Source organism: Labrenzia sp. THAF82 (genome assembly GCF_009363435.1).
Lineage (GTDB): Bacteria > Pseudomonadota > Alphaproteobacteria > Rhizobiales > Stappiaceae > Roseibium > Roseibium porphyridii.
The window spans coordinates 1-57,671 of the sequence record NZ_CP045354.1 but is presented as its reverse complement, the minus strand read 5'-3'; the positions used below and the strand labels follow the sequence as shown (position 1 = coordinate 57,671).

Genomic DNA, 57,671 nt, shown 5'->3' with positions numbered 1-57,671 from the left:
ATCATCCTGGTCACCGTGGCTCTGATGATCGGTTTCACGCTGCTCATCAGCAAAACGTCTCTCGGACGCGCGCAACGTGCATGCGAGCAGGACCGCAAGATGGCGTCCTTGCTCGGCATCAATGTCGACCGGACGATTTCGCTGACCTTCGTCATGGGTGCTGGTCTCGCCTCGGTCGCCGGCTTGATGTTCCTGCTCTACTACGGCGTGATCGACTTCTACATTGGCTTTCTTGCAGGCGTTAAAGCCTTCACCGCAGCGGTGCTTGGCGGGATCGGATCGCTGCCTGGTGCAATGCTGGGCGGTTTGTTGATTGGCCTGATCGAAACGTTCTGGTCCGGCTACTTCTCGGTCGAATACAAGGACGTCGCCGCTTTCTCCATCCTTGCAATCGTTCTGATCTTCATGCCCGAAGGTCTGCTCGGCAAGCCGGAAGTGGAGAAGGTCTGATCCATGTCAGTGAAATCCGATAACTTCTTCATGGATTCGGTGAAGGATGCAGCGGCGGGTGGCTTGATTGCGCTCGCACTCTTTGCAGTCCTCATCGGCATGAAGGCTGAAGTCGCCAGCGGCCTTGGGGGGCAGCTCGGCATCGTCTACCGCTGGGGAGCTGTTGCTGTTGCGGTGGCCATCGTTTTCGGCGGTCGTCTGCTTCTGAACCTCTTCGTCTGGAAAGCGGAAACACCCGTGACTCAGACGGCCGGCAGCCTGATGCCGAATTTGCAGTCGCTTGCGCCGCTCGGCAAATACGCCATGCCGATCTTCCTGGTGCTGGCGGTGGTTCTGCCGTTTCTGCTGATGTCCGCTTATGGCGCACGCGGCTCAAGGCAATATCTCGACCTTGCCATTCTGGTGACAACTTATGTCATGCTTGGCTGGGGATTGAATATCGTCGTCGGACTGGCCGGTTTGCTCGACCTTGGTTACGTCGCATTCTACGCAGTCGGAGCTTATTCGTACGCGTTGTTGGCGGAGTACTTCGGCTTCTCCTTCTGGATCTGCCTCCCGCTCGCCGGCATTCTGGCGGCATTCTGGGGCATCATTCTCGGGTTTCCGGTGTTGCGATTGCGCGGTGATTATCTCGCTATCGTAACCTTGGCATTCGGTGAAATCATTCGGGTCGTCCTGCTCAACTGGTATGAGTTCACCGGTGGTCCTGACGGCATCTCCGGCATCCCGCGCCCGAGCTTCTTCGGCATCGAATTCACACGAGGGGAAGGCGGGTTCGCGGACACGTTCGGACTGGAATTCAGCTCGATCCACCGCATCATCTTCCTTTATTACCTCATCCTGCTGATGGCGCTGATCACGAACTTCGTGACGATGCGGCTTCGCAAACTGCCGGTTGGACGCGCCTGGGAAGCTTTGCGCGAAGATGAAATTGCCTGTCGCTCGCTCGGCATCAACACCACCAACACCAAGCTGACCGCATTTGCTCTCGGTGCGATGTTCGGTGGTTTTGCCGGATCTTTCTTTGCGACACGCCAGGGGTTCATTTCCCCGGAGAGTTTCACCTTCATCGAATCGGCGGTGATCCTCGCAATCGTCGTGCTGGGCGGCCTTGGCAGCCAGATCGGCGTTGTCATTGCTGCGATCGTGATGATTGGCGGATTTGAGTTTTTCCGCGGCCTGGAAGAATACCGCATGCTCGTTTTCGGTCTCTTGATGGTCATCATCATGGTCTGGAAACCTCGCGGCCTGATCTCCACCCGTAATCCTTCGATCACGTTGAGTGGCAAGAAAGGCAAGGGGATCAGTTCCGATCTGGTGCAGGAGGGTCACGGATGAGCTCCTGGGACAACAACCCCGTCCTGACAATCGAGCACCTGACTATGCGCTTCGGTGGATTGGTTGCGGTGGACGATCTGTCCTTCAATGTCGGCCGTGGGGATATCACGGCCCTGATCGGACCGAACGGCGCCGGCAAGACGACGGTGTTCAACTGCGTCACGGGCTTTTACAAGCCAACGGAAGGCCGGGTGGTGATGAACCGTTCCAACGGGGAGCACTATCTCCTGGAGCGCATGCCCGATTTTCAGATCTCCGCGCGTGCAAAGGTTGCCCGGACGTTCCAGAACATTCGCCTATTCGGCGGGATGACGTTGCTGGAAAACCTGATGGTGGCACAGCACAATCCACTCATGGTGGCTTCAGGGTATTCGGTGGCGGGTATCTTCGGCCTGTCATCGTTCCGGAGCGCTGAACGCGAGGCTGTCGACAAGGCTCGCTACTGGCTGGAAAAAACCGCTCTGATTGATCGTGCCGACGCGCCTGCAGCTGATTTGCCTTACGGTGATCAACGCCGTCTTGAGATCGCAAGAGCCATGTGTTCCGGTCCGGAACTTCTTTGCCTTGACGAGCCGGCCGCCGGCCTGAATCCCAAGGAAAGTGCTGAACTGAATTCCTTGCTTCAGTATATCCGCAAGGAGCACGACACCTCGATCCTTCTGATCGAGCATGACATGAGCGTTGTCATGGAAATTTCCGATCACGTGGTGGTGCTGGATTACGGTGAAAAGATTTCTGACGGCACAGCGCCAGAAGTGAAGGATGATCCCAAGGTGATTGCCGCCTACCTCGGCGTTCCGGATGAAGAAGTAGATGCAGTGGAAGAGGAGGTCGGCATATGACAACTCCGAGCCATTTGCTTGAAGTCCGCAATGTTGAAACCCATTACGGCAAGATTATCGCTCTGCGCGGTGTCGACCTGACGGTGGACAATGGAGAGATCGTCTCCCTGATCGGCGCTAACGGGGCTGGCAAGTCCACCCTGATGATGACCATTTGCGGAACGCCTCATGCCTCGTCAGGCGAGGTTCTTTATGACGGCGAAAACATCACACACATGCCGACGCATGAAATTATGCGAAAGTCCATTGCGCAGTCGCCTGAAGGCCGCAGGATTTTCCCACGCATGAGTGTGATGGAGAATCTCGTCATGGGTGCGGAAATGGCCGGCAACGAGGACGTTGACGGCAGCCTGGATCGGGCATTTGACCTGTTTCCACGTCTGAAGGAAAGACGCAACCAGCGCGGCGGCACACTATCGGGTGGTGAGCAGCAGATGCTCGCCATTGCGCGGGCACTCATGTCCAAGCCGCGTTTGCTTCTGCTCGATGAGCCTTCCCTGGGTCTGGCACCGATCATTGTAAAGCAGATTTTCGATGCGATCAGGGATCTCAACCAGAGCGACGGTCTGACGGTGTTTCTAGTGGAACAGAATGCCTATCATGCCTTGAAACTGGCGCACCGTGGATATGTGATGGTGAACGGCAAGATCACCATGTCCGGAACCGGCAAGGAACTGCTGGCGCGTGAAGACGTGCAGGCAGCTTACCTTGAAGGCGGGAGGCATTAGGAGGCGCGACATGGGTATTCTCTACGAAACGAACATAGGCGTCTTTTTGATCCTGCTGTGCGGGCTCGGAGGCGGTGCGGCCTGGATGACGGGACGTGCCTGCGCCAACACCTGGCGTCCGATTTTGGTGTTGTTGTGGTTCCTGTTCTTGTTGACGCTGGCAATCAGGTTCCTGACCTTTGCCCTTTTTGAAGGCTCGCTGTTGTCCGTGCACTATTTGATTGTGGACTATCTGGTTGTGCTTGCCTTCGGTCTCGGGGGCTGGCGCTATACGCGGACTAACCAAATGACAACACAGTATGTTTGGCTTTACCAAAAAACAGGTCCGTTCACTTGGCGGTTGCGTGAAGGACAATCTGACCGCTACGCTGAGGGCTGAAGAATTCCAGGGGCGCATATTGTGTGCCCATGGGGAACCGGCTGGGTTCTGGGCGAAATAAGATAAGAATCGTTCTGACCGCGGCCAAAGTTGAAGCAGGCGTTTTGGGAATCGCAGGCTTCGTGTCCAAAATGGTCCAGAAAACTGGAACCAGGGGAGTTAATGATGAAAAAATATCTATTGGCGAGTGTTGCTGCTGTTGCCGGTGTGGCCATGTCCACTGCTGCTATTGCGGACATCGTGATTGCAACAGCCGGTCCGATGACCGGTCAGTACGCGTCCTTTGGTGCGCAGATGAAAGCTGGTGCCGAGCAAGCAGTTGCTGACATCAATGCCGCCGGTGGCGTCAACGGCGAAATGCTCGTTCTGGAAGTGGGCGACGATGCCTGCGATCCGAAGCAGGCCGTTGCTGTTGCAAACCAGATGGTCGGCAAGGGTGTCGTGTTCATGGCTGGTCACTTCTGCTCCGGTTCGTCCATCCCGGCGTCCGCTGTCTATGCTGAAGAGGGGATCATTCAGATTTCTCCGGCATCTACCAACCCGAAATTCACCGATGAGCGTCCGGGCCCGGGTGTCTATCGCGTGTGCGGTCGTGACGACCAGCAGGGTCAGGTTGCAGGTACTTATCTGGCCGAGGAATTCGGCGACAAGAACATTGCCGTTGTTCACGACAAGACTGCCTATGGCAAGGGCCTGGCCGACGCAACCAAAGGTGTGATGAACAGCCTTGGTAAAGACGAAACTCTTTACGAAGCCTACACCGCTGGTGAAAAGGACTACACCGCGCTGGTCTCCAAGCTGAAGCAGGAAAACATCGACGTTCTTTATGTCGGCGGCTATCACACGGAAGCAGGCCTGATGAAGCGTCAGATGGTTGACCAGGGTATGGACACCATCCTCGTTTCCGGCGATGCACTCGTCACCGACGAGTATTGGTCAATCACCGGCCCGGCCGGCGAAGGCACATTGATGACCTTCTCTCCGGACCCACGCAAGAACCCGATTGCGGCACCCGTCGTGAAATCGCTTGAAGATGCCGGCAAAACCGCAGAAGGCTACTCTCTTTACACCTATGCGGCGATCCAGGCATGGGCGGCTGCTGCAACGACTGCAAAGTCCACGGACTATGATGCTGTCGTTGGTGCTCTGAACGCTGGTGATTTCGCAACCGTTCTCGGCGACCTGTCCTTCGACGACAAAGGCGACGTCTCTCTGCCTGGTTATGTCTGGTATGAGTGGAAAGACGGTCAGTACGACTACAAGTAAGTTGCTGACACACTGTTCGGGTTGACCCGATTGAGCCCGTCCGGATAATTCCGGGCGGGTTTTCTTGTTTTCCGGTTTGATGATGACACGCGAAGCAGCAACTTGGAACCTTGGGAGAAAACCAAAAAGGCTTAACCTCGTGAATTCATGAAACCTTCCACGCGATTGCTGTTGCCATATCGCCGACAATGAGCGAAACCCTATTATTAAATAAGTGAATTACTGATGACACACGTGTCACCAGAGCGTTTTTCCGTGCAAAGTGTAAAACAGCGAACACTCCGCATAAGGGTGCAAGGGACTATGCCAACGGGGGAATAGAAATGCAGGCGACTTCTGAAGGCATGTCATTGAATTCCGACGTGCCGCAGATGCTCCATATGGATTTGGATATCAAGGATTTTTGCTCTGACTGGGCGCATTGCGATCTGATGTCGGGGTATCTGGCTCGAATGGTCAGCCACAATCGGCTGGATTCGCTGCTTTTTTCAAATCTTTATTCATCCGCGTTGAACGAACTCCTGGAAACTGTATTTCGCGTTCATGGAGAAGACGGCAAGCTTGAATGCGCCGTGCACCGCCAGGGCAACCACGATCGGATAGAGCTGACCTTTCCTGCAGATCAACCAACATTCGAGACTTACCGGAAGGCTATCGAAAAGGTGCAGGCCTCGGATGCGGAAGCCCTTTATCTGGAAGCATTGTTCACAGAAGACGAACCGGATGCTGGCCTGGGGCTGCTGGAGCTGGGCGTCGACTACGGTGCGCGTTTGACAATCGACAGGCTTGAAAATGGTCGCATGTGTCTGGTCGCTGAATTGGCGCTTGAGGACGAAACAGAATGATTGCTGACAGTATTTCGCAAGGGTTTCAGTGGAACTTCAACGAAAACGACCAGGAATTTTCATTGCACGGCAGCTTGAGGCCGCAGCGCAGCGAGGAAATGAACAGCTGCATTTCCGCGCTTGAAAGCTCCGTTTCCAGCGTCAGTGGGCGCTTCTATGTCAATGTTCGCCGCTTGGTGCGCATGAACAATGTCGCTTTTCATGCCTTCGCCGGCAAGATTCTGGACCTGGTGCGCGGGCGCAGCGATCTGAAAGTTCACGTGACAACCTCGAGCGTGGTCGGTTGGGCCACCCGCAAATTCGCGGTGCTTGAGACCATGTCCGAAAATATCACCGTCGGGGAATACGATAACGAGTTTTATCCAGGCCAGACATTCCTTGAAGAGGGTGGCTTTATCCCGATTTTGCGCACGCAGACCAAACTGACATGGCGCCATGAACGGGCCATCTTGCAGCGCCATGGCCTGGAACCCGGATTGCAGGTGGCAGACATCTGCTGCGGTATCGGGGATTTCGCGGTTCTCTTGCAAAAGGAATTTCAGCCCGATCGGCTGGTGGCTCTGGATCACAGTCGGTCCAGTCTCGACTATGCGCGCAAGGTCGCGACGGATTTCGGCATTCGCGGCATCGACTATGTGTTTGGTGATGCGTCCGAAATGCTGCTGGAAAGCGACCAGTTCGACTTCGTCACCTGCCGCCATTCCCTTCAGGTGTTCGATCGGCCTGAACTGATCCTTCAGGAGCTGCTGCGTATCTGCAAGCCGGGCGGCCGCATCTACATCACCAACGAGAAAAACTCCCATTGTCTGGGTGAGCCGAGGTCGGAATCAATCCAGCGCACCTACAATGAAGTTGCGCGGCTTTGGGCCCATTTCAACATGGATATCGAACTTGGCCCCAAGAGCCGGCGGTACCTGATCGATGCAGGCCTTGAAGACATTCAGATGGAATCATTCATGGTGAGCAACCTGGACGGCGATCCCCAGGATTTCGCCGACATTATCCAGTCCTGGGAAGATGTCTACGCCGGCAAGATGGCTGTCGAGCGTGGTGACAGTGAAGAGCAGATCCGCGAATTCAGGCAGGGTTTCCAGGACCATATCTTCGCGGCCAAGCATCCACGAGGATATGCAGGCTGGCCGATTTGGGTCGCATCGGGACGGAAACCAAAATGAGTGTCACGCATGTAGGGACCGAAACTCCGGAGCCGCAGGACGGGCAATCAGTTGGCCGGTTTTCGAGGCACAGTTTTCGGGCCAAATTCATTGCGGTCGTCGGTGCGGCGGTTCTGTTCGATCTCATGCTGGCCGGCGGCGTTGCCATCTGGAATGTGCAACGTTTGTCCAACGACGCGACCGAGAAGGTCGCGACCGGTCTCACCAGCGCGACGGAAGAGTACCTGAGGACATATATCGACACGACGGCGCTCAGAACCGATCTGCTGCTCGATCAGGTTTTTTCCGAAGTTGAAGCGCTTGGCGGTGCCATGCAGACGTTGATTGACAATCCTCAGACCGGCACCAATGTCGGCAGGACTGTCGAAGCAGACCCCAAGCTTGGCGACAAACTTGTTTTTAATCCGCAAGCCGGCTGGTCACAGAATTCACCGGGGGAATCCGTTGTCAGTGTCTGGGGGTATCTGCTGGACGACGAGGGCAATCCGCTGCCTGAGGTCGAGGCACAGATTTCTGACAGCTCCGCTTTCAACCTGATTGCACCCGGTATCCTGAAGACCGGGTCGCCGAAACTGCAGATGTATTATGTCGGCCCGAAAGACAAGCCGATCATGCGCACGACGCCTTATACGGATCAGGCGCAGACATTCGACAAGCTTTATCCCGGCCACAACGAAGACAACTTCTGGGATTTCTTCTTTCCTGGCGTCTATGAAGGCTGGCAAAGCTGGATCAAGGACCCGGCCAATCGGCCGGTTGACCGCGATATCGTTGGCACGGATCCATATATCGATGCGATCACCGGCGCTCGCATAGTCAGCTTCTTTTACCCGCTCTGGACAGCAGACCGTTCGGATGTCGCTGGCATGGCGGCTGTCGACATCACGCTCGATCAGCTCTCCAATCTGGTTGAGAATGTAAAGATCGCTGAGACCGGGTTCGGCTTTCTTACGTCGTCGGCAGGAAACGTCATTGCCGTGAGTGAGGCCGGTGCCGAAACGCTTGGTCTTGTCTCTGTAGGTGGTGAAGGTCAGGGCGTGACCGGGATCGATCGGCTCCTCGGGAAGAGCCGTTTCCCCGAGGTCGCAAATCTTGAACTGCCGCACAATACAGGCACGGTAATCGATTCCATAACGCTCGGCGGCGATGGCGATTTCAACGAAGAAACGGGTGAAGGATATATCGTTGTTCTGAAGGAACTCTCGCCCATCAATCTTTGGAATGGCGAAACGATTGTCTCTGAAAATCTGACCCTTGGCTTCATGGTTGCCAAGGACGAAATCTATGCACCGTTGACGGCTGTACAGCATGAATTGTCCGAGGCGACGGAGCGGATCGTTTATTGGCAGATCGCGGCGCTTCTGATCAGTCTGGTAATCGTGACTGTTGCCGTTTACGCCATTTCCGGTCGGATCACCAAAGGCCTGTCACAGCTGGCCGGCGCAGCACGTGCGCTGCAGAACAAGGACTATTCCGTCCGGGTTGATATCCCGACCCGCGATGAGGTGGCAGCTGCCGGTCTTGCGTTCAACCGCATGGCCGAAGAAATCAGTTTCCATACCGAAAACCTTGAGAACCTGGTTGAGGAGCGAACGAAAAAGCTCGAAACCGCGAACAAGGAAATTGGTGCGCTTAACAAGCGGCTCAAGTCGGAGAATGTGCGTCTGGGCGCAGAACTGGATGTCGCCAAACGCATTCAGGAGATGGTGCTGCCACGTCGCAGCGAGCTCGAGATCATTCCGCAAATCGAGATTGCCGCCTTCATGGAACCGGCCGATGAGGTGGGCGGCGATTACTACGATGTTCTCTTTGATGGTGAACACATCAAGGTGGGTATCGGCGATGTGACCGGCCACGGCTTGGAGAGTGGCGTGCTGATGCTGATGGTTCAGTCAGTTGCCCGCGCCTTGCAGGAAAAGGGTGACAAGGATCCGATCGCGTTTCTGGATGTGCTCAACCGGGCCGTCTACAAGAACATCACGCGGACCAAATCCGACAAACATCTGACCCTTGCATTTGTCGACTACGTTGATGGCAAGGTGACGTTGTCCGGTCAGCATGAAGAAGTGCTGATCATCCGATCAACCGGCGAGACCGAACGCATTGACACTATGGATCTCGGGTTCCCGGTCGGTTTGGAAGCAGATATCTCCGCATTTGTCGCAACATTGGATTTGAGTTTCGGTCCGGACGATATTCTGATCCTTCACACCGATGGTATCACGGAAGCTGAAAACGCGGCCGGAAACATGTTTGGCCTGGACCGGTTGAGCGACAGTGCCCACAGCAATCGCCACAAATCGGCCAAGGGCATCGCTGAAGCCGTCATCGATGACGTCAAGATGCATATCGGGGAATACAAGGTGTTTGACGATATCACGCTCGTGGTTTTGAAGCACAGGTAGGTCATGGCTGAAGATTTTGGACATACTCACTCTTCAAACGGTGGCGACGCGACGCGGTTTTGCCTGACGCTGATGGCCGAGCCATTGGAACTCAGCTGGCATCATTGCGGCGTGACATCGGATTTCATTGGCGAGTATTTCAGCCGGGCATGCCCCGGAGAAGTTGATCCGGTCGATGCACGCCACAGCATCAGCTACATGATCAACGAGATCCTCGAGAACGCGGTCAAATTTCGATATGGCGGTGACATTGCCATCGACAGCAGCCTCCAGGGTGAAACGTTTGAGATTCAAATTATCAACAAGATCGACAAAGAAACCGCGTCTCGTTTCCAGGAGCTTCTGCGCGAACTTCTGGAGCGCGAACCCGGTGAGCTCTTGTTGGAGAAAATCGAAGAAAATGCCCTCAATCCCGACTCGACCGGCTCAGGCCTGGGCCTGCTTACGCTCATGAGCGATTACGAAGCCAAATTGGGCTGGTCTTTCCACCGCGAGCATGTAAGTGAAGGCGTAAAGCTGACTACGTTTGCCTCATTGCGACTTTCCTGATCGCTGACTTATTCCAAAGGAAGATACCAACATGGAAATCAGCACCAACGATTACCGCGTTTGGACTGAAGGTGCGTCCATCCACTATGAAGGCACCATGCGGCTTTCAGGCACGGAAGCCTATGCGCCGATACTTGAAATCATGAACTCCGTACTCGGGTCCAAACCCGATCTCATCACGCTTGATCTGACCGGTCTTGAGTTCTTGAACAGTTCCGGCATCAACCTCTTTGCGAAATTCACAATCGAGATCCGGAAACAACCGGAAGTCGGCGTCCGCGTTCTTGGCTCCAAGAGCATCCCCTGGCAATCCAAGTCCCTCCGCAACCTTCAACGCCTGCACCCCGCGCTCGAACTGACGATTTCCTGACAGCAGTCCGGGCATTTGACCGACGGAGCGTAGTGCAACACCGGTCAGTTTCCGTCCGCCCTGGTGAGCGTTCTTACGCCTCGCTGCCTTTTTCGCAATGGAAACGGACGTAGAGACGGCCTGGGGCTAGAGACAACTTATCTGCACGCATTTTGACGGACATTTCGAAAGCGTCTTCGACTGTGAAGGCTGTTTTGACGTCTTCAGTTGCCCAATAGCTGGTGTCGCTTTGTAAGAGCAGCTTCAGGTCCTCGATATGAACGATCCTGTCACCAGAGCTGTTGAAGGTCGCAAACTCCTCGATGGAAACGTCGAGAGCGGTTTCGTCAGGCGTGTTGGGTACATAGGAGAATTCAGCCGACGTCACAGTCATCTCGCCTGGCACAACGCCTTTGGCAAGGCTTTCCTGGCCGTCGAGTGCCGTGATCCTGATCTGACCGACTTCATAGGTTCCGCAAAAAGGCTTTTTGTCATCGGACATCGCGACTTGATCCTCCTCGTTCTCAATGCTTCTGGGCTGGTGCGGGCTGTAGTGTCAGCGTCAAAGAGCACACGCACCTGCCAGAAGACGTTTTTGGCATTGCTATCTTGATTGCCGAATAGCCATCGGTAGCCATGCCCTTTGGGCTTTCTGCGATGACCTCAGCGCGATTTGGCAATTCGTGTCTAAAGGGCAGGGCTTATGACGTCAGCCTTCCAGATTTATGCGCCATTTGCATGTTGGCGGCATAGGAATTTGGCGACCTTCGACCAGGCATGTTGGCTTCCAGAACAAGTGTTTCAAGCAATCCGTCTTCTACCGAGATTTCCGTCGTTCTGTTGAGCTTGTTCATACGCCAGAACTGAAGCTTGCGGTTTTTGGGAACGTAGTCGCCTGGGATATCGGTTGCGTCACCCGTGACCACCATGATTTTAGGCTTCGGCAACTCGTAATAGTTGCCTTCATAAACATAGGCCCGGATCAATGCGATCTGCTGATCAGCGCCCGTGTCCATCAACTGGATGGTCAGCCGGCTATCCGGGCTGCCGCCGGACTCGATCTTGACCTCGGCCACCGTCTTGCTGCCGCTGCCGGCAATGTTGCTTCCAATGAGAATAATTTCCGCAGGATCATACGGCGGTATGGATAGGATGGTCGGCAGTTGATCGCTCATTTATCTTCCCCCCTTTGGGAATTCAGGTTGTCGACGGCATGTCAGGTTCTCACCAGAATTTCCCGCCATGCCAGGTTTTCCATCAAGATGTCCCCGGCAGCAGAATTGCCAAGCGCATCCAACTGGTCGGCAATAGCAGCGCCGGCCAGTGCATAGTTGAGTGTGTCGGGATTGAGTGCGCTCCAGGATCGTGCGATTGCGGATCCCATGAGGTCTCGCGCATTTGCAAGCGCGGATTTCAGCAAAAATTCACGTGCGTTGAAGGCATCGGCAAACCGGTGTCCAATCAGCTCGATTTCATGATGGCCGAGCTCGAACAGCCGGTCATGCGATATGCTTTCCGGGAGATCGACCAGGTTTCCGTCTACGGCATTGTGGTGATAGATCTCTACAAGGGTATCAAATATCGCGCCGGTAAAGGGCTTAGACAGATCGTGCACGGCGTCTGTGACGGTGCTCATTTTCCGGTCGTTGCTGGCAGTCCGAATCTGTCGGTCACCGGACAACTCCGCTATCCGGTTTAGTTCGTTCATGGTCAGAAGGTTGCCGCGGGTCGAGCGCAGCAGCCGGTCGAGCACGCTGTCGAAATGAAGAAGCGAAATGAGTGCGATCAGGTCCGATACGCTCTCGTGATAACCGAAATATTCACGGTTGGCGTTCCCGCCGACGGGTGTCCCCATTTCCGCAAAAATGAGCGCATGACCGAATTCATGCGCGATGACGTCGAAGTTCAAGGCATATGGATAGACCGTTTCCCGGTCACTCAACTCGGTACCGAACTCCATGTAGCCATATCCCGACTGGGCATTATTCCAATTTACGAATGGAATGATCTCAAGCCGTTCATAGGTTTGCGAGAAATGCCAAACAACCTCATGCCCGAGATAGCTTTCCCAGATGTCGAGCACGCGCCTGAGTGAAGCAAACACATGGGCGCAGACAAATTGGCGGCTTGATGGGTCCAGATGATCGAAATGTCCGTCTGGCCCCGCTTCTGCCGGCGGGTGTTGTTCGCCCGTAAACGGAGGCTGGAAGGGATACTCGTAAACAGGCTTTTCAAAAAGCGGATCTGCCACATACATGCGGCGGTCAGCCGGTCCTGGCTGAATCTCGTTCGGCGACGTGCTGATCCAGACGGTTTCCGGTTTTTCATAACCGGCCAGGTGCGGCACCTGCGGATAGAGAAGAAACCGGGTGCCGAGACGGCCCGTTTCAGGTGAGATGGTTTCCTGGTCGAGATAGATACTCAATTCAACCTCTGAAATCCGGTATTTTTACAACCGGCCTGGAAACCGGTGTTGGTCACAATCTCTTGTTGCGCGCGCGCCTAAATCGTTTCTCCACTTCCCGCACAGCATCAAAAAAGATGTTTTTGGCGTGCTGTTTGAACCTTCCGCAGGGGAATTATTAAAAGACTATCAAGCACCTGAGAAGCTGTCCAATGAAAATCCCGCGTCTGCGAGATCCTGCAGAAACGCGTCTGTTGGCACGAACGCCGCTGCAGGTGTGGGAAGAGGCCAGAGGCCGGATTTCTGGCGATCGGTGAGCTCATCTAGTAGAAGTTGCGCATCAAGTTGCTTCTGAGTGCAATCGGGCTTCGCCAGATCTGAAATCGAAATGTTCGCCCCATTATCCCGAGCGGCAGCCAACACGGCTTTCAGGTGCCGTTCCGTGTAGTGAAGCTGAAAAGCCGCAGTCACCAGAGCGCTTTCCTGACACGCTGTGATTTGGCCTTCCTTTCGCAATTGCTTGAAACGAATGCGCAAATCGAAAAGGGAATCGGTGATTGCGACAGCACCGAGTTCTTCTGGCGTGTGAAGGACCGCGACAGCGTCATCAGGTGCAAGGGCATTTCGCCGGAACCACCGATAGATGAGCCCTCGACCGTGCATCCCAAAGCTCGATAATTCAGCGGCTCTGAGAGCGCCCATGCTGGCCGCACCAAAAATGGTGGCGCCGCGATCGATCGCCCAGAGGATCTCTTTGTGTCTGACTGCCGGAGCTCCTTGAAAGACACCGTCGATCAGAGCAATGACGCAGTCCTTTGCCTCAAGCGATACGGCAGCAATGTCTCCCTGGGCTGCCGGTGGCCGTATATCGGCCTGGAGTGCCTCAGGAAGGCCTTCGGGGGGCAAACTCGGGCCGATGAAAACGACGAGAGGACGCTTAGCCAGCATCATGCCCTCCTACGCTGGCCGACCAGCGGCACCACCCGGACGATGAACAGCGGAACGTCTTCAAGAGCAAGGACGGGCACAATGGCCGAGGTCAAACCTGCCTCTGCCAGCGCTTCGGTAAAATCCTTCACACTCACTGCTGAATTGTTCCCGGCAAATGATGGACGATTGGCAGGCGTCTTACTCATTTGCCGCCGTTCGAAGGCGATCAGTTGATCATCGTGATTTCTTGGATAGGAACGGCGGGTTATGTCTTCGCGGGAGCCTGATATCACTGACGCGCGTGTCTGAATGCTTTCCAAAAGCGCTGCTCGCAGTGCTCCGCTGAAGGTGGGGCGGCAGGCAAAACCGTCCGCGGCAAATGGAAGAGAAGTTGCTGAGGCACGTTCATCGAGAAGTCTGACCCAGACGACGGGAAAGCGCCCAACCGGTGGGCACTCATAGGCAGCAAACAACAGACCGGCATCTTGAACCTGCATAATGAGCTCGTCTGTGCCGGCGTCGACATTCGTGTCGGGCGCAATGCGGTTTTTTTCAAAAAACCCATGCGTTGTCATGGCTCTTTCGGTGCTTATCCGCTCCAGAACCTCGAGGAACCCATGCTGAATTGCTTCCTCCAGACTTCCGCCACCCCCCAGTCCGGTCGTGGTGCGGACGAAAGGCGACACTGCATGAGATGAGGATGGCGTATAATCCGTACTGATCAGGGCAGCGGGCACGCTGACGATATCCTGCGACATCGGTTCAATTCCGCGCATAAACGCAATTGGGTTCTCCATCCACTCTTCAGCCACCTTTGGCGGTAAGTGACAGGAAAGCTTGTGGATTGCCGCGTGCCCATAAATCTCGTTTGGAGAAGCTCTGTCACCGATTTGATCAGGCGATTCGCAGGCAAAGGTTTCAAGAGCTTCGATGATTGCGCTGACGGCAGCCTCCGCAAGGGTCAAACCTTTGCCCTGGTTGACGGCGTTCGATCGCGCCAACGGTCGGACGGCCTGGACAACCGGAACGCCAATACGATCAAGACCGGTGACGTCTGCCAGCCGCGAAATGCCGAAGGACGTCAGATGAGGCTTTAAACGGGAGAGGTACTCGTCAGCGCTAAAGCGCCGCGAGAGCTTCGAAGTCGGCGAATTGCGGCATATCGCGCTGATTTCGTCAAACAGTTCCAGATTTGGGCTGACTGCATCCATCCCATCAGCTCAGGCGGCTCGCCAAAAGGGCGGATATGCGAGCTTTTTCGCTACCTTGTTCCAATTCCTGCAGAATGCGCCGCGCCCGCTCCAAATGTCCTGGTGTTGCTTTGTCAGGCTGCAGCATCACCAAGTCTGCGAGGGCCCGTAAGACCAGTACTTTTGCATTCTGATTCAAGGCGACATCTTCGGCCTTGGCGAGGTCTGTCAGAATCTGGTCTGCTCCCGATCCGGCTCTGGCACCAAGGCGGGCGCGGCGCCTGTAGAGTTCCGCAAGCCAGAAGGCATGGCCCGTTGCTTCAGCGCGTTCAATCGCGGAGCTCAAAACGGCCAAGCCGTTGTCAAACCGGCCCAGCATTGCGTCGAGTTCGCCTGCCATCTCAAGATAAACGGGAAAATCTTCTTCCGTGCCGATTTCCTGTTGAATGGACAAACCTTCTGTCAGGTTGGCGCGACCACGTTCGGGGTCTCCCGACATTCCCTGTGACCAGCCTGCAAAGATCAGGCTCTTGGCCTCCAGTGATTTGAGGTCGTGCTCCACGGCTGCTGTTTTCATACGCCTTGCAAGACTTGCCACCCGGTCGACATCACCCCTGTAACGATGAAGCATGATGCCGATATCAAGCGCGTGACAGTTGCTGCCGACATGGTCAATGTGCCTGGCCCAGGCGTCCGATTGTTCCATATGAGAAACGGCAGATTCCGTTTGCCCAATGAACCAGGAGGACAAGGCTTTTTCGCCGAGACCACAAACTCGGGCATCGTGGCCACCATATCGGGTTCTGTGTTCCAGCGCTTCATCTTCGCTATAAAGATCAAGCCCTTTGGATATGGCCTCCAGGCAATCATTGTGATTGCCAAGATTGAACGCGGTAGCCCATCGGCAATGGTGGGCCTGTAGCTCGATTTCCTTGTCGTTGACACCCGTCAGATCGCTCAGAATGGTTTCAGCCCGTTCGCGTTGTTCCTTGAAATTTGCGGCTGTGAACCACCAACCCCAATAGAGCGGAAACCCGGTCGCACGATGGGTCTCGGGCGTTTCATGCAAAAGCTCCACGCCGCGTTGGTAGAGAGCTGATGCTTCCTCCGAACCGGTTCCATCCATCGTGGCAACAACTGGACCGAGCAGTTTGACGATTTCCAGCTCAAGCTCAGCGGCAACGGCCTTGTCACTGATCTTTTCGGCAATTGAGCGGGCACGGGTCAAATGTGTTCGCGCTTCCTTGAGTGCAGACTGGGAAGATGCAGATCGGGCAGCGTCAATGTAGTGCCGGGCTGCCGCGACGGGCATTCTGGCTTGCTCTGCGTGAACCGCAAGCTCGGCACTGGTAAACGGTTGCCCGCTGGCTTCGTTACCTGTCGCAATTCTGTAGAGGGCTGTGTGCAATGTGCGCCGGTTCGCGCGCAACAGTCCGGCATATGCGGCCTGCTGCAGCAACATGTGCCGGAAACGGTATGCCGGTTCCGCCTCGTTTGAATGCTTTTCGATGAAACCGCCCGCCATGAGCTGGTTGAGGCTTTCGTCCGCAGAAGCCGGTGTGCCGGTAGATGCCAGCAGAGCAACAAGCGTCAGAATATTGAAACTTCTGCCGATCACGCTTGCGGCCTGGGCGACGATCTTGGCTTTGCCCAACGCTGCTAGCCGCGCAGCCAGCAGATCTTGAAGGCTGGCGGTCTCTTCTGAATCAAAGAGGGACTCCCAGGCACTCTCGTCCGACATTTTTTCCGCGCCGCGGTCTACCACGAAGCGCGTCAGTTCTTCGGCAAACAAGGGTACGCCCTCACAACGCGCAGCAATGGCGTGGGCCAGGCGCGGTGACAATGCTGCAGCCCCTGCAACGTTTCCGATCAATTCAATGATGCTGTCTTCACCCAGTCGCGACAGGCGCAGCTTGGAAAAGTGAGGAAGTTCGGTCCACCTAGGTTCGGGCCGCTCGCGCGATGTCACCACGATGAAGACCGGAGCTGATGCAATCCGGTCGAGGAGGTGTTCCAGCACCTCAATCGTCTGGCTGTCGGCCCAGTGCAGGTCTTCAAGTTTGATGACACAGGGCTTTGCACTGGCAATGGCCATAACTGCATCAACCAGCGTGTCGACAGAAGAGGCAGGATGCGGGTCAGCGTCATCTTGCTGTGGTGAAGGCGACAGCAGAAACGCAAGTGCTTTATAAAACTCTGGCGACTGATTTCCTGGAAGGGACAGAACGTCTGCAATGGCCTCAGCTGAAGGCGTTTCGAAATCAAAGGAAGGGTCGTACCTTCTGATTTCAGCACGCAGACTTTTAACAAAGGGCGAAAACGGGATGTCACGGCACTCAGGTTCGCACTGGAAATCCAGAAGATGTGCTCCTTCATCCCGGGCCTGCTGTGCAACCTGAAACGACAGCCGGGACTTTCCAATCCCGGGTTCGCCATGAACGTAGAGCACCTGGCCCTCGCCGTGGGAAGCTTGTTGCCACCGGTCGGTCGCTTCCTCCAGCTCATCTCGTCTTGCCAGAAATGGTTGTCCGGCGTCCCGAAGTTTCTCAAACCGGTCAACTGTCTCGCGGCGCCCAAGAGGTTGCCAGAGGCTTTGCGGTTGATCGAACCCCTTCAGGGAATGGGCACCGAGACTTTCATAATGGTAGATGCGCCGCGTTGCCCGGTAGGTGGCGTTTGAAACGGCTACGGTCCCAACTTGTGCGATGCCTTGAATGCGGGCGGCAAGCGTGGGCGCAATGCCGATGATTTCCTCCCGGTCCGCCAGCGCCCCGCTTCCCGCGGGTCCTGAAACAGCTGGTCCCGTGGCGACACCAACCCTGACCTGAATATCGCAATCAAAGCGTTTTTGGATGTCAGCACGCTCTTTCAGGATCGCGAGACCCGCAGCCACGGCGCGTTGAGGCGCATCTTCGTCTGCAATCGGATAGCCGAAATAGGCCGAACCGCCATCGCCCATCAAAAGATCGAGATGGCCGCCATGCCCTGCGATGGCATGGTGGGCAGCCTGGTGCAGCGCCTGCTGCACTTCCCGGTAGTCTTCCAGGTCCATATTCGTGACCATGGATGTCGAACCAACCAGATCATAGAAGAGGGCAGTGAGCTGGCGGCGCTCCCCCTTTTGTATCCCAAGATCCCCTGCGTTGTTCTGGGTCATGATCTGCCTTTGACCGGCCCCTGCTGTTTGACCGATAGAACGCTTTCGGTTCCACTATGATGGAAGGGTTGCACCGACCTTTGCCATAAAGCAAGCAACCTATTTCTTTTTAATGTAAACCGAATGATAGGCAATCAACAACTTGTTGAACTTAAGGGCAGATTGAAGAGCCGCCTGAATACTGCGCGGACATTATTGTGCGCGATCAGTGTTGCATCGAAGATGCCGCAGATGAGTTTTTGAAAAGCGCTTCCTTGAAGTAGAAAGTCCCCGGGTAGCAATACCCGGGGAGGAGTTGGCAGGCGCAGGGAAGCAGTCAGTACCTACTGGTACTTGTACATCTTCTTTTCGGAGAACCATTTGCCTTGCCGTGTCTCTTTTGTGGACCGCGCCTTGTCTGCCTCAGCAAAGAGCCTGTGAGCTTCCTTGCTCTTGCCGGTGTGATATAGCGACCAGGCTCGCATGAGCTTTGCCTTGCGGCTTTCCCTGCCGCCGGCTGCGTTTCTTTCAAGATAGGTGAGCGCACCGCGCCAATCACCATCACCCATTTCACGTTCCGCAGAACGGATAGCAGAGTTTGAACGGGACGCCGTTGGCCGTTTCTTTCGGCTGGTTACTACGGTTGATTTACTGCTTTTGGTGGCAACTGTTCTGAGTGCAGGAAAGTCACCCGACCATTCAGCAACAAGCTGCCGTTCACGGTTTTTTTGCTTCGTGCGCTGGGCGACGACAACAAGGCCAAGCACCGCTGCTTCATTGGGCTGGTACTGCATCGACTTGTCGAACCAGATTTCCGCTTCTTCGAATTCGTGCATCTCATAGAAGTGCCAACCGAGAACCTGTGCGGCAATTGGCGATTCAGCATCCTGGATAACGTTGGCAAAGCGTGAAAGCCGCTTGAATTCCATTTCCTCGCCGTATCCCTCTATAAGCGCAATCGCAACCACTTCAAGGTAGGCCTTGAGGATGAGAGGATCTCTCCTGCGGTTTTTGTAGGCCAACTCTTCCGCTTCCTCGTAGCTCCCAGCCTCCTTGAGAGAAACCACTATTCCTTCAATGGATTTGACCGTGGGCTTCATCTTGTGGGCGGTGCGGAACCAGGTTTCGGCGATTTTGTAGTCTTCTCTGGAATAGAAGTACCAGCCGAGAAGTTCAGCATCTTCCGGGTTCTTGAGCGATTTGGCCGCGCGGCCGAGCGCCTCCAGGTCAGAGGTGTCAACGAGCGCAGTGATGTCTGCTGCTCCGTTGCCAATTTCTCCGCGCAAAATGTTCAGATAAACCTGATTGAACTCCGATTGCCCATCTAGTCGGGTTCTGCCCATCTGTACCAGTTGCTCGACGGCATTGCGCGGCAACAGTTCAGCTGCTTTTTGAACTGTGGCGATGCGTTCTTGTTCATCGCTGCAATTGGCCAGAATGTACTTGTAGGCCTCAAGGGCCTTCAGCTCCTGACCGGCGCTCAACAGCGCTTTGGCGGTCCGCCAGATGACATCGATCTCGCGGCATACGAGCAGGTCAGGGTTCTCCACTGCAAGTCTGATCACTTCTCCATTGTTTTCGTTGTTTGACGCCAGGATCAGTGACTTGCGCACCTCTGCGTTGACAATTTGTCGGCGCAGTTCAGGGGAGGGTTCATAACCAGGATACAGCTTTATGTACTCTCGGATCTTGGCATAGAGTGCCTGCGTTTTTTTGGCAGCAAACAGATCCCAAAGAGGTTGCTCGTTTACTTCGATCCGATTGGTGTCGAAGATATTCTCCGGTGGTTCCCATTCAGGGTGAAGGCTCTTGAGCCTCTTGATTTCCGCCGAGACACGTCCGATTTCACCATTCTTGGCATAGTAGCGTAGCGCGGACTCATCCACCTCCGGCTCAGCGGTGACGATGGCCTGCCCGTTCGAAGGCACAGAGGCCTGGTCAACTGTGAGTGAAAAGGGTGAAACGCTCGCCGGTTGCGCTTTAGGTTGATTGTCGCTTTGCAGATTGAGCGTTAGGGGAAGGCTTCCGGGCGTTTGGCTCGGCGCGGCTTCCCACGGTGCGGATTGCGCATCGACGCCCTTTGTGGCGAGCGTTAGCGCAAGGGTAGCAATCACCATTCTGGAGAAAGACATTTTGGGTTCCTCTCTGCAAGTGCGAGAACTGTAAAAATTTGAAGTGTTGAGGAGTAATAAGAGTCTGATCCGAACTGCAGCAGTGAGGTCGGAAAGGGTTCAGAGGTGTCGATACAGCGCGACAATGCGGCGATGGATCGAAATCCGGTCTCACTCATTGTCGACTGTATCGCGCCGGTCACAACATGAGTGACCGCCGGCCCTTCTGGATTGCTGAAACCGTGCAGTGTTGAAAAATCGGCTGCTTTCTTCTCGCGAAATGCATTGTTGGAAAACGCGAGATAAAGCGGAATGCGAACGGCATTGTACCCGAACTCCGGCGGGAATTTGTCAGAAGGCACGAGTTTGAAACCGCTGATGTCAACCCAGTCTGGCGGAAGGTAGGTGGGGGCCCTTTGGGAAAGATCCAGAATTTCCTCGCCGACAACAGCGATTTCTGCCCAATTGGCCGATCTGTCGAATTGGGCAATGCTCTCCAGGGCGGGAAACACCCAATAGGATGGGTTGACCGTCAAGGTCTTTCCATCCTCGTCAACAAACCCCTTCGCACCGGGCAAAAGAACCGGACCTAGGCCTGTTTCGTGTACGAGAAGAGTGGCAACGTCCCGCAGGATTTTCCGTGCCGAGGCTAGGTTTTCAGGATCGTTCCACTGCTTGTAGGCTTCTAAAAGCGCCCAAGCAACGAGCAGATCCCCGTCCGTTGCATTGTTCATATCCGCAATGCTGGGACCTTGGTCCGTGTGTTCGACTTTCCAGGCGAAAAGGCTGTCGTTCCGGACCTGAAGCGTTTCAAACGTGTAGTCACGAATGAGCCGAAATGCGTCAAGATCGTCAGCCGCAACAGCCAGAACCATACCGTAGCCCTGGCTTTCACTGTGACTGATGCCCTTGTTGGCGTCGTCAATGACAGCACCAGCATCCGTGACGAAGCGGCTCTTGTAGTCACGCCATGCTGAACGCAGCCACAGCGATAGGGCATCTTTCTCGCGAGCACCGTCTCCGAACACCGGTTCGGAGACGGCACCGCTTGAGACAACAACAAGTGCAAGCAGTGCCGAAATGAGCGTTTTCAACATCTCAACGCCCTGATTTTCTGAGCGCAACATAGTAGCTGAACGCCAGAACGACGCCGAACAGCACCATGAAAACAACAAAGTCGAGCATGTTGTGTGAAATCACACCGGCAACAACCAAGCGGCTGTTTCTGAGTTCGGAAGGATTGGCGAGCGATGCAAAATAGTTCGCTTCTGAGAAACGGTCGGACAAAACGGTGTTGTCAGACGTTTTGTAAAGCGACGTGTCACCGCCGAGCCAGGCCAATCTGCCTTCCCGAAGAAGCGTGTCAACTCCGGACTTGACATCGTCGCCCGTCAATCCCGTCACGACGGTCCAAACGTCCTGCTTCACAGGTGCTCCAAAAAACGCAACCCAACTCTCTTGCGATGAGAGATCGGTGGTGCGCTGTGAGAAGAGAACATCGTTCTTTTCAAGCTTGAAGCTTTGCTGTGCCTGGAATTCAGAACCTAATTTGAAGCCCATGTTGCGCCAGGCCGAGTTGGCATATCTTCTCAGATCAGCCCAAAGGCCCGGCTCATTTGCATCAGGAGTTTCAAGGCCCAAGAAATTTGCGACATGGCCACGAGCGGCGCTGCGACGGGTATCTTGAAGTGTGTCCGTATATGCTTGCTTTGCCGGGCCGGAAAGACGATTGACAGGTGCCACGATCAAGCCTGGCTGTGAACCGACGTCGCCGGCGCCTAGGACAATTGAGACAGGCTGGACAGTCTGGTTGATTGCTGCTGTCGCGACGGCAAGTTGTGCAGCGGCTTCGAGGCTGCTGCGGTCATTTGACGGCACCTGAATGTAAGTCGGCCGATTATCCGCAGTGCTTTGAGGCAGCAGATTACCCGGTGAGACGCTTGGCGTGACACGCATTCTGGCCAGAGAGTCAAATTCAATCGTGGAGGTGCTTGCCTCGAAGGCCAAACGATCTGGTCCGTTGAGCGATGAAACATCGCAAACCTCATCCTCGGAGGTCAAAGAGGACACTTCAATTCGAAGCTCGTTGAAACCCGGCGAAAATCCACCGAGCGGAATGTTCACCGGTGAGCGGGAAGTGATCCCGTCTCGGGTCAACTCCGCTGAAGCAAGCGCAGCACCATTTGCAAACACCTGAAGCCGGTTCGCATTCGAAAGGTCCGCAAGAGCTTCAATATCCAGGCTCAATGTCGCCTTTCCATAGTCGCCAACGAAATAATCTTCTGGCAATTTGATGGAAAAGTCCCTTTGCATGAGACGACCGTCGAAACGTTGGCTGCTGACCCCCAGTTCTGCAAGTGAAACGGACATTCCTGGCGTTATCTCGTAGCCAAACTTGTTCGTGAAAACCTGAATCCCGCGCTTCGTGCCGGTGGTTGGCAGCTTTGCCAGTGCCTCTTGGAATTGAGCGATGGCATGATCCAATGCCGGTCGACTGTCTGCGGCGATCAAAAGCGACAGACGACCTGTCTCCGGATTGCGCATGAGCGCAAGCCCTTGAATTCCGGACCGGGTTCGCCCGACTGCATAGCCGGCTTTCGACAGTTCCGCGCGCGTGCCGACAATAATGTCCATCCCGGCATTTGTGCCCGGTTCTGGCCGGATCTCGATATTCGGGTTCTGGTACTTTCCGAAAACCGCGACCGTCTGTGCCACGGCGAGAGACCGATCCAGATTGGACGTGCTCATGTTTGCAGGCTGGACCAGTCGGAAGTTTGTTGATCCCGTCACGTCGTTGGGAATTGCTCTTAGAACCTCCAGACCGGAAACGAGTTTTGGTGCAGTGTCGGGGCCAGGGTCGAAGACAAGCCCAGTGTTGGCCGGATTGAGCACCGTCCAAAGCTCATAGGTTGCCGGGATAGTGCAATCGACCCGGTGCTTGTGTCTTGCAACAAAGCGGACTTCATTAAATCCCTCTACGATCAGTCCGGGTGGAAGGTCGAAGCTACGCAAAGAAGCCTGCTCGCCGGAGGTCAGTTCAATGTCACCAACAAGCTGTCCATTGATCATGACGCTCAGGTTGGAATATTCCGGCGCTGCGGAGACGGCCGTCAGATAGTCGACCTGCAGCTTGCGATAAAGCAGAGCCTCGTCACGTGGCGCATAGAGGGCAAGACGCAATTCTGAGAACTCACCTTCAAGGCGCATCTGGTCTGCCGTGGCGGTGAGTCGGCGTATCGTGCGTCGTTCTTCCTTTTTTGTTTCCAGAACAGACAGATCGAGCTGTTGGGCATTTGCTCCCAAGGGAACTGTGAGTACAGCTGCCGCCAGAAGCGCTGATTTCAGACACATGCTTCCAGTCGACACGATTGAATTCTTCATCATGAGGGACCTCACTCTGCAGGTGTCATAAAGGTTTCGGGAAGGTCGTTCTCAACGCGCGCGGGTTTGCGACGCGCACCGCTGCCAAGGAGCGAAAACATTGCGATCACCGGAATACGTACGCCGTAGTGTACCGACCAGCGCACAAGCCGGAGCATGCCCCCAACAGGCGAGGCTCCGGTTAGTTTCCGGTTGTGCAGTGCTCTTGGAATGGAAAGGTCTGCAAACACCAGATCGCTCGACGCCTGGGCACACTTGGCAACTGTGTCGATGTAACCGGCCCCCACGAGAAGGCCTGTGGAACTTGCCCGTTGAGAAGCAATATTCACGCTGATGCCTTCTTCCGGGCCAAAGTCACCCATGTCTGTCGATGTACTGGTGTTTCGGCCTTGTTTTTGAGCTGGAAGCACCTTCAGGAGCCCCCGTTCGCCTAGCATGTTTCCGCTATGCGGCACCTTGTCGAAATGCATCAGAACACCGTTGGTGTTGGCCTCCACCAAAGTGACGGGAACAGTATCTTCGCCAAGTTTCAAAATGCCTTTGCGTTGAACACGTATACGAGGTGCTGTCCTGACTTCCTTGCGTTCCAGAATGGCTCCCAACGCTGCTCCGGTAACAATCAGGTTGAAGACATGCCAGATGCCCACCACGGACAGGAGAGCTGTTTGGCCAGGGTCATTTTCAAGGCGCCAAAACAGCACACCTGTTGTGGCCAGCATCAGCACAAACACGACGACATAAGGCCATGCCAGGACCGACAGTTGTTCCTTTTCAAGCGTTTCGCCTTTTGTGGTCACGTTGAATTTCGGGCTACGGGGATTGAGCAAAACCGAAATGATTGCCGGGAACAGGAAGATCGACTGGATGTACTCATAGAGTTCGGAGATCCAGGGCCATCTCAGCTTGCCGTAGAGGCCTGACTGGATGGTCACAACTGCCAGTATATAGGTGAGCGTATAGGCGAGAAATTCCTGAGGCGAGGCAATGTAGATCTTCATGCTGAATAGGATGAAGAGCAAGGGTGCCAGCAGGAAGACGAGCCTCGGAAAGGGAAACAGCCAAAAAAGTGCGCTTGAAACATACGCGACGCGCTGCATGAAGTTCAGACCCGGCTTGAAAAGCGGGTTCTTGAGAAGGAGTATTTGCAGCATTCCCCGACACCAGCGCGACCGCTGACCGATGAAGGAAGCAATCGTGTCTGGTTGAAGGCCGGCGATCATTGGACGGTCTACATAAGCGCTCTTCCAGCCACGGGAGTGCAGTTCCAATGCGGTTTCGCAGTCTTCCGTGATCGAGACGCCGGAGAACCCGCCGACCTCATTGAGAGCAGACCGGCGCAATACTGCCCCAGATCCGCAGAAGAACGTGGCGTCCCATTTGTCCAGACCCTTCTGGATCATGCCGTAGAACATGTCGTTTTCGGACGGCATGAAGTTGAAGGTGCGCAAGTTGCGCTCAACGGGATCGGGATTGAGGAAAAAGTGCGGTGTCTGAACCAGAAAAAGCTTGGGATCGGAGAAATAGGCCACTGTCTCGCGCAGGAATTCACGAGCCGGTGCATGGTCAGCATCAAAGACCACAACCAGATCACCCTCGGAACGTGACAAACCGTAGTTCAGGTTCCCCGCCTTTGCGTGTTCATTCCTTTCACGGGCCAGATAAGTTGCGCCGAGTTCGTCGCAAATGCGTTTCAGTGTTTCCGCCCGATCCCGGGCTTCGCGCGCAGCAGCTGGGTCGTAGGCATTCAGTTTCTGGTCCGTTGCACCGTCATCGAGCAGAAAGACCCTGAATTTGTCCACCGGATAGTCCATGTTTTTGGCCGCAGCGATCGTGCAGGCCACCAAGCCGGGATCTTCATTGTAACTTGGAATGAAAACATCAACGCTCGGGGCGTCTTCATCCCTTGTCAGAACCTTGCGTGGCCGTTGATAGCGATCCGACACGATAAGCGCGGACAGAAAGAACATGAGAATGCAGAAAAGCTCGGCGGCCAAAAGCAAAACGCCGGGCACGAAGTCTGCCAGATTTTCGATTGGTGGTACCGTTTGAGTAACGCGCCAATAGACGTAGCGGCCAACGATAATGCCGCCCAGGGAGAGAAAAATGACCCTCCCAAGAGTGCCGGGAATAGCCTTTGTAAATTGCATCGCGAGCAGTAGGAACAGCCCGAGAAACAGCTGCACCTCTACGGACAAAGGTAAGGTCGCAATGAAAAACATTGCAATGGTAGCCACAGTGGCGAACAAATACGCCAGAAACTTCAGCATTGTCCTAACTCCATACTTTTATTGTTTAATTTCGAGTTCCGGGGCGATGGAAATTGCCCTTTGAACGACGTTGATCAGCTCAGCCTGTGAACTGACTTCAAGTCTTTGCTGCGCCATTGCGATGTGATTGCGCGCAGTGTTGTAGCGAATGCCGATTTCCTCGGCGGCCTGCCGGACGCTCTTGCCGGCGATCAGTTGCTGTATGAGGCGCGCCTGTTGCAACGTCACACCGGCGGTTGCCTTGATCAGCAACGGATCCGCGTTGATGGGACTATCAGTCGAGGCAACGAGAATTTTTTTGGTGAAGTAGTTTCGAACCGGGTCGTCGTGTTTGTCTTCATCAGAAAATGAAGGCACCGGCTCTAACAAAAACTGCGTTCCTGTCGCTGTATGCAGAATGTGCCGCTGGGTTGAAGGCGAGCCTCGCAAAAGTCCGCGGACAGCCAATGTGTCGACGCTTGTTGTTGGGGAGAACCGGGCAAGAAGGTCAGCGGGTCCTGAGATCCTTCCATCAATGACCCTCAGGTCTTCACCGCTTTGCAACAAAGCTTCCGCAGCAGAGTTTTTTGTTAGAAGATATCCATTGCCATAGATGACCAATGCAGCATGTTTGATGTGCTTGATCCAATAATCAGAGCTTTTCAGGTCTATCCCGTTGAAGCCGAAAACGAGTTCTTCGGCATAGCTGCGAAAGCCCCCGAAAATATCTCCCATATAGGCAACAACACCTTGGAAGAGCTGCTCGGAGAAGCCGCAAGGAATGTGCGCAGTCAAAAAGAGCTGTAACCCGCTACCAAGATCAACGGAAAGAGCCGCAGCCCGATCAGTCTCCAAAACCGATTTTGCTGGGTCTTCGCTGCCGTTTTCCTGGATACAGCGCAGTACAACCGGATCGTGATACACCGGTGCGCAGATATCCCGTTTCAATGCAGCCAGTGTTTGTTTTTCTTGTTCAATGAGGAAACTTGCATCCCAGAGCCGTCCCGGGTCGTCTGTCGTAAACTGTGCTTCCACCGATTTTCGCAAGGAGTCGAAAACAAAGACGCTGAAGACGAGATACTCAAATCGTCTGGCGAGCATGTAGGGAAAGTCGAGTTTTTCGCGTGTACGACGGTCCTGTAAAAAACCGCCATAGGTGATGTCTTCTCCGAAATGCCGAGAACCGAAATACATTTGGTGCCCCCACCTAAGTAAAGCTGCCGTAGTCTGTTGTCTGTCTAAGTGGTCGCTTCTGTATGGCGACTGATAATTTTTGTTTTTGAATAAGTACGCCCCAGATGCCGGAGCGTTAAAAAAGTATTAACAAACTAATAGATCAAAGCTGCAGCTCTTGTCTTGGTGCAGTTGCATCAAAATTTGGGCATAGATGTATTATGGTTTACAAGTTTGTTTGATTTATTTGCGTTAGAAGTGCTGAAATCTTCAGGAAAAGGACTTGTCTAGTTCCCAGTTATCTAAAGAAAATTCGAATACAACCACCACTTAAACTCTGAGCTGCAGGAGGGGGTGTCGAATTTTGCAGTAATGCTGCAGTGCAATGCGAGTGTTATTCTTCCAAATATACGATGGCCCAGTCGAGTGTTCGGCAATGGATGAAATACTTTCGACAACAATTGGTACCGGCTACAAAAATAGTCTTGTGAACAAAAGAAATAAATTCTGCCCAAAAAGCATGCAGGGTTGAGTAAATAAAACACACGCTCCTACTATCGCATAAGTTTAAGTCGCGATTTCGTGATCATTTTTTTGAGAAACCCCGACCCCAGAGTTCAATTTCACCCGATTTCGCACCTTCCGACCAACATTTTGCACCAACTCTGGCAGGAGGCAGTTCAAAAACGTGATGGTTTCAAGTAAGACATGCAACCTGTCAACTCTCGGGAAGGTGGCATTGCCAGACAACGGTGTTTTGAATCTTGGAGATTTGGCGCGCCCGAGCGGTAATTGTTCGAACGCGTTGTTTGAGACACTGGAAGACTGGGAACACCAACTATCTAAGCTCCAAAGCGCTGATTTTGATGAGGGGCCGCAACCATGACTGCGCCTCATTCCCAAAATCTTCACCATGAGTTCAGGTCTTCCTCAGCCAAACCGAAAGCCAAACACAAGAAACGGATACCACCCATCTCTGTGCGATTTAGTGCTGATGAACGCGCATGGCTGGAAGACCGTGCGTCTGGGCAATCGCTAAGCGGCTACATTCGAGATGCGGTACTTGACGACGACAAGTCAAAGCGACGCAAAAGAAAAACTACACCCATCAGAGACTACCAAGCCCTTGCTCGCTTACTTGGCATGTTGGGGCGCTCTGAAATCGGCAGTGCGCTTTGCGGCATACTGCTTGCGATAGAGCTTGGTCGTTTAGAATTGGAAAATGAGGTTGAAGATGAGCTTCGCCAAGCCTGTGGCGACATCGCATATATGCGCAACGAACTGATAACTGCACTTGGCCTTCAAAGTGAGGGTCAATGATCCTTCATGGCAATCAGCGCGGAGGTTACAAAGACCTCGCTATGCATCTCATGAAGTCCGAAAACGAACGTGTTGTTGTCCATGAAATGCGCGGCTTTGTAGCTGATGATCTGCAAGGTGCGTTTCAAGAAAGCTATGCGGTTAGCCGCGGCACCCGCTGCAAACAGCATTTGTTTTCTCTCAGTCTTAACCCACCGAAAGAGGCTGATGTCAGCGCACGTGAATTTGAAGATGCGATTACGCGAGCCGAAAAGCGACTTGGTTTAGACGGGCAACCTCGGGCCATTGTCTTTCATGAAAAGCGCGGTGTTGATGGCGAGCTTCGCAAACATGCTCATGCTGTATGGTGTCGTATCGACACGGACACCATGAAAGCCGTTCAGTTATCACATACACACCGCAAACTGCGTGATGTTTCTCGCGAGCTCTATTTGAAGCATGATTGGTCGATGCCAGATGGCCTGCGTGATTCCAAACAACGCGACATCCGCAATATAACACTTGCAGAATGGCAACAAGCCAAACGCTCCGGGCATAACCCAAAACACATCAAGGCAATGTTTCAAGACAGTTGGTCGGCCTCTGACGGTCGTGCAGCATTTGGTGCGGCATTGCTGGAAAAAGGCTATGTGTTAGCACAAGGCAAACGCGGTCATGTCGCGGTGGACCATACAGGCGAAGTCTACCCCGTTTCCCGTTGGGTTGGCTTAAGGACGAAGGATGTTCGTGCGCGCTTGGGGGACATTGAAAATTTGCCATCTGTGGAGGCGGCTCAAAAACAAGCGTCCAGACTTATTGCTGATCGGCTACAAGAGCTGAAGGCGGAGCAAACGAGCGCTGCACGTTCAGCATTCACTAAAGCTGCAAAGGAGCGCGAGCGGCTGCATGCTGAAAGGATACGCGCGGAAGCCGCCCTGAGACAAAGCCAAGCCGAACGTCAAGCAACAGAACAAGCAGAGCGAGAGGCCCGGATTAGACGTGGCGTCATGGGCTTGATTGACCGCCTCACAGGACGGCGAAACCGCTTGCTCGCTGAAAACAGGAAGGATGTTCAACTCAAAGCTCTGCGGGACAAACGAGAACGCGAAGCACAGGAGCGCAAGCACAGCACCGCTCTACGCGATCTCCGGCAACAGAAACGCGAGTCCATACGCCCGCATGTCAAAGCAGCCCATGAGCTAAGAGAAGACATTCGAGCATTGAGGGGCGTCCAGCCTAAACCTCAAAAACCGTTGCGCACCCGGCGCAGAACACGGGCGCGTTCGCGCGACGGACCGGAACCGGGCTTCTAGCCCTTCCTCATTAGAGTTGCTTGTCTGTCCTGAATGCCTGATTTTCGGAGCCACCCCTCACCCTTGCAGGGGGTGCGACGACAAATCGGGCATGGGCCTGATTTTTGGTGAACCCTTTAAAACGTCCAAATGTATGGCATCTTATCAAGCTGCCGTACTATCGCCAGATGTCTGTATTATATGGATATTTTCGGGTCCAATTCTGGATATGCGTCCCTTACAGTTGCCTTTATGGGTCTTTTTGAGTATATTTATGGATATGAGCCTCAATGTGAAAACGCTGCATATTACACCTGAAATCTTATCACTCATCGCTGAACTGGATGAGTTTAAAGGCGCTTGGAAAGCACTTGGAACTCTAGCACCGGAGCGACTGTCGGCTCTGCGCCGTGTTGCGACTATCGAAAGCATCGGATCATCGACCCGAATTGAGGGTAGCAAACTCTCTGATCGTGACGTGGAACGCCTACTTTCCAAACTTGAAATAAAGGCTTTTGAGACCCGCGATGAACAGGAAGTCGCGGGCTATGCCGACGTCATGGAAACTATTTTCGGTGGAGCGGATGCGATTAACATCACCGAAAACCATATCATGCAGTTGCATCGCGATCTGCTCAAATACAGCGCCAAGGATGAATGGCATCGCGGAGCTTACAAAACCAATTCTAACCATGTCACCGCGTTTGATGCAGATGGCAAAGAGGTAGGCGTTGTCTTTGAGACAGCTTCTCCATTTGACACGCCGCGCTTCATGGCGGAACTCGTTGAATGGACGCGAGCGGCGCTGGACGAAAAGACTCTGCACCCGCTTTTGGTGATTGCTGTCTTTGCGGTCGTCTTTCTTGAAATCCATCCGTTTCAAGATGGTAATGGAAGACTATCGCGAGTCCTGACAACGTTACTCTTATTGCGTAGCGGTTATGTCTATGTGCCCTATAGCTCGTTGGAAAGTGTTATCGAGCAAACGAAAGAAAGCTACTACATCGCTCTACGGCGTACCCAAGGCACCATCCGAACCGACAGTCCCAACTGGCAACCTTGGACTGAATATTTCTTGCGGTCAGTACAAACGCAAAAGCGCCATTTGGAAAAAAAGATTGAACGAGAGCGAATTGTCATGAAAACGCTCCCGGAGCTGTCAGTTCAAATTTTGGAACTAGCCAAGGAACATGGACGTATAACCAATGGTGAGATTGTACGGGTCACGGGAGCAAACCGAAACACCGTCAAAAAACACTTGCAAGCCTTGGTTGATGCCCGACATCTGACTAAGCACGGCGTTGGAAAGGGAACATGGTATGCAAGAATTTAGGAAGCAGAAACGCGGAGAGCTATAAAAAATCTCTGTATTTCAATATTTTAAAGAGGTTGGGCGAACTACAGGAAACAAAAATATCTAGATTTTTTGTTCCTGTTGTGTTCTAAATAAACTATGGCGCAGAATTCACAAATTGAATGGACTGATGCAACTTGGAACCCGATTACTGGTTGCACAAAAGTCGGACCCGGCTGCGACAACTGCTATGCTGAGCGTTTTGCTGAACGCTGGAGAGGCATTCCCGGGCATCCTTACGAGCAAGGCTTCGATTTACGGCTTTGGCCAGAGCGGCTAGTTCAGCCACTTCGCTGGAAGAAGCCACGAATGATTTTTGTGAATTCGATGAGTGACTTGTTCCACAAACAGGTTGATCGAGCTTTTATTGATAAAGTATTTGACGTGATGGAAGAAGCTGAATGGCATGTATTTCAAGTGTTGACCAAGCGCAGCAGCTTGATGCGGGATTATGTCTGCACCCGATATCAGAATAAGGCCGTTCCTAGCAACATATGGTTGGGTGTTTCAGTCGAAGATACAGCACATACTAGTCGGATCCAGCACCTAAAGCAGGTCAACTCGCCAGCGCGTTTCATTTCGTTTGAGCCTCTGTTAGGTGCTGTGGGCGATATCGATCTGCGCGGCATAGCATGGGCAATTGTTGGAGGAGAAAGCGGCCCCAAAGCACGACCGATGCATGAATCTTGGGCGCTAGAAATCAAGGCAATATGTCAACGTGATGGTACAGAGTTCTTTTTCAAGCAATGGGGTGGACCACGACCTAAATCAGGTGGACGTTTGTTGGAAGGCGAAGAATGGAATGGCTTCCCTTGGCAAATTGTTCCCAAGCCTATTCTTGATAGGCTTGCCAATTAGCCGGAGTTTATATGCCAAAGAATTTTCAGTGGGCTCCGGGAGGAGCACTTCCAAGCATTGAAGAGCATTCGCTAAGGAAACTCGCAGTTCTAAAGAATTATCTGGACGTGTATTTTGACACTGTGGTTCCCGACCCAAGAACTGATCGTTTAAACATAACTTTGGTTGATGGGTTTTGTGGAGGCGGACTTTACAAGAATGGTCTTCAGGAAACACCTGGCAGTCCTCTTGTTTTGCTAAATTCAGTTGAAGCCGCCAGAGAGAGACTCAACGAAGGACGTGAAAAGCCGCTAGAGATCAATGCGCGTTTCTTTTTTGTCGACGAAAATACAGATCATGTCGAATCCTTAAGACAACAAATTAGGAACGCGGGATTTGGCGATGAAATCGGGCAATCAATCAACCTGATCAATGGTGACTTCGCTGCCGAGCTGCCGGGAATACTAGAGGTAATTAATACCGGGCAACGCGCTGGACGATCAATCTTTGTCCTTGATCAATTTGGATATTCCGATGTTCCAATGCAGGCAATCAACTCGATATTTACTCAACTCAATCGGCCCGAGGTTCTACTGACATTTGCTATCGATAGCATGTTGAACTATCTGCGCGCTGAATCAGCCGCTCTTGAGACTTACCGACAGTTTGGTGTCGATAACGCCTTTATCGAAGAATGGAACGCCAATAAAGAAGATGATGCATTGGGCCGTGCAGTTACCCAGCGAATGGTCATGTGTAATATTCAAAGCCTGAGCGGTGCTGAGTTTTTCACGCCATTTATGCTTTGGTCACCGACAGACAATCGATGGATGATGTTTGCACATTTGTCCCGACATCAGGCCGCGCGCGATAAGATGCTGGGAGTTCATTGGAATGCTCAAAACAGTTTCAGGCATATTGGTCAAGGAAGCTTGTTCTCACTCGGCTTCGATGCACGGTTAATTCAGTCTAAAGACGCGCTCTTCAATTTTGGCGATCAGGACAAAAAAACTCTCAAAAACGAGCTTCTAAATGTCCTGCCAAACGAAATTCGGACACACATGATCGACGATCATGTTTCGTTGGAAACGCTACTCTCAAGAATTGGCAACAAGACAGCTGCAACTAACGAAGACTTATTGAACGCAATTGAGGAGCTCGTCGGATACCGCGATCTCAACGTTGTCAATTCTCAGGGCGTTACTAAGCGCGCAGGCTCTCGCATCACCTTATCCGACGGGTTGATTGTTCCCCGGCAAACAGATTTCTTTCGTAGCTAGGGGCTGTTTGTGGTCAATGTAATAACGAGCTCTCGATCGACCCTTGACGAATGGGAAGATGGGGTATGCAGTCATTGTTTTGATGATAAAGACCTTCAACAACGAATTGTCGGATACAAACTTTCAGGGTATTGCAAATATTGCGACGAATATCGGGAAGAAGTCGCTCCGTTTAGAGAGATTGCTGATTTTGTAGGTGAACGTATGGCCACATTTTATGGCCTTGCCGTAGAGCAACTCCCCTATGAAAGTAGAGAAGGCGGCTACCAAGGTTGGCATGTCGATACGGCGGAGTGCTTGTTTGATTGCATTGGCCTCGGCTTAGAAGCCCACAATTCTGATCTCCTTGCCGATGATCTCATCTGCCACATAGGAGATGATGCGTGGTGCGACTTTGATTGGCTCTCGCTCGAGTATGATGCCAGCCTCCAGTTTAGTTGGGAACAGTTTTGCGCTTCAACGAAAGGATCGAGGCGGTTCTTCTTTCAAAATATTGGTGATGAAGGCAGCGGTCACCCCGATGACCGTTCAAACATTCAATTTTTGAATGAGGTTGCCGCCGCAATCGAGCATCACAAACTGATAAAGCAATTTGATATTGGATACACACTTTTCCGCGCTCGCGAGAACACGAACGGTCCATTCACGACTGCTGCTGAGCTCGGTCCGCCGCCGATAGAGTTTTCACGACAATCCAACCGTATGAACCCGCCCGGGATATCTATGTTTTACGGTGCTGAAACTTTCGAGTTAGCGACTGCTGAAGCCCGATCAGAAAATGCAACGGTAGGACGTTTCGAAACCGTCAGACGGATACAAATTGTCGACCTTGCGGATCTACCGAAAGTACCCGGGTTTTTCTCTGAGGCTACGCGCAAAGAAAGACTGAGCCTTGCTTTTCTCCAAACATTTTCGCAAAAAGTCGCGGAACCAGTTGCACGCGATGATCGTGTACACATTGACTATGTGCCAACACAAATCGTAACTGAATTTCTGCGTGATTTCCAATTTGGCAGCGGAACAATTGACGGAATCCGTTACGTCACTTCTTTGGGTTTAGAAGGTGCCAACACTGTACTTTTTGCTACGCAGGCAAATGTATCTGATCCTCAGAATGTGAATCGCAATGATGGGTGCATGCTAGTCTTACGTTCTATTCATCAGTTTGATGTCACTTCGCAAGAAAGAGATCAGCAAAGACAAAACTGATCTGATGCTCAAATACTCCGTGCATTCGCCTTGGCAGGGGGGTGAAACGGGGGGCGGCACGCACCCCTCGAACGAGGTCCTACCGAGTGAGCAAGGGCGTGGTCCTACCACGCACACCTTGCGTGCAACGCAAATATCAAATGTGATGACTTTGATTAGACCCAAAATTGCAACATGTTGCTTAGAAATTGACAAACCCATGGCGTCAATACGGCGCCTCAGAATTATTAGAATTCCCAGTCGCAGGGCCATCAATACCAAAAAGCCAACACCGTCACGTCATAATTTTAGAGTGTTGGCACCAACTATTGATTGGCTTTAAGGTTCATTAAGCGAGCTGAAGTGCCGCCTCGGGTTTCGTGAAATTGATGCGCTTCCACTCCGCGCGCCTCCAATATTAAAGCATAGGCACGTAAGAATTCTATCGTCTGGTGATCTCCAAATGTTTGCGAGAGACCGAGAAGGCTAGCGCGACATCTCTGTCCCTCACTGACAATGATTTGTAGTTCTAGCTCGCGGGCCTTCATACGGTTTTCGAGGTTTTTAAGCTCCGTCGCAGCCCGAACTCCCAATTGCTCATCTGTGTCCTCCAAACCCGCAATCAAGCGATGTTGAGACTGAAGCGTTAACAGTGAGTTGATGGTATTGAACCCAAGGTGAACCTCTTTTAACAGCGCTGAATTCCGATCAATGTCTTCGCGTATAGCTACGGTAGAATCTAGCAATTCACGGCGGGCAATTTCGATTTCCTTAAGATGGCGGGAATGCCTCACGCCCAAGAAGAATATTATCACCGCAGCAGAAAGTGCAATTAGCGATAGCACAGCCGCCATAAAACCCAATCCAAGACCGACGATGTCGGGTATCGAGAATCCTAGGATTTGCACTTCATTCAACATGGTCTGAAGCCAGCTCAAAAATCTCTTGTATGTCTGCGTCCGCCCGTTTTTGCCATTTTCGAGTGCCGTACGTTGCACAAAACTGGTCAATCTTCGACCAAAACTGTCCCCGCTGATGTGCCGAATACAAAATCATATTTCTTCGGCGAGGTTGTGCAACGATGTCTTCTAATATCAATTTTGCGGCCAAGACTAAGCCAGTTGTCATATATTTATCAGTCGCCTCCATAGAAAACGTTTTTTCATCGAGACCTGGCTCAAGCGCCATATCCACAAACATCAATGCGCTGGCAAAGTAGTTCTGGTCCGCCAATATTGAATTGAGTGCGCCTGTAGCATCAAAAAACTGGACAACATCAAAGCCCGCTATTCGTAATGCTGATGCCATGATTTCGGAAAAGTGCGGTTCCTCATCAATGACCACAGCTATTTTATTGTTATTGTCCAAGCCAGATTTCCTCTACTATGATGTTGGAACTAAGATTCTGAAGACTGCGCCTTCCCCTGCGTGATTTGGCCCAAGATATAGCAAGTCGCCATCATAAGCTTGTAGTCCACGCCTGCTAACACACAGGCCGAGCCCATTTCCCCGAGTTGCTTCTCTAAGTGCGTTTCGAGCTCTAAAACCTTCCTTGAACAGCGATGCTGTGTCCGATGGATCGATACCGATACCTTCATCTACAACATCAAACTTCATGAAACCGTTTTTGACCGTCCAACCAAAATCAATGCAGGGCTGTGTTTCGCGCTTAGTGTACTTTATCGAATTCTCGACAAGATTTCTTAATGCCAAATAGAAAGTTCTTTGCGGTATTCTCAACGGTGGCATTTGTGAAAACACTGAAGAAAATCTTGCTTCGCCGAAGAAAGTTATCTTGGGTTTTTGTCTTCCATAATTTCGAGATAGGTAGTCAAGAGATTGATAAATCCGCATTATAACATCAACGAACGGTTTATCGCAGTCTGGCAAATCTCTACCTGACGCCCCCACGACACCGTCAGAAAACTCAGCAACGGTTTGTAATTGGAACGCCATACCATCTTGAACCGCGAAAAAGTCGCGCTCAAATATGGTGATCAAACCATCCAGTTCGACTAAACGCCTCCTGGCATTTGCAGGATCGCTATTACTGGAAACGATTTTCTGTGCAATTTGAGCGAATTGACGCCTGAAAAGCTGAACTCGTAACTTCAGAGTTGAGAGATCAGTTACAAAGCCATGGGTTGACTTTTCTTGATCATGAACCACGCTAAGAACTCGGATATATCTTGCTCCAAGCACTGCTAGATACTCACAAAAATGCTCCAAAAAGTGTAGATCTATCAAAGATATAGGGTTGAATATTCCGTTCCGCCTAGTATTTACTATTCTTAAAACACCCACTCGTCCATTTGCTTCCGCCTCCGCGCCATAGCTTTCAAACAAGCGTGTCTTCAAACCATCTCGAACATCAATCGGTAAGAACATTCGATTTCTTGTAAAATCGACCCCTTCTCCATTTGTATTAGGCTTGAGGCTTTTGCCTCTCGGAGCCCATTCAGAGAGATTTTTTCCTGAATCAAAACAGCGGCGAACCCATGATTTTGAGGAGGCATGATATTTAATGTCTGCTCTTCGCAATCCTCCAACTTTAAGCCTGGAAATTCCCGTTGTAGCCCCTAAAACCAAGCTATCAGATTGATAATCATAATAAAATGCTGATGCTGCTTCATACCCAAAGAATGCACGCAAGCCTTCGGTAATTGCTTTGTGAAAGAAACTGCTGATATCACTTGTCTGAAGTGACATTGCAACTACATAGTCGCGCGATTCCAATATTTTATATTGCAGGTATTCTGAGAGCGCTCTATTTGTTTCACTTACTATTTTACTTTTATCTTTACTTGAAATTTTTCTACGCGATCTAACACTAATTCTTATTGGGAATTTTTGATCACCCAACCCTGTAATAGTAGCACTTAAAGCCTGATCCGTAGATTTTTCTATTTCTCTTATACAATCATAATACTGCTTGTTTTGTGATCCTTCAAAGAAGGCGAACATAATTGAAGGTGAAGGTGAGTCAACAAAGTCTGGACATTTTGCAGTTACAATAAGGTGCTGCAATCCATATTTATCGCGTAGACGTTCGGACAACTCATTAAAGTAGTCATCAAATCTCGGTACAGAATTTATCTTTCTAGCGCTCTGAGACGCATGCGAGTTATTTTTGGTCAAATTATCTACTTAACTGCACAAATTAGAATTTATACAAATTTGAATTTTTCCTCCGTTCGAGTCAAGCGTTTGCCTAATAAACTTGCTTGTCTTTCTACGCTGGAATCCGACATTTGCACACTTGCAGCGAATATTTACTTCGTACGTTTCACCGACCTAGCGACTAAACGTCTTATTAAATTACCGATCGGTACAGTGTCATCCGCGAAACGCCAAACCTCTTGGCGATGTGGGTTCTTGAATAACGCTCTGCTTTGATCATCCGCTTGGCTTCTATGACTTGTTGCTCGCTCAGTGCGCGCGGACGGCCCAACTGCCTTCCTGCGTTGCGTGCCGCGTCTAATCCGCAGGTCGTATTCTCGACGATGATATCCCGCTGGAACTCCGCGAAGGCGGCAAAGACATGATAGATTAGCTTCCCTCCGCTGGTCGTTGTGTCAATTCCTTCCGATAACGAAACGAGACCGATTTCATGAGTGCGGAAATGCACTAACAGGTCTGAAAGATGCTGAACGGATCGCCCTAGTCTATCCAACCTATAAATCACCAAAGTATCGTTAGGCCGAAGCTCTGCCAGCAATTGATCTAAGCCATCGCGATTGGATTTCGCCCCGCTTACTTTGTCTTCAAATATCCGGTCCACATTAACGGCATTTAACGCATCGCGCTGCGCTCGCAGCTTCTGGTCTTTAGTGGAAACACGGGCATAACCATAGATGCGCCCTGTCCGACCTTCCAGTTGGTTCATCAACATCGCTGCCCTCCGAATGGTATTCGTTTGAGCGTCGCAATAACGATCCTTTTTGTGGCAGCGTGCTTGAAGTGTTGAATCCTGATTTCAGATCGCCAAAAGGGCGGAAATGAGTCAGAACATGCGGTTTTTGATGTATCCATCGAATTTTGCCTTTCTTGTAACAGAATTGATCGACAATGTTACAAGTAAAGACGCTGGCGTTATCAAGCCTGATCGCCCTTTACGCCACACAAGCGTATACCCAAAGCCAGCCGGAACCGTCACCGCAAATGGCTGAATTCTTCGCATTTGATCGAGAAGCTCAAGAAGCTTTCATTGGCAATGGCATCAACATGATCGGCGTAGTCGCCTCGCAAACTGCATCGGACATCGCGCGTTGCATGAACACGTGGTACTCCGCTGACCCTGAAACGCAGCAGGCCAAACATACGGAAATCATCAATACGATGCAGCGCTTGCCCCAATATCAGCCTGCCGCCGTCGTGTTGGCGGTTGTTGAGAAACATTGCGGGAAGTTTGAGCGGGATGAGTAACACTTAAATCTCAGGGACAGCGATTGCGGTAGGGTCGACGCTTAGTGCTGTTTCTCGCGCTATGCCGTCGCTCTTGAGAAGTGTGTAGTCGTTCTCTGTCTGCGCGACGATCCCTTCAATCTCCTCCTCCAACGCGTGGAGACGGTCGCGGCTAGGATTGTCTTCCGAAAGCTCTTCGCGGATATGACCTAAATGGATTTCGTTCGTGCGGGTGCGATCCAGAACGTCAAAAGCAACATCGGCTCGCTCTTGCTGCGCCCCAATGGTTTCCAGGTCTGGCTCATCGCCGCGCCAGATGATCGTTGCGGCATCTTCTTCCCCGATGCGGCCTCCGCTTCCTATGGCATAGACATACCCGTCTTCTGAGCGAGCAACCAACGTACCGTCGGGCAATTGCGCAACCTGCGAAAGGAGGTCATCGAGCCTCGCCTGTTCGGCTTCAAAGCGCTCGGTCGCTAGCGTGATCAAGTCTTCGACGGCGGCTTCTGCTTCGCCCAAGCGCCCATAGGTACGCGAGAGCAATTTATCATAAGGAATCGTGGTCAGAATGATGTCCAACGCATCGCTGCCAGCATCCTTGTCGCGCTTATTGATCGGAAGAGCGTCTGAGCCAAGACCCGCAAGCTGGCTTGCATTTCGGCCATTGTCGAAACCCGAGCGCGCAGCGTTCAAGCCATCAAGCTCTATGGCCTGACGTTCATCGGCAAGATCGCGTGATCTGTCATTAAAATCAGCTAGATAGCTGCGCATACGCCCTCGTTGTTTTGATACTCTATTGTACCAAATTTCAAAGGCGTGATGCAAATTTTCGCTCAAAAACGTACCAATGCCATTGAGGCTCACGGGTAGCCTTGTGCTAATCATGGCCATAGTTTGCGAGGTTTAGTATTTTGGCACGTATCTTTAGCAGGAAATATCACGGCACGGCGTCGCTGCATGCAGGGATAATACCAATCTTTAAAGCCAGTGCTTAGCAAATGGTTTCTATGAGGATGAGCGTTTGTGAGTGATACCTATAAATTAGAAGACTTTCATGTAGTAGTTCCGGCGCAATATCCGCGCCAGAACGGCTTATTGAACGCTATATTAGAAAGTATTATCAAAGAATGCGTAGCGGAAGAAACTATTTTTGATAATAAAAGTGATACAATTTTTGATGCGTGGAAGATAACAGCGGACAAAGGAGAAGCATTGCGCAAAATTTTGTTGAAAGCACAAGATTTAATGGTTGGAACCTATGATTACAATTATGAAGATTCAAAATATGAAGCAGAGTACGAATCCTTTAGAGAAATAATGGATGAATTATTTTTTAATTCAAAGAAAAGTATTGATGAAATAGAAGAATACTGCCTTAATATAAAGAAAGGAATGAGATTAATATTTGAAATAAATAGAATTACATCGAAAATGGCAATAGAAAAGGGATTTGATCCGCCAGAACTCTCTGTGCCCAAACAGCGACAACCAAAAGAGAAAAAGATAACGCCAATATTTGAGGGTGAACTCAATCGGAGAAGTCTCTCCACGGCGTTGAAAGCGGTTATGCAGGAGAAAGGATTATCTGTCCGCAAAGCTGCTGATGCGGCTAATATTGGGGCAGGAGAAATCCAAAGGATAGGACGTGAAGAAGCTACATTGGATAAGGCCGCTGAAGTCCTATCCGAACTTGGATACGAACTGCATGTTGAAGTCCGTAGGATAGATTCAGATGTTCTCGCCGATGAAGATGAGCCTGTGCCGTAACAGAAAACATCTAAAAAAACAGACACTTATTTTTCCGTATAGAAATTTGTATACGAACGGTTGACTTGTATAGAAATTCGACTACACTCTGATGATGTGGTCGTGGGATGCTCTACATCCCGCATTTCTCACGAACTGCACAAAGTCTGAATCAATAGACTCTTAGCAGCACTGCCGATCCCTCAACTCGGCAGCGAATGATGAAGCACGCCAAACTTCGGGGCATGCCCGTGTTGGTGAAAGGAGAATTGCGTCATGTCGCAAGGCAATCACCCAAGGCGAGGCATTGATGGCCCCACCATTTTTTGCGGCGGTTTGTCGGCAATGGGCACACTCGTCCTAGCGCCACGTTTCATGTCGTTAACTGCTGATCTGATCCACGGCGAACTTGTTAGAAGCTACGGCGCTGACATGGCGGATTTCGGCCTGCTGGTGAATGCCGGAGCAACCTTTGTCGTCACCTATTTCGGGCTGCTCCTCACTCTCCAACTCTGCCTTCGCCTACTGATCAGGAAGATCGGTCACGCGACAAGGAGAACTCGCCCCCATCATTGGCACTGACAACCTAGGAGAAGGACAATGTCTAATACGACCTATCACCACGAACGGCTGAACACGCTGGGCCAAGTAAAGAAGTTTGCGCTTCAGGCGGCTGTGACATCGGGTCTAGCAACCGTCGGATTACTTACACTCGCCGGAAACGCCAACGCCCCGGCCTCCGGTGACATTGCCAGCTTGGGATGGGTGGCCTTGGCAGCAACCCTTGTTTCAGGCGCTGTCTACAAAATGATCCCGGTGAAAATTATCCAGATCACAGTGACCACTGGAACACGGGTGCGCGTTCAATAGGACGCGCACTCACCAAATCCTCAACTGTCCTTAAACACGGAGAAAGAGCAATGCCAAGGCTGAATGTAAGAGTACCGCGCAATACCAAAGTGTATCGGTCAGTAACGATCTGGGACCGCATTGGTCTTTTGATCGGCTCGGCCATCTCGGCATTTTGTGGATTATCGTTCCTGAACGAAAACAACGTTGAGTTGGGCCTGCTATTCATTGGTGTTGCCGTTTACGGCCTCTGGATGATGACTCGCAAAAGACAGCGGTTGAATTAGCCCCGCGAAAGACCAGCGGCATGCGTTCGTAATTGCATGCCGCTAGCATCCGCTGCCCCCCCAAATCTACATTTGAGAACCACAAATGGATGCCGATTATGCTGCGCATCGCTATGGACGTGCGCGATTCGCTGATGATGACATGATCTTTGACGCCGGGCTGGATCGCTCGCTGGGCGTCTATCTTGGAGAGACGGACTCAGGTGTGCATTGTTATGCTCCGGGACAATCAGCAGCACTAATCGCCGCAGGAGCTAGGGGCGGTAAGGGTAGTTCTATTTTGCCAAGTCTGTTGGACGGATTTGGCGATAGCCATGTCATATCCATGGATTGGAAAGGCCAAAACGGCCCCATCACAGGCTTGCAGCCTGGCACTCACATCATCAACTGGGCTCCACGTGCGGGTGGTGACAGGATTAACCCGATCCCCCAACTCACCAATAACTCTCCAACCCTCCAGCCAGACACCAAGCTTTGGGTGCAAAGTTGGATCGTTAAAAATGGCTCGAAGGACGGTGAAGTATTTCAAGCGTACGCGCAGCGCATCACCGAAGCCTGTGCACTGTCCTACATCGAACAATATGGGCTGTTAGAGCTTCCGGGGCTATCCGATGTCATGGCGCTGGTCGGCACGAACACCGAGACATGGCTTGAGTTCGAGTCCTACATGCACATGTCGCGCTTTGGCGCGGTGCAGGCTATGGCAGAAGAACTGCGCGAAATCCGAAACTCCGACACGCCCAATGCAGGCGGTTTCGGGGGCGCAAAGACAGAGATCACCAATAGCTTTGCCTGTTTGAGTGACCCGGAGTTGCGCGAGTCCGTCTCTCCCCCTTTTGATTTTGACCCGACACAACTCACCGAAGAGAACGGCCCACGCTTTCAGGTGAATCTGATGGAAGCCATGGAGTTCTCAAAATCGTCTGCTCCGATAGTTCGCTCTATCTATTCAAGCATTATGCTGCTCAAGCGCCGTGCCTTGAGATCACGCCCGCAGGTCTGGCTGCTAGATGAGATTGGCAATATCGGTGCATGGCCTTTGGCGGTGGAACTGGCCACATACGGCCCCGGTTATGGGATCAGGCCCGTCTATGTCGTCCAATCGATCCAACAGTTGGACAACCTCGCCCCGAACGCCTCCAAGATCATCCCTAGTAGCTGCGGTACGCAGATTTACAAGGCCACGCGCGAACTAAGCGAGGCTAAGCAGCTCTCCTCCATGCTTGGACAATTTACGCTCCCTGTTGAAGATTTTGCCCTGAATGAGCGAGCGCGAATTGCACAAAATGAAGCACTGGACGCCATGATCTTTGATGGGGCTGATCCGTTCCGCACAGGAACAGCCATGGCCTATCAGGACGCGCTGACCGAACACCCCAAACTGATGCCCCGGGCGTTGATGACACCGGACGAGATTTTGAACACCATGCCCGCAGAAATGGTCTTGGTTTTTATGCCTCGTGTTGTTTTAGCCCCGATGCGGCTTTGGGTAAGAAACTACTGGGAACGCCCGGACCTGTGTGGACGCTATCTGGGCGATCCATTCCATGATGAACCCGGCACCGTATCCATTGCCGGGCGTTTCAGGCGCACCCGCAAGGCGGAGATTGTGACGGAGCCTGTGCCTGATGCGTTCAACGATTATCCGCAATATCGCCGCTCCGGCACCTGGTCGTTCGTTCGGGGCCACCGTCCCAAAATTTGAAACCGCCTTCCCACCCTCATGATTCAATTAAGGAGACTGTCATGACAGACCAACGGCACACATCCGGCCCAGAAGCCGCAAAAAAACAGCCTGAAACCACGCTACGTGAAGGCGTGCTCAAAGCCACGATTTGGCGCAATCAAGGTGAGCGCGGCGCTTATTTCTCAACACAATACGCCCGTTCATACAAAGACGATCAGGGTCAATGGCATGACACGAGCCAGATGCGCGAAAGCGATCATCTGCCACTGCGTCATCTGGCCGGACGCGCTCATGATCATGTGAATGCGCTCAAGCAAGAAGCCCGGAAAGCTGAGCGTGAACGCGCCAATTCTCCATCGCTGAATCTCGCTCCTGCTCAAAACCGCTAAAAAGGACCTTTGTCATGTCTACAGACACAGACAATCGAAGCGCCTATGCGCCGCTACGCGAAACTGTGACGCGCGCTGAGATAGACAATCTCAAAACTCAAATTTCGCGTCCCTCACACTCGCTAGACTATACGCCCGGCGGCATGCGGGAAACGAGCAGCCATAAGATGGAAGAGGCGCAAAAGCGGGCGCGGATTGCCCATGGCGAGGAACGTTTGCATGGTGCACATGTGCGTTTTGACACCGCCCACACTTTTGCCGCCAAAGAAGGCGCTGCACGTTCGCAGATGAATATGGCTTCCAAAGCTTGGTCACCCAAAAGCGAGGTCCGAACCAAGTCTTCGGTTACGCGCGAGCGATGAAATACATTGGAACTACTATGTAGATTCTTGTTGAATTTCAACAAATTCTGAGATAATGTTCCTATTTTGTTCTATTGCGAAAGTAATTTCGAATAGAAGCAAAAACGATAGGGATAACTTTGGAGATTCCGGCGGTAATTCCCCGAAACGCCGAGCCTCCATGATAGAATTTTGGAGCAAAAACATGAAAAACAAGAAGCCTGTTAAGGTGAAGCCGCCGGGCCGAAACGGACCAAGTGACGAATCTGACAAGAATGGTCAGACACAGTGGAAAGCACTGACACTCGACGTTGATTACTATCAAGCGTTTATGGATGACACGGCAATCCCGGAAGACCAGAAACGTGAAATGATAGAAACACTCTGGTCTATCATCGTTGCGTTTGTCGATCTGGGTTTTGGAATCCATCCAGCGAAACAGGCCGTGAACGCAAAACAGAACAGAGCGACGGCAATAATCGAACAGTTTGCAGCCAAGGCTGAAACAAGGCCGCAGACCGAAAAGGAGAATTTTGAAGAAAGGATTGACGCATGAACTTTATGGATAATCCCAATCATAACGTCACCAAAGCCTTGGTTTATTGCCGGGTGTCATCCAAAGCGCAAACGCGGCGTGGTGATGGCTTGGGGTCTCAGGAAACCCGCTGTCGCAGCTATGCAGAACAGCGTGGATACGATGTGCTGAATGTCTATACCGACGATCTAACGGGCCAACGCTCGGACAGGCCGGGCATGCTGGCAATGCTTTCGTTCTTAAAAGCACATCAAAACGATCCGCATGTTGTAATCATTGATGAAGTGTCCCGCTTTGCCCGGAAGGTTCCCGTTCATTTTGAATTACGCGGCGCAGTCGCTGATGCTGGCGGGATTCTCGAATCGCCTTCCATGGTATTCGGCGATGACGCAGATAGTGAATTTAATGAGTATATTCAGGCCACGGTGTCGCAATATCAGGCCCGAAAAAATGCCGAGCAAACCCTGAATCGCATGCAAGCCCGCACGCTCAACGGGTATTGGGTTTTCTCAGCGCCAATGGGCTACAAATATGAAAAGACACTGGGTCACGGAAACCTCCTTGCGCGCGATGAGCCCATTGCATCAATTATTCAGGAAGGGCTCGAAGGTTACGCATCGGGACGTTTTGGATCACAGGCTGAGCTGAAACGCTTCTTCGAAAGCCAGCCCGCTTTTCCCAAAGACTTGCCTGATGGAAAAATTCGCCAACAGCGCGTCAATGAAATTTTGAAGCGCGTTGTCTATGCGGGTTATGTCGAAGCGCCGAGCTGGGGCATCACGATGCGCCAAGGCCACCATGAGCCGTTGATTGACTTGCAAACACACAGGAAAATCCAAGAGCGGTTGAAAGAAGGTGCCTATGTCCCGGCCCGCGCGGATATAAACGCGGACTTTCCGCTACGGGGGTTTGTCCTCTGTGGTGATTGCAATAAGCCTCTGACGGCCTGTTGGTCCAAATCAAAGACTGGCAAAAAGCATCCCTACTATCTCTGCTATAATCGCGCTTGCGAAAGCCATCGCAAGTCCATTCCGCGTGACAAAGTCGAAGCCGCGTTCGAATCGGTCCTGAAACAACTGCGGCCAGCGGAAAGTCTATTCAAACTTGCGAAGGCTGGATTCCGCGATGCGTGGGATCAGCGGCAAGCACAAGCGGATATAGCGAAAGCGGAACTGCAAACGCAGCTTGACGAAGTTGACCGTCAAATCGAGCAGCTTGTTGATCGTATCGTTGATGCAAGCAGCCCCACGGCCATTGCTGCCTATGAGAAGCGGATTGCACGTCTGGAAACGGACAAGCACGTAATCACCGAAAAACTGCAAAATGAGACAGGTCCAGTTAGGCCCTTTGGCGAAATGTTCGAACTCGCCTTAAGCTTCTTGTCAAACCCTTGGAATCTTTGGGCTTCTTATCGTTTGGAAGATAAGCGAGCAGTGCTCAAACTGGCGTTTTCGAGTCCCATGGCATACAGTCGAAAGAACGGCGTTCGAACTCCGCAAGTGTCTAAACCATTTGCGTTTTTCGGCTTCAATGACAAGAAAAGTGAAATGGCGCACCCGACAGGATTCGAACCTGTGACCTCTGCCTTCGGAGGGCAGCGCTCTATCCAGCTGAGCTACGGGTGCTGCTCGGCCATGCGCTGAAAATGGCACGGCGGATAGACGCGTCTGATACTAGATCCGGCGATCCGGGGCAATGGCTTTCTGTTACTTTGGACAGGAATTCTGGCGTTTCATAAAGCGCTCGGGCCGAGACATTTTCGCGGCCATAGTCGCGCTTCGCAGATCGCGATACGTCTGGTCTGGAGCGAAGTTCGCAACAAAAACGCCCCTGATGTGATAGAGCTGCGCGTTAGCTGCGTATTGTTGAGTACCGACCTTAATCGTCACAGGTACCGATGAACGAAACGTCCGATTGCCGTAAGCTTGTGTTGATCCTTGGAGATCAGCTGTCGCCCGATATGTCCAGTCTGAGACACGCTGACCAGAAGCGGGACCGTGTGCTGATGGTCGAGGTCATGGAAGAGGCAACGTATGTCCGCCATCACAAGAAGAAGATCGCATTCCTGTTCTCTGCCATGCGCCATTTTGAGCAAGAGCTGCGCATTGCAGGCTGGTCGGTCGACTATGTCCGACTCGATGCGTCTGGCAACACCGGCAGTTTCAAGGGAGAGGTCAAAAGGGCGGTTGCTCGACTGAACCCGGAGGGAATTCTGCTGACCGAGCCTGGAGAATGGCGAGTTCTGGAGGGTATGCAAAGTTGGCAGGAAGATCTCGGATTGCCGGTGGAAATCCTTTCAGATCAGCGTTTCATGTGTTCGCCTGCAGAGTTTCGTGCCTGGGCAACGGGGCGAAAACAACTGCGTATGGAAACCTTTTATCAGGACATGCGCCGCAAAACCGGACTGCTGATGGACGGCGAAAATCCCGTTGGGGGCAAATGGAATTTCGATAAGGAGAACCGCAAACCGGCAAGATCGGACCTTTTCATGCCGTCGCCCAAAAGGGTTAGGCCGGACAAAGTCACAAGAGAGGTTCTTGACCTTGTCGAGAACCGGTTTGCCGATCATTTCGGATCGCTCGAGCCGTTCTGGTTCGCGGTGACGAAGCAGGACGCCGAGGCCGCGTTCGAAGGCTTTCTTGAGGCGTCGCTCGAAAATTTCGGCACTTATCAGGATGCAATGTTGGAGGGCGAGAAATTTCTGTATCACGCAGTCATCTCAGCCTATCTCAATGCCGGGCTTCTTGATGCGCTAACGCTTTGCCGGCAGGTCGAGACGGCCTACCGGGAAGGCAAGGCGCCCTTGAATGCTGCGGAGGGGTTCATTCGACAGATCCTGGGCTGGCGCGAATATGTCCGGGGCATCTATTGGTTGAAAATGCCGGCTTATGCATCCGAGAACGCGTTGGAAGCGCGCCGACATTTGCCGGACTTCTACTGGACGGGCAAAACGCGGATGAAGTGTGTCGCGGAAGCCGTCACGCAAACGATCGAGGAAGCCTACGCCCATCACATACAGCGGCTGATGGTGACAGGAAACTTCGCGTTGCTTGCCGGTGTTGATCCCAGCGAAGTTCACGAATGGTATCTGATGGTCTATGCAGATGCTTATGAATGGGTCGAACTACCGAATACCATCGGCATGAGCCAGTTTGCTGACGGCGGGCTGCTGGCCTCCAAGCCTTATATCTCGAGTGGCAATTACATCAACAAGATGTCGGATTACTGCAGATCCTGTTCTTACGAGGTCAGTCGGAAGACGGGCGAGGGCGCCTGTCCTTTCAACGCACTCTATTGGCATTTTCTTGACAGGAACGAACCGCACCTTCGAAACAACCCGCGACTTGGCCAGCCCTACGCAACCTGGAGGAAAATGGCTCCTGAAAAACAGGACCAATACCGCTCCACTGCCGAAGCCATTTTGAACCGGCTCGACCAGCGGGAGGAGCTTTGATCTTCCCCGCATATGCAGGTTGCAGATGCGTTGATTTTGAGCGCAAACGGGAGGTGACCGGCAAACATTTCAAATGGTTGAGATGTAAAACAAAAAAAACGCGCAGCCCTAAGACTGCGCGAATAAAGTTACTGTGCACGTGGCCCCATCGACCACGGCGGCAACTCTAGCGACATCTTTATCGATTGTCATTACCGTAAAATATTTTATTTTTTGATTCACTGTAATGCGACTGATCGTTATTCATACTGAGTCAGTTGTGAAAGTATCGTGTCATTAAATAGTCTCTGCAAATACAGAGACTTACTACGGAAAAAGCTGACTGTTTCCGTATGACAAGATTGCTGAAACCGATCGATTGAGCGCGAATTATCGGCAAAACTGCTTAGTATTCTTGGCGACTTGCTTCGGTCCGTCCGAGACATGCACCTTTGTTATTCCCTTACGGATGAAGCCGAGCTTTTTGGCGGCCGCATAGGTCACATCAATCACACGGCCTTTCGAATAAGGCCCCCGGTCGTTGATCCGGACAGTAACCGATTTGCCGTTGGAGAGATTGGTCACCTCAACCATGGTCCCAAAAGGCAAGGTGCGATGTGCCGCCGTAAGGCCGTTTGGGTTGGCGGGCTCTCCGCTGGCTGTCGTACCGCCCAATTTATACCATGAGGCCTTGCCGCATTGTGTGAAGTTGTCATTGGACGCAAAGGCGGCGGATCCTGCCGCTATGAGCATAGTTGTGCAAAGACCTGCCCGCACCAGGCTCTTAAGAGCGCTGCGTGTATGCATGGTTGTATCCTGTCGGTTCTTGGCCAGCTCTTGGCTTTAAATTGACGAAACTGTGATGGGCACGCCTAACATTCCGTCGCGGCACGAATAGGTCGGGGATGTGAAAAAAATATGGCATGAATTCAACAATAAAGTGAAAATTGAAGAAAAATTTGCTAAAATTTTAATTAATATTAAATGTAGAAAGTTAATTTCCGGTTAAATATAAAAATCCTAAGAGTTGTGGGAAGTTTTCAGTTTTAGAAATAATCAAAAGAACTGTGATAATACTTTGTGCATGATTTTGGCGCGTAAGTAGTGTGGTAGCGCCTTTCGATCCGAGTTTTTGAAAGGGCGGTCTGGTGCAAGTCAGCCATCGGTTTTTAGAAGACCGGCTGGAGAGGTCCGGTCACACAAGTGATAATAATAGTCTTGCGGGATTTCACACGTCCCTGCTGGAAGTCCTGCCATTTGCTGCTGCTTATGTTGCGCAGGATGGAAGCATACTTCACTGCAACACGCATTTGAGAGATGCCTGCTCCCGTTTGAAACTTGATTTCATGCCCGCCGGGCTGAAAACATTGTTGTCGAGGTCAAGCTGGAAACGGTGCAAGACCGTCTTGGCGACAGCGTTCAGTGGGGTCCCTTCGCAGGCCAGCGGCACAATGACACTGAAGTCGGGAAGCGAATTCTGTCACCATATGATCTGCACCTCCGTGGTGTCGCTTACAGGTGCGAACCAGGCAGTCCTTGTTCAATTCGACATGGAAGAAAATGGCCAGGACGCCAAGCAGCTGCCGGAGACTGTTTCCCGGACAGAGGTTTCTTCCAAACCGGCGTCGGCAAGTCTCGACCTGCTGGAGCATTTTCCCGACGAAATTCTTGTTTTCGACGGATCGGAAAGTGCAGAGGAAAGAGCCGTGATGCTGCTTGAGCTGATCGGCAGTGACTATGATATCGGTACTTTGATCGAGGCGTTGCAGGCGGGGAACGAGGATTTGGTGCAAACGCTCCATATCCCTGAAAACCGAAGCTTCGAAGCCGCGGGCTATCTCACGGATCGTCAGATGTGTGAAGTCCGGATTGTGCCTATCAGGCAACAACCAGAAAAAGGCGTCCGTCACCGTGCCTCAATGGCAGTCATCCGGCGCAATATCGACTGTCCCCATGATGTTGCCGAAAACAGAAGGCTTGCCTACCACGATCCATTGACTGGACTGGAAAACCGCCGCGCCTTCACCAAGGCGCTGAAGTGGGAATTGACGCGACTTTGCTCCGACCATGAGACAGGGCTGGCCGTCTACTACATCGATCTGGACGAATTCAAGAAGGTCAATGACCTTGGCGGCCATGATGCCGGTGACGAAATGCTCATGCGGGTCGCAGCCTGCCTGAGCCTGACACTTGGTGAATTCGGGACCGCTGCACGCATTGGCGGCGATGAGTTTGCCGGGATGGTTCCCGCTGCCTGTGAAGGTGCTGCCCTCGATGTGGCCGAAAGGATCCTGGATGGCTTAGACAGGATCAGGTTGGAAGTCGGTGACAGGGTCTTCACGATTGGCGGCTCCATAGGTGTTGCCTTTGTGGACAGCAGTGTTGTGGCCGAAGAGATCGACGCCGCAGCGCTCCTGGGCGTTGCAGATCATGCGTGCCTGCGCGGCAAGAGGGGCGGCGGGCAATCCGTTCAGATCCACAGCGTACAATCGACAGATTGTCAGCGGCGGCGAAACGAACTGGCGGATATTCCTGATGCCGGCAGTTTCCGGGGCAATGAGCTGACGCTGTTCGCCATGCCGATCATGTGCCTGAAGAACGATCGGGTGTGTGGTCAGGAAGTCTTGCTGCGGCTGCAGGGTGATCGCGCCAGGGGCCTGTCGTCTCGTGCCTGGATCTCTGCTGCCGAACGATCGGGGTTTATTGCCCAGGTGGATGCCTGGACCCTGGACCGGGTTTTGGATGCAGCGGAGAGAAGCCCCGAGCGGTCAATTCTGACGATGAACGTTTCAGCTGAATCTGCTCGTGATCCGAACTTCCGCGACGGCCTGTATCACCGCCTTTCCGTCAACCCGTTGCTAGCGGCCAAATTGTGCCTGGAGATTGCCGAAAAGGACTTTCTGCGCGAGCCTGCAACGATCGAGTCCTTTTTCAAGTTCGCTGCCGAACTTGGGTGCCAGACGGCCGTAGATGATTTTGCCGGCCATTGGCCGGTTCTGTCTCGCCTGACGGGTCTGCGGGTTGAATGGTTGAAGCTGGAATCCAGCTTGACACAGCAGGTCATCGAGGAACCCGCAAAAGCTGCAATTCTCAACGGCCTTGTGCGTGCAGCTCATGAACTTGGCATCAAGGTTGTTGCCAAGCATGTCGAAACGCACGAAGAAGCAGACTTGCTGCGGGAGTTGAACATCGAGGCAGCGCAGGGTCATCTCTTCGGTGCTCCCGTGCCCTGGCCGGGAAAATGACAACAAAAAAGAGCGGCAAAACCGCTCTTTTGATTTTCGAATATAGATCCTGACTAGATGTCGAGATTGGCAACGGCCAGTGCGTTGTCCTGGATGAACTCGCGTCTTGGCTCCACTTCGTCTCCCATGAGCTTGGTGAAGATATCATCCGCGTCATCTGCTTCCTTCACCTTGACCTGAAGAAGGGATCGGACGTTCGGGTCGAGGGTTGTTTCCCAAAGTTGCTCGGGGTTCATCTCACCGAGGCCCTTGTAGCGCTGAAGTGAAATCCCTTTCTGACCGAAGGCATAGACCTGGGTCAGCAGCGCGCGAGGCCCTCTGATATCCATTGAGTTGTCTTTGCGGCGCAGCGTTGCCGCCTTGCCGTAGACCTCGTGCAGATGGTCGGCATGCGCCGCGAGACGACGGGCATCGGCCGATCCGAGGAGGGCGGCATCGATTGTGGCTGCTTCTTCGACGCCGCGCACTGTGCGTTTGAAGACAAGGCTGCCATCATCGCGGGCCTCGCCTGTCCAGCCGCGTTCGAACTCGTCTGCGAGAATGTCCATACGGCGGGCGATGTAAGCTGCCGCCTCTTCCGCCTTGCTGCGGTCGTCCAAAATTTCGGTGTTGAGTGCGCCGGCGATGGCCGCCTGTTCAACGACATCGCGATTGTAGCGAGAGTGCAATCCGTCGAAAATGTCGGAGATTGCACGTGCGGTCTGGACGACACCCTGAAGATCCTGGCCCGTTCGCACTTCTCCACTGGCGAGCGACAGCGAGGCATCGTCGAGCCCCTGTGAAATCAAATAGTCTTCCAGAGCACTCTGGTCTTTCAGATACTGTTCGGACTGGCCGCGCTTGACCTTATAAAGCGGCGGCTGCGCGATATAGACATAACCGTTTTCGATCAGCTCCGGCATCTGGCGGAAGAAGAACGTCAAAAGCAATGTCCTGATGTGGGCACCATCCACATCCGCATCGGTCATGATGATGATCTTGTGATACCGCAGTTTCTCGATATTGAATTCTTCCATGCCGATACCGGTGCCGAGTGCGGTGATCAGCGTGCCGATTTCATTGGACGACAGCATCTTGTCAAAGCGCGCCCGCTCCACGTTGAGGATCTTGCCTCGCAACGGCAGGACGGCCTGGTTCTCCCGGTGGCGGCCCTGCTTTGCCGAGCCACCCGCAGAATCACCCTCCACCAGGAAGAGTTCGGCCTTAGACGCATCGCGCTCTTGGCAGTCCGCCAGCTTTCCAGGCAGTGAGGCGACGTCGAGCGCGCCCTTGCGGCGGGTCAACTCGCGGGCCTTTCTGGCAGCCTCGCGTGCAGAGGCAGCCTCGACCACCTTGGAAACGATCGCCCTGGCCGGAGCCGGATTTTCTTCAAGCCATTCGCTCAGCGTCTGGGAAATCAGGTTCTCAACAACCGGCCGCACCTCGGACGAAACGAGCTTGTCCTTGGTTTGTGACGAGAATTTCGGATCCGGCACTTTGACCGACAAAACGCATGTCAGGCCTTCGCGGCAGTCATCGCCGGACAGCGAAACCTTCTCCTTTTTCATAAGTCCGGTCGCTTCGGCATAGCCGGTCACCTGACGCGTCAGAGCAGCTCGGAAACCGGCAAGGTGCGTACCGCCGTCGCGCTGCGGGATGTTGTTGGTGAAGCACAAAACCTGTTCGTGATAACTGTCGTTCCACCACATTGCGGCTTCGACGGTAATGCCGTCCTTTTCCGCGCTCATGGTGACAGGCTCTTCGATAAGGGGGTGCTTTGCTCGGTCCAGATAACGGACGAAGGCTTCAAGTCCGCCTTCGTAAAACAGCTCCTCGACGACATCCTCTACACCGCGTTTGTCGGTCAGGATGATGCGGGCACCGGAATTCAGGAATGCCAGTTCGCGCAGACGATGCTCCAGAGTGCTGAAATCGAATTCAACCTTGCTGAAGGTTTCCGGCGAAGGCAGGAATGTAACTTCGGTGCCTTTCCGACCATTGGCAGGACCGACGACCTTGAGCGGCCCTTGAGCATCTCCGTGAGCGAAGGTCATGTGGTGCTCCTGATCATTTCGCCAGATGCGAAGATCAAGCTTGGTCGAAAGAGCATTCACCACGGAAACGCCAACGCCGTGCAGACCACCGGAAACCTTGTAGGAATTCTGGTCGAATTTACCGCCGGCATGCAGCTGGGTCATAATGACTTCAGCCGCTGAAACACCTTCTTCAGGATGCAGGTCTGTCGGAATGCCGCGCCCGTTGTCGGATACGGTCACCGAACCGTCCGGATTGAGCGTGACTGTGACATGATCTGCATGACCGGCCAAAGCCTCGTCGATGGCATTGTCGACCACCTCATAGACCATGTGGTGCAGACCGGAGCCATCGTCCGTGTCACCGATATACATTCCGGGCCGTTTGCGGACGGCATCGAGGCCCTTGAGAACCTTGATGCTGTCAGCGCCATATTCGGCACCGTTTTCTGTTTCCGGGTTTGGGGTAGGCTCAGGCGTGGACGTGTCGCTCATGCGAATCAATCACCAATCGATTTATCTTTTCTCACCCCGTTATACGGGGTTCCGGCAGTCGTTCAACTGCGTGCGGCCTGTCAGGAAGCCAGCGAAGGGATTATGGTGGAAAACCATAAGATTCAGGCGGATTTAAGGGGGCACCTGGGGGTGCGAAGGTGGCTCTTGCCATCCTCGATCTCAAACACGGCGGCATCTCCGGGCAAGGCTTCAAAAAGAGCGCTGTCTGTCCCCGTCATGAAAACCTGCCCACCGAGTGAATTCAGCTTCTGGAACAGTGCAGACCGGCGGCCGGGATCAAGGTGCGCGGCAATCTCATCGAGCAGCAGGACGGGTGTCATGCCGGAGACTTTCGCCGTCAGTTCGGCATGCGCCAGTACCAGTCCGATCAGCAGTGCCTTCTGTTCGCCGGTCGAGGATTGGGCGGCCGGCATGTTCTTTGTGGCATGAAAGACCTTGAGATCGCTCAGGTGAGGCCCGTTCAGCGTTCGTCCGGCGGCCCGGTCACGTGGGCGTCCCTCTTTGAGCATCTGGCGGTAGTGATCTTCCCTGTCCGAAGCGCTCAGCCCCAGCATCTCTGATTCAAACGCTCCCTCCAATGCGACGGATGCATGCGGAAACGGCAACGACTGAGCGACTTGTTCGGCAATCATCTGACTCAACAGCCCGACAGTTTCCCCGCGTGCGACTGCAACGGCCGTTCCAAGTTCGGCAACCTGTTGTTCCAAAGCAGTCAGAAAAGCATCGCCTCCGCCTTGATCAAGCAATCGATTTCTCTGACGAAGTGCATTTTCGAAATCGGCAACGCGTCGTCCGTGAGAAGGGTCGATCGCGAGCGTGAGCCGGTCCAGAAACCGGCGCCTGTCTGATCCTGGCCCGGTAAAAAGGCCGTCCATGCTCGGTACCAGCCAAAGAACACGCATGTAATTAAGAAGGCTTTCCGACCCCCGGACTTCCTCGCCATCTATGCGCACTTTTCGGCCAGGTGTGCCCGCCGCGAGCCCTGTGCCGATTTTCGTCTCCAGACCGTCCAACATGACGGTTGCCGCAACACTCCAGCTGCCGTCACCGCCCTTTTGGGCAATGTCGGCCAGAGTGGCGCGCCTGAGGCCTCGCCCGGCGGTCAGAAAGGAAATAGCTTCCAGAATGTTGGTTTTACCGGCTCCGTTGGCACCAACGAATGTGACGAGCTTGGCGGAGATGTCAATGGAAAGTGCAGAGTAGTTGCGGAAGCCGGTCAAGGACAGACGGGTCAGCTGCGCCGTCCTGAACTCTGTCATAATCCAACTTCCGCCTTTTCAACTGCCGGAGGTTCTCGTCAGACCCGCATCGGCATCAGCACGAACAGACAGTCATCAACCGTATTGTCCTGGATAAGTGTCGGCGAGCCGGAGTCTGCCAACCGGAACAAGGCTGTATCGCTGCTCAATTGATTTGCAATATCAAGCAGGTAGCGTGAGTTGAAGCCGATTTCCATAGCCTCGGCATCATACTCGACCGCCAATTCCTCAGTCGCACTGCCAGAATCAGGGTTGTTGACGGTCAGCACCATGCGGCCGTCGCCGAGCGACAGTTTGACGGCGCGCCCGCGCTCGGAGGAGATGGTCGACACGCGGTCGACGGCTTCCTTGAACTCGTCCCTGTCGACGCGCATCTCCTTGTCATTGCCTTGCGGAATGACCCGGCCATAATCGGGGAAAGTGCCGTCGATCAGTTTGGATGTCAGCACGACGGATCCCGTGGTTGCGCGGATTTTGGTGTCTGACAGTTCAATCTGTACGTCTGCTTCCGGCTCTTCCAGGAGCTTCTGGATTTCTCCGACCGTTTTGCGTGGCACGATAATGCCAGGCATGCCGGACGAACCGGATGGAGCTGCCACTTCAGCTTGCGCGAGGCGGTGACCGTCGGTTGCAACGGCCCGGAACTGTTGACCGTTGTCGGCGTCCACCGTGTGCAGGTAGATCCCGTTCAGGTAATAGCGTGTTTCCTCGGTCGAAATGGCGAACTGCGTTGTGTCGATCAACTTGCGAATGTCTGAGGCCGAAAGAGTGAACCCATGGCTGAAATCACCGGCCGTGAGATCAGGGAAGTCCGTTTCCGGCAGCATTTGCAGTGTGAATTTCGAGCGGCCGGCGCGTATTTCCAGTGTGGCGTTGTCACTGGTGGTTTCCAGGACGACTTGTGATCCTTCCGGCAGCTTGCGCACGATGTCGTAAAACATATGGGCCGGCACGGTGGTCGCGCCGGGCAACTCGATCATGGCAGGAACCGTTTCAACGATTTCCAGGTCAAGATCGGTCGCTTTGAGATTGATCGCGCCGCCATCGGCCCGCAAGAGAACATTCGACAGGATGGGAATGGTGTTCCGGCGCTCGACCACCCGGTGAACATGGGTCAAGGACTTGAGGAGGTCGGTCCGCTCGAGGGTCGCTTTCATTCACTCGTTCCGTACTCATGAAAAGCCAGGCGAACTTGCCTGGCAAACTGGATTTAGGGCTCCGTTATGGAGCGGGGGAAAGACACTGCCCTTAACCGCTCTCAAAAGCAAGAGGGCGCTCCGTTGGAACGCCCTCAAAATGCTAGAAAACCGTGTATTTTCGGGCTCAGGTCGATGCGCTGATTGTCTCAGGCATCCAACATGCGCTTGAGCAATTCAAGCTCCTGCGCAAGAGCATAATCGGCTCTGGCCATTTCTTCGATTTTGCGTACCGCGTGCAGCACTGTGGTGTGGTCCCGGTTGCCGAAACGGCGACCGATTTCGGGCAGTGAGCGCGGGGTCATCACTTTTGCAAGATACATGGCTATCTGACGCGGACGCACGATCGTGCGGGTTCGGCGTGCTGACAGCAGGTCTGCCTTGGTTACGTTGTAGTGCTTGGAAACAACCCGCTGGATGTCTTCGATCTTGACCCGGCGTGGTTCGCTGGAGCGGACCAGATCGCGCAATGTCATCTCGGCCATTTCCTGCGTAATCGGCTGGTTGGTGAGCTGATTATGCGCGATGAGACGGTTCAGAGCCCCTTCCAGATCACGGCCTGAAGAAGCGACGTGTCGGGCAACGTAGTCCAGAACAGTGTCCGGCACTGCGAATTGCGGGTAGGTTTTCTGTGCGGTTTCGACACGGGAAGTCAGGATGTTCCGGCGAAGCGTGAAGTCAGGCTCTTGTATACCGACAACCAGGCCGCCGGAGAGGCGTGAACGGACACGGTCATCAAGCGTGTCGAGTTCAGACGGTGCACGGTCCGCAGCGACAATGACCTGACGGGCGCCATCGATCAGAGCATTCAGGGTATGGCAGAATTCCTGCTGTACCTGTTTGCCGTGAAGGAACTGCATATCGTCGATCAGGAGGAGGTCAATCGTCCGCAGCGTGTCCTTGAAGGCAAGCGCTGACTGGGATTTGAGCGCGGCTACAAATTTGTACATGAAGTGCTCGGCGGTGAGGTAAAGCACCTTCCGTCCGCTGGCACGTGCCTTGGCGGCCACCGCCTGCATCAGGTGAGTTTTTCCAAGACCCACAGACGCATGCAGATAAAGCGGGTTGAAGGTAACGGCACCACCGGATGCGACCTGACGGGCTGCAGCAAGTGCGAGATTGTTGGATTCGCCTTCAACAAATGTGTCGAACGTATATTTGGGATCGAGCGCTGCCCCTTGCAGGACGTCTCTTGTGCTGTCGCCGCCCGTATCACCCCGTCCGAGAGCCGCTGTTGCAGCCTGGGCGCGTGTTACCTGTGCAGCATCACCCAAATTGTCGTTTCTGGTGTCGACTGTGACAGGCGTTGCGCCTGCAGGGCCTGCAAGACTGGCTTTGTTTGTCGGTGTCTGGCGCGGCCGGATAGCGCCACGAACAGTCAGCTCAATTCGGTGAACATTGTCGCATTCGCGCTGCCAAAGTCCCATGAGCCGATCATTATAATTGTTTTGGATCCACTGTTTAAGAAATCGAGTCGGAACGGACAGGCGCACAGTGCCGTCCTGATGTTCCTCAAGGTCGACACGAGCAAACCAGCTCGTGAAAACATCATCGCCCAATTCTGCGCGAAGCTGCTTTTTGACCCTTTTCCAATGTTCGGAGCCACCTGCCTCCTGAACCTGCAT

Annotated in this window: 49 protein-coding genes, 1 tRNA gene and 1 pseudogene (1 of these 51 running past the window's edge); 28 read left to right on the top strand and 23 right to left on the bottom strand. The window is 52.9% G+C overall.

What is annotated here, in order from left to right:
- The 11 genes from FIV00_RS00255 to FIV00_RS00205 form a co-directional block, all read left to right on the top strand.
- On the top strand, positions 1 to 450 hold the end of the coding sequence (locus tag FIV00_RS00255; protein ID WP_152498937.1) for a branched-chain amino acid ABC transporter permease LivH. It extends 486 nt beyond the left edge of the window; the window shows 450 of its 936 coding nt (coding positions 487-936); its start codon lies beyond the left edge, outside the window; the stop codon is at positions 448 to 450.
- 3 nt (positions 451 to 453) lie between these two features.
- On the top strand, positions 454 to 1,788 hold the full coding sequence (gene livM / locus FIV00_RS00250) for a high-affinity branched-chain amino acid ABC transporter permease LivM (protein WP_152498936.1): 1,335 nt from the start codon (positions 454 to 456) through the stop codon (positions 1,786 to 1,788).
- Positions 1,785 to 2,630: an ABC transporter ATP-binding protein gene (locus FIV00_RS00245; protein WP_152498935.1), complete on the top strand. Its 846-nt coding sequence runs from the start codon at positions 1,785 to 1,787 to the stop codon at positions 2,628 to 2,630. The genes livM and FIV00_RS00245 overlap by 4 nt, the downstream gene beginning before the upstream one ends.
- Positions 2,627 to 3,358, top strand: coding sequence for an ABC transporter ATP-binding protein (locus tag FIV00_RS00240; protein WP_152498934.1), 732 nt, complete (start codon positions 2,627 to 2,629; stop codon positions 3,356 to 3,358). Before FIV00_RS00245 ends, FIV00_RS00240 begins: the two co-directional genes overlap by 4 nt.
- A gap of 10 nt (positions 3,359 to 3,368) precedes the next feature.
- Complete coding sequence (locus FIV00_RS00235; RefSeq protein ID WP_152498933.1) at positions 3,369 to 3,737, top strand: DUF6867 family protein; 369 nt, start codon at positions 3,369 to 3,371, stop codon at positions 3,735 to 3,737.
- 165 nt (positions 3,738 to 3,902) lie between these two features.
- Positions 3,903 to 5,003: a branched-chain amino acid ABC transporter substrate-binding protein gene (locus FIV00_RS00230; protein WP_152504044.1), complete on the top strand. Its 1,101-nt coding sequence runs from the start codon at positions 3,903 to 3,905 to the stop codon at positions 5,001 to 5,003.
- A gap of 323 nt (positions 5,004 to 5,326) precedes the next feature.
- Positions 5,327 to 5,848, top strand: a complete 522-nt coding sequence (locus FIV00_RS00225) for a ubiquinone biosynthesis methyltransferase UbiE (protein ID WP_152498932.1) — start codon at positions 5,327 to 5,329, stop codon at positions 5,846 to 5,848.
- On the top strand, positions 5,845 to 7,023 hold the full coding sequence (locus FIV00_RS00220) for a class I SAM-dependent methyltransferase (RefSeq protein ID WP_152498931.1): 1,179 nt from the start codon (positions 5,845 to 5,847) through the stop codon (positions 7,021 to 7,023). Before FIV00_RS00225 ends, FIV00_RS00220 begins: the two co-directional genes overlap by 4 nt.
- Positions 7,020 to 9,428, top strand: coding sequence for a SpoIIE family protein phosphatase (locus tag FIV00_RS00215; protein WP_152498930.1), 2,409 nt, complete (start codon positions 7,020 to 7,022; stop codon positions 9,426 to 9,428). The genes FIV00_RS00220 and FIV00_RS00215 overlap by 4 nt, the downstream gene beginning before the upstream one ends.
- A 3-nt stretch (positions 9,429 to 9,431) precedes the next feature.
- The gene (locus FIV00_RS00210; RefSeq protein WP_152498929.1) at positions 9,432 to 9,977 is read left to right on the top strand and encodes an ATP-binding protein; all 546 of its coding nucleotides are present in this window, start codon (positions 9,432 to 9,434) and stop codon (positions 9,975 to 9,977) included.
- Positions 9,978 to 10,008: 31 nt separating this feature from the next.
- Positions 10,009 to 10,347, top strand: a complete 339-nt coding sequence (locus FIV00_RS00205; RefSeq protein ID WP_152498928.1) for a hypothetical protein — start codon at positions 10,009 to 10,011, stop codon at positions 10,345 to 10,347.
- A gap of 73 nt (positions 10,348 to 10,420) precedes the next feature.
- On the opposite strand, the gene FIV00_RS00200 is transcribed toward FIV00_RS00205, so the two are convergent.
- The 11 genes from FIV00_RS00200 to FIV00_RS00150 all read right to left on the bottom strand — a co-directional run bounded on the left by FIV00_RS00200 (position 10,421) and on the right by FIV00_RS00150 (position 26,918).
- Positions 10,421 to 10,828: a hypothetical protein gene (locus FIV00_RS00200; RefSeq protein ID WP_152498927.1), complete on the bottom strand. Its 408-nt coding sequence runs from the start codon at positions 10,826 to 10,828 to the stop codon at positions 10,421 to 10,423.
- A gap of 199 nt (positions 10,829 to 11,027) precedes the next feature.
- Positions 11,028 to 11,501, bottom strand: coding sequence for a hypothetical protein (locus FIV00_RS00195; RefSeq protein ID WP_152498926.1), 474 nt, complete (start codon positions 11,499 to 11,501; stop codon positions 11,028 to 11,030).
- Between the two features lie 41 nt (positions 11,502 to 11,542).
- Positions 11,543 to 12,751: a hypothetical protein gene (locus tag FIV00_RS00190; protein ID WP_247649314.1), complete on the bottom strand. Its 1,209-nt coding sequence runs from the start codon at positions 12,749 to 12,751 to the stop codon at positions 11,543 to 11,545.
- 168 nt (positions 12,752 to 12,919) lie between these two features.
- Positions 12,920 to 13,681: a TfuA-like protein gene (locus FIV00_RS00185; RefSeq protein WP_152498925.1), complete on the bottom strand. Its 762-nt coding sequence runs from the start codon at positions 13,679 to 13,681 to the stop codon at positions 12,920 to 12,922.
- On the bottom strand, positions 13,678 to 14,871 hold the full coding sequence (locus FIV00_RS00180) for a YcaO-like family protein (RefSeq protein WP_152498924.1): 1,194 nt from the start codon (positions 14,869 to 14,871) through the stop codon (positions 13,678 to 13,680). Before FIV00_RS00180 ends, FIV00_RS00185 begins: the two co-directional genes overlap by 4 nt.
- Positions 14,872 to 14,875: 4 nt before the next feature.
- Positions 14,876 to 18,007, bottom strand: coding sequence for an AAA family ATPase (locus tag FIV00_RS00175; RefSeq protein WP_152498923.1), 3,132 nt, complete (start codon positions 18,005 to 18,007; stop codon positions 14,876 to 14,878).
- A 323-nt stretch (positions 18,008 to 18,330) separates the two neighbouring features.
- The gene (locus tag FIV00_RS00170; protein ID WP_152498922.1) at positions 18,331 to 20,118 is read right to left on the bottom strand and encodes a hypothetical protein; all 1,788 of its coding nucleotides are present in this window, start codon (positions 20,116 to 20,118) and stop codon (positions 18,331 to 18,333) included.
- Positions 20,097 to 21,194 carry a glycosyl hydrolase family 8 gene (locus FIV00_RS00165; RefSeq protein ID WP_173005822.1) on the bottom strand — a complete coding sequence of 366 codons (1,098 nt, stop codon included), beginning with the start codon at positions 21,192 to 21,194 and terminating at the stop codon, positions 20,097 to 20,099. The genes FIV00_RS00170 and FIV00_RS00165 overlap by 22 nt, the downstream gene beginning before the upstream one ends.
- 1 nt (position 21,195) lies before the next feature.
- Entirely contained in the window at positions 21,196 to 23,481 is a 2,286-nt protein-coding gene (locus FIV00_RS00160) for a cellulose biosynthesis cyclic di-GMP-binding regulatory protein BcsB (RefSeq protein ID WP_152498920.1), read from the bottom strand.
- An 8-nt stretch (positions 23,482 to 23,489) separates the two neighbouring features.
- Complete coding sequence (bcsA, locus tag FIV00_RS00155; protein WP_152498919.1) at positions 23,490 to 25,745, bottom strand: UDP-forming cellulose synthase catalytic subunit; 2,256 nt, start codon at positions 25,743 to 25,745, stop codon at positions 23,490 to 23,492.
- Positions 25,746 to 25,763: 18 nt separating this feature from the next.
- A complete protein-coding gene (locus FIV00_RS00150) occupies positions 25,764 to 26,918 on the bottom strand; it encodes a LuxR C-terminal-related transcriptional regulator (protein WP_152498918.1) in 1,155 nt (384 codons plus the stop codon).
- An 861-nt stretch (positions 26,919 to 27,779) separates the two neighbouring features.
- On the opposite strand from FIV00_RS00150, the gene FIV00_RS00145 reads away from it, so the two are divergent.
- The 6 genes from FIV00_RS00145 (at position 27,780) to FIV00_RS00120 (ending at position 34,168) form a co-directional block, all read left to right on the top strand.
- Positions 27,780 to 28,217, top strand: coding sequence for a hypothetical protein (locus FIV00_RS00145; RefSeq protein WP_152498917.1), 438 nt, complete (start codon positions 27,780 to 27,782; stop codon positions 28,215 to 28,217).
- Between the two features lie 50 nt (positions 28,218 to 28,267).
- Positions 28,268 to 29,509: a relaxase/mobilization nuclease domain-containing protein gene (locus FIV00_RS00140; protein WP_152498916.1), complete on the top strand. Its 1,242-nt coding sequence runs from the start codon at positions 28,268 to 28,270 to the stop codon at positions 29,507 to 29,509.
- A gap of 91 nt (positions 29,510 to 29,600) precedes the next feature.
- Positions 29,601 to 30,821, top strand: coding sequence for a Fic family protein (locus FIV00_RS00135; protein ID WP_247649313.1), 1,221 nt, complete (start codon positions 29,601 to 29,603; stop codon positions 30,819 to 30,821).
- A gap of 120 nt (positions 30,822 to 30,941) precedes the next feature.
- Positions 30,942 to 31,700, top strand: coding sequence for a DUF5131 family protein (locus FIV00_RS00130; RefSeq protein ID WP_152498915.1), 759 nt, complete (start codon positions 30,942 to 30,944; stop codon positions 31,698 to 31,700).
- Between the two features lie 11 nt (positions 31,701 to 31,711).
- Positions 31,712 to 32,959: a three-Cys-motif partner protein TcmP gene (locus FIV00_RS00125; protein WP_152498914.1), complete on the top strand. Its 1,248-nt coding sequence runs from the start codon at positions 31,712 to 31,714 to the stop codon at positions 32,957 to 32,959.
- 9 nt (positions 32,960 to 32,968) lie between these two features.
- The gene (locus FIV00_RS00120) at positions 32,969 to 34,168 is read left to right on the top strand and encodes a HEPN-associated N-terminal domain-containing protein (RefSeq protein WP_152498913.1); all 1,200 of its coding nucleotides are present in this window, start codon (positions 32,969 to 32,971) and stop codon (positions 34,166 to 34,168) included.
- A 305-nt stretch (positions 34,169 to 34,473) separates the two neighbouring features.
- Here the strand turns inward: FIV00_RS00120 and FIV00_RS00115 are convergent, their stop codons facing one another.
- From FIV00_RS00115 to FIV00_RS00100, 4 genes are all read right to left on the bottom strand, one after another.
- On the bottom strand, positions 34,474 to 35,067 hold the full coding sequence (locus tag FIV00_RS00115; RefSeq protein WP_152498912.1) for a hypothetical protein: 594 nt from the start codon (positions 35,065 to 35,067) through the stop codon (positions 34,474 to 34,476).
- Positions 35,057 to 35,515 carry a hypothetical protein gene (locus tag FIV00_RS00110; RefSeq protein WP_152498911.1) on the bottom strand — a complete coding sequence of 153 codons (459 nt, stop codon included), beginning with the start codon at positions 35,513 to 35,515 and terminating at the stop codon, positions 35,057 to 35,059. The genes FIV00_RS00115 and FIV00_RS00110 overlap by 11 nt, the downstream gene beginning before the upstream one ends.
- A 15-nt stretch (positions 35,516 to 35,530) precedes the next feature.
- On the bottom strand, positions 35,531 to 37,285 hold the full coding sequence (locus FIV00_RS00105) for a sensor histidine kinase KdpD (protein WP_152498910.1): 1,755 nt from the start codon (positions 37,283 to 37,285) through the stop codon (positions 35,531 to 35,533).
- Positions 37,286 to 37,460: 175 nt separating this feature from the next.
- Entirely contained in the window at positions 37,461 to 38,039 is a 579-nt protein-coding gene (locus tag FIV00_RS00100; protein WP_152498909.1) for a recombinase family protein, read from the bottom strand.
- Between the two features lie 176 nt (positions 38,040 to 38,215).
- Between FIV00_RS00100 and FIV00_RS00095 the strand changes: the two genes are divergently transcribed.
- Entirely contained in the window at positions 38,216 to 38,572 is a 357-nt protein-coding gene (locus FIV00_RS00095; protein WP_152498908.1) for a hypothetical protein, read from the top strand.
- Between the two features lie 3 nt (positions 38,573 to 38,575).
- Here the strand turns inward: FIV00_RS00095 and FIV00_RS00090 are convergent, their stop codons facing one another.
- Positions 38,576 to 39,322: a hypothetical protein gene (locus FIV00_RS00090; RefSeq protein WP_152498907.1), complete on the bottom strand. Its 747-nt coding sequence runs from the start codon at positions 39,320 to 39,322 to the stop codon at positions 38,576 to 38,578.
- 252 nt (positions 39,323 to 39,574) lie between these two features.
- Between FIV00_RS00090 and FIV00_RS00085 the strand changes: the two genes are divergently transcribed.
- The 8 genes and pseudogenes from FIV00_RS00085 to FIV00_RS30485 form a co-directional block, all read left to right on the top strand.
- Positions 39,575 to 40,318, top strand: coding sequence for a hypothetical protein (locus FIV00_RS00085; protein WP_152498906.1), 744 nt, complete (start codon positions 39,575 to 39,577; stop codon positions 40,316 to 40,318).
- 255 nt (positions 40,319 to 40,573) lie between these two features.
- Positions 40,574 to 40,879, top strand: a complete 306-nt coding sequence (locus FIV00_RS00080) for a hypothetical protein (protein WP_152498905.1) — start codon at positions 40,574 to 40,576, stop codon at positions 40,877 to 40,879.
- Between the two features lie 18 nt (positions 40,880 to 40,897).
- The gene (locus tag FIV00_RS00075) at positions 40,898 to 41,167 is read left to right on the top strand and encodes a hypothetical protein (RefSeq protein ID WP_152498904.1); all 270 of its coding nucleotides are present in this window, start codon (positions 40,898 to 40,900) and stop codon (positions 41,165 to 41,167) included.
- Positions 41,168 to 41,518: 351 nt separating this feature from the next.
- Entirely contained in the window at positions 41,519 to 43,138 is a 1,620-nt protein-coding gene (locus tag FIV00_RS00070; protein ID WP_152498903.1) for a type IV secretory system conjugative DNA transfer family protein, read from the top strand.
- 41 nt (positions 43,139 to 43,179) lie between these two features.
- The gene (locus FIV00_RS00065; protein WP_152498902.1) at positions 43,180 to 43,509 is read left to right on the top strand and encodes a hypothetical protein; all 330 of its coding nucleotides are present in this window, start codon (positions 43,180 to 43,182) and stop codon (positions 43,507 to 43,509) included.
- A gap of 14 nt (positions 43,510 to 43,523) precedes the next feature.
- Positions 43,524 to 43,871 carry a hypothetical protein gene (locus FIV00_RS00060; RefSeq protein ID WP_152498901.1) on the top strand — a complete coding sequence of 116 codons (348 nt, stop codon included), beginning with the start codon at positions 43,524 to 43,526 and terminating at the stop codon, positions 43,869 to 43,871.
- A gap of 55 nt (positions 43,872 to 43,926) precedes the next feature.
- Positions 43,927 to 44,406, top strand: coding sequence for a hypothetical protein (locus FIV00_RS00055; protein ID WP_152498900.1), 480 nt, complete (start codon positions 43,927 to 43,929; stop codon positions 44,404 to 44,406).
- Positions 44,403 to 45,395: pseudogene (locus FIV00_RS30485) on the top strand (recombinase family protein); the annotation flags it as partial. The gene FIV00_RS00055 and the pseudogene FIV00_RS30485, both read left to right, overlap by 4 nt.
- Positions 45,396 to 45,479: 84 nt before the next feature.
- Here the strand turns inward: FIV00_RS30485 and FIV00_RS00045 are convergent.
- Together FIV00_RS00045 and FIV00_RS00040 are read right to left on the bottom strand one after the other, a co-directional pair.
- Entirely contained in the window at positions 45,480 to 45,686 is a 207-nt protein-coding gene (locus FIV00_RS00045; protein WP_152498899.1) for a hypothetical protein, read from the bottom strand.
- A gap of 247 nt (positions 45,687 to 45,933) precedes the next feature.
- A tRNA-Arg gene (locus FIV00_RS00040) sits at positions 45,934 to 46,010 on the bottom strand.
- Positions 46,011 to 46,282: 272 nt separating this feature from the next.
- Here FIV00_RS00040 and FIV00_RS00035 point away from each other — a divergent pair.
- The gene (locus FIV00_RS00035) at positions 46,283 to 47,839 is read left to right on the top strand and encodes a cryptochrome/photolyase family protein (RefSeq protein WP_152498898.1); all 1,557 of its coding nucleotides are present in this window, start codon (positions 46,283 to 46,285) and stop codon (positions 47,837 to 47,839) included.
- A gap of 369 nt (positions 47,840 to 48,208) precedes the next feature.
- Here FIV00_RS00035 and FIV00_RS00030 read toward each other — a convergent pair whose 3' ends face one another.
- Complete coding sequence (locus FIV00_RS00030) at positions 48,209 to 48,625, bottom strand: septal ring lytic transglycosylase RlpA family protein (protein ID WP_152498897.1); 417 nt, start codon at positions 48,623 to 48,625, stop codon at positions 48,209 to 48,211.
- A gap of 644 nt (positions 48,626 to 49,269) precedes the next feature.
- Between FIV00_RS00030 and FIV00_RS00025 the strand changes: the two genes are divergently transcribed.
- Complete coding sequence (locus FIV00_RS00025) at positions 49,270 to 51,063, top strand: EAL domain-containing protein (RefSeq protein WP_209006751.1); 1,794 nt, start codon at positions 49,270 to 49,272, stop codon at positions 51,061 to 51,063.
- 53 nt (positions 51,064 to 51,116) lie between these two features.
- On the opposite strand, the gene gyrB is transcribed toward FIV00_RS00025, so the two are convergent.
- The 4 genes from gyrB to dnaA form a co-directional block, all read right to left on the bottom strand.
- Positions 51,117 to 53,570, bottom strand: coding sequence for a DNA topoisomerase (ATP-hydrolyzing) subunit B (gene gyrB, locus FIV00_RS00020; RefSeq protein WP_152498895.1), 2,454 nt, complete (start codon positions 53,568 to 53,570; stop codon positions 51,117 to 51,119).
- Positions 53,571 to 53,692: 122 nt separating this feature from the next.
- Positions 53,693 to 54,850 (bottom strand): DNA replication/repair protein RecF, encoded by a 1,158-nt coding sequence (gene recF, locus FIV00_RS00015; RefSeq protein ID WP_152498894.1) that lies wholly within the window; start codon positions 54,848 to 54,850, stop codon positions 53,693 to 53,695.
- 38 nt (positions 54,851 to 54,888) lie between these two features.
- Complete coding sequence (gene dnaN / locus FIV00_RS00010) at positions 54,889 to 56,007, bottom strand: DNA polymerase III subunit beta (RefSeq protein WP_152498893.1); 1,119 nt, start codon at positions 56,005 to 56,007, stop codon at positions 54,889 to 54,891.
- 188 nt (positions 56,008 to 56,195) lie between these two features.
- Positions 56,196 to 57,671: a chromosomal replication initiator protein DnaA gene (gene dnaA, locus FIV00_RS00005; protein ID WP_152498892.1), complete on the bottom strand. Its 1,476-nt coding sequence runs from the start codon at positions 57,669 to 57,671 to the stop codon at positions 56,196 to 56,198.

Coding starts and splice junctions, on each gene's coding strand:
- recF (WP_152498894.1), bottom strand. CDS start 54,850: ATGACAGAGTTCAGGACGGCGCAGCTGACCCGTCTGTCCTTGACCGGC.
- dnaA (WP_152498892.1), bottom strand. CDS start 57,671: ATGCAGGTTCAGGAGGCAGGTGGCTCCGAACATTGGAAAAGGGTCAAA.
- FIV00_RS00080 (WP_152498905.1), top strand. CDS start 40,574: ATGTCGCAAGGCAATCACCCAAGGCGAGGCATTGATGGCCCCACCATT.
- FIV00_RS00065 (WP_152498902.1), top strand. CDS start 43,180: ATGACAGACCAACGGCACACATCCGGCCCAGAAGCCGCAAAAAAACAG.
- FIV00_RS00140 (WP_152498916.1), top strand. CDS start 28,268: ATGAAGTCCGAAAACGAACGTGTTGTTGTCCATGAAATGCGCGGCTTT.
- FIV00_RS00230 (WP_152504044.1), top strand. CDS start 3,903: ATGAAAAAATATCTATTGGCGAGTGTTGCTGCTGTTGCCGGTGTGGCC.
- FIV00_RS00060 (WP_152498901.1), top strand. CDS start 43,524: ATGTCTACAGACACAGACAATCGAAGCGCCTATGCGCCGCTACGCGAA.
- FIV00_RS00235 (WP_152498933.1), top strand. CDS start 3,369: ATGGGTATTCTCTACGAAACGAACATAGGCGTCTTTTTGATCCTGCTG.
- FIV00_RS00145 (WP_152498917.1), top strand. CDS start 27,780: ATGACTGCGCCTCATTCCCAAAATCTTCACCATGAGTTCAGGTCTTCC.
- FIV00_RS00225 (WP_152498932.1), top strand. CDS start 5,327: ATGCAGGCGACTTCTGAAGGCATGTCATTGAATTCCGACGTGCCGCAG.
- FIV00_RS00160 (WP_152498920.1), bottom strand. CDS start 23,481: ATGATGAAGAATTCAATCGTGTCGACTGGAAGCATGTGTCTGAAATCA.
- FIV00_RS00030 (WP_152498897.1), bottom strand. CDS start 48,625: ATGCATACACGCAGCGCTCTTAAGAGCCTGGTGCGGGCAGGTCTTTGC.
- FIV00_RS00175 (WP_152498923.1), bottom strand. CDS start 18,007: ATGACCCAGAACAACGCAGGGGATCTTGGGATACAAAAGGGGGAGCGC.
- FIV00_RS00210 (WP_152498929.1), top strand. CDS start 9,432: ATGGCTGAAGATTTTGGACATACTCACTCTTCAAACGGTGGCGACGCG.
- FIV00_RS00215 (WP_152498930.1), top strand. CDS start 7,020: ATGAGTGTCACGCATGTAGGGACCGAAACTCCGGAGCCGCAGGACGGG.
- FIV00_RS00035 (WP_152498898.1), top strand. CDS start 46,283: ATGAACGAAACGTCCGATTGCCGTAAGCTTGTGTTGATCCTTGGAGAT.
- FIV00_RS00185 (WP_152498925.1), bottom strand. CDS start 13,681: ATGATGCTGGCTAAGCGTCCTCTCGTCGTTTTCATCGGCCCGAGTTTG.
- FIV00_RS00205 (WP_152498928.1), top strand. CDS start 10,009: ATGGAAATCAGCACCAACGATTACCGCGTTTGGACTGAAGGTGCGTCC.
- FIV00_RS00090 (WP_152498907.1), bottom strand. CDS start 39,322: ATGCGCAGCTATCTAGCTGATTTTAATGACAGATCACGCGATCTTGCC.
- FIV00_RS00070 (WP_152498903.1), top strand. CDS start 41,519: ATGGATGCCGATTATGCTGCGCATCGCTATGGACGTGCGCGATTCGCT.
- FIV00_RS00180 (WP_152498924.1), bottom strand. CDS start 14,871: ATGGATGCAGTCAGCCCAAATCTGGAACTGTTTGACGAAATCAGCGCG.
- FIV00_RS00055 (WP_152498900.1), top strand. CDS start 43,927: ATGTTCCTATTTTGTTCTATTGCGAAAGTAATTTCGAATAGAAGCAAA.
- dnaN (WP_152498893.1), bottom strand. CDS start 56,007: ATGAAAGCGACCCTCGAGCGGACCGACCTCCTCAAGTCCTTGACCCAT.
- FIV00_RS00025 (WP_209006751.1), top strand. CDS start 49,270: ATGACACTGAAGTCGGGAAGCGAATTCTGTCACCATATGATCTGCACC.
- FIV00_RS00195 (WP_152498926.1), bottom strand. CDS start 11,501: ATGAGCGATCAACTGCCGACCATCCTATCCATACCGCCGTATGATCCT.
- FIV00_RS00115 (WP_152498912.1), bottom strand. CDS start 35,067: ATGTTGAATGAAGTGCAAATCCTAGGATTCTCGATACCCGACATCGTC.
- FIV00_RS00245 (WP_152498935.1), top strand. CDS start 1,785: ATGAGCTCCTGGGACAACAACCCCGTCCTGACAATCGAGCACCTGACT.
- FIV00_RS00170 (WP_152498922.1), bottom strand. CDS start 20,118: ATGTCTTTCTCCAGAATGGTGATTGCTACCCTTGCGCTAACGCTCGCC.
- FIV00_RS00125 (WP_152498914.1), top strand. CDS start 31,712: ATGCCAAAGAATTTTCAGTGGGCTCCGGGAGGAGCACTTCCAAGCATT.
- FIV00_RS00135 (WP_247649313.1), top strand. CDS start 29,601: ATGGGCCTGATTTTTGGTGAACCCTTTAAAACGTCCAAATGTATGGCA.
- FIV00_RS00200 (WP_152498927.1), bottom strand. CDS start 10,828: ATGTCCGATGACAAAAAGCCTTTTTGCGGAACCTATGAAGTCGGTCAG.
- FIV00_RS00095 (WP_152498908.1), top strand. CDS start 38,216: ATGTTACAAGTAAAGACGCTGGCGTTATCAAGCCTGATCGCCCTTTAC.
- livM (WP_152498936.1), top strand. CDS start 454: ATGTCAGTGAAATCCGATAACTTCTTCATGGATTCGGTGAAGGATGCA.
- FIV00_RS00130 (WP_152498915.1), top strand. CDS start 30,942: ATGGCGCAGAATTCACAAATTGAATGGACTGATGCAACTTGGAACCCG.
- FIV00_RS00240 (WP_152498934.1), top strand. CDS start 2,627: ATGACAACTCCGAGCCATTTGCTTGAAGTCCGCAATGTTGAAACCCAT.
- FIV00_RS00075 (WP_152498904.1), top strand. CDS start 40,898: ATGTCTAATACGACCTATCACCACGAACGGCTGAACACGCTGGGCCAA.
- FIV00_RS00150 (WP_152498918.1), bottom strand. CDS start 26,918: ATGTATTTCGGTTCTCGGCATTTCGGAGAAGACATCACCTATGGCGGT.
- gyrB (WP_152498895.1), bottom strand. CDS start 53,570: ATGAGCGACACGTCCACGCCTGAGCCTACCCCAAACCCGGAAACAGAA.
- FIV00_RS00165 (WP_173005822.1), bottom strand. CDS start 21,194: ATGTTGAAAACGCTCATTTCGGCACTGCTTGCACTTGTTGTTGTCTCA.
- FIV00_RS00100 (WP_152498909.1), bottom strand. CDS start 38,039: ATGTTGATGAACCAACTGGAAGGTCGGACAGGGCGCATCTATGGTTAT.
- FIV00_RS00220 (WP_152498931.1), top strand. CDS start 5,845: ATGATTGCTGACAGTATTTCGCAAGGGTTTCAGTGGAACTTCAACGAA.
- bcsA (WP_152498919.1), bottom strand. CDS start 25,745: ATGCTGAAGTTTCTGGCGTATTTGTTCGCCACTGTGGCTACCATTGCA.